At 69.6% G+C, this 46,536-nt stretch carries 42 protein-coding genes and 2 tRNA genes; 22 read left to right on the forward strand and 22 right to left on the reverse strand.

Annotated elements, in window-relative coordinates; translation table 11 throughout:
- Positions 1–139: 139 nt before the first annotated feature.
- Positions 140–215, reverse strand: a tRNA-Ala gene (locus ACZ56B_RS18070).
- A gap of 182 nt (positions 216–397) precedes the next feature.
- Between ACZ56B_RS18070 and ACZ56B_RS18075 the strand changes: the two genes are divergently transcribed.
- Positions 398–946 carry a helix-turn-helix domain-containing protein gene (locus ACZ56B_RS18075; protein WP_468790973.1) on the forward strand — a complete coding sequence of 183 codons (549 nt, stop codon included), beginning with the start codon at positions 398–400 and terminating at the stop codon, positions 944–946.
- A gap of 127 nt (positions 947–1,073) precedes the next feature.
- Positions 1,074–2,723 carry a protein kinase domain-containing protein gene (locus tag ACZ56B_RS18080; protein WP_468790975.1) on the forward strand — a complete coding sequence of 550 codons (1,650 nt, stop codon included), beginning with the start codon at positions 1,074–1,076 and terminating at the stop codon, positions 2,721–2,723.
- A 50-nt stretch (positions 2,724–2,773) separates the two neighbouring features.
- Here the strand turns inward: ACZ56B_RS18080 and ACZ56B_RS18085 are convergent, their stop codons facing one another.
- A complete protein-coding gene (locus ACZ56B_RS18085; protein ID WP_468790977.1) occupies positions 2,774–4,174 on the reverse strand; it encodes a hypothetical protein in 1,401 nt (466 codons plus the stop codon).
- 150 nt (positions 4,175–4,324) lie between these two features.
- Positions 4,325–4,453: a DLW-39 family protein gene (locus ACZ56B_RS18090; protein WP_003999697.1), complete on the reverse strand. Its 129-nt coding sequence runs from the start codon at positions 4,451–4,453 to the stop codon at positions 4,325–4,327.
- A gap of 337 nt (positions 4,454–4,790) precedes the next feature.
- Here ACZ56B_RS18090 and ACZ56B_RS18095 point away from each other — a divergent pair, with 337 nt between their 5' ends.
- Entirely contained in the window at positions 4,791–5,162 is a 372-nt protein-coding gene (locus ACZ56B_RS18095) for a DUF6344 domain-containing protein (RefSeq protein WP_468790979.1), read from the forward strand.
- Between the two features lie 622 nt (positions 5,163–5,784).
- Here ACZ56B_RS18095 and ACZ56B_RS18100 read toward each other — a convergent pair.
- From ACZ56B_RS18100 to ACZ56B_RS18110, 3 genes are all read right to left on the reverse strand, one after another.
- Positions 5,785–6,348, reverse strand: a complete 564-nt coding sequence (locus tag ACZ56B_RS18100; RefSeq protein ID WP_468790981.1) for a DinB family protein — start codon at positions 6,346–6,348, stop codon at positions 5,785–5,787.
- A 585-nt stretch (positions 6,349–6,933) separates the two neighbouring features.
- A complete protein-coding gene (locus ACZ56B_RS18105) occupies positions 6,934–7,599 on the reverse strand; it encodes a YdcF family protein (RefSeq protein WP_468790983.1) in 666 nt (221 codons plus the stop codon).
- Positions 7,596–8,390: a GntR family transcriptional regulator gene (locus ACZ56B_RS18110; protein ID WP_468790985.1), complete on the reverse strand. Its 795-nt coding sequence runs from the start codon at positions 8,388–8,390 to the stop codon at positions 7,596–7,598. The genes ACZ56B_RS18105 and ACZ56B_RS18110 overlap by 4 nt, the downstream gene beginning before the upstream one ends.
- Positions 8,391–8,549: 159 nt before the next feature.
- Here ACZ56B_RS18110 and ACZ56B_RS18115 point away from each other — a divergent pair, with 159 nt between their 5' ends.
- From ACZ56B_RS18115 to ACZ56B_RS18155, 9 genes are all read left to right on the forward strand, one after another.
- Positions 8,550–8,879 carry an SCO3933 family regulatory protein gene (locus ACZ56B_RS18115; protein ID WP_468790987.1) on the forward strand — a complete coding sequence of 110 codons (330 nt, stop codon included), beginning with the start codon at positions 8,550–8,552 and terminating at the stop codon, positions 8,877–8,879.
- Between the two features lie 2 nt (positions 8,880–8,881).
- Entirely contained in the window at positions 8,882–10,210 is a 1,329-nt protein-coding gene (locus ACZ56B_RS18120) for an FtsK/SpoIIIE domain-containing protein (protein WP_468790989.1), read from the forward strand.
- A 21-nt stretch (positions 10,211–10,231) separates the two neighbouring features.
- A complete protein-coding gene (locus tag ACZ56B_RS18125; protein ID WP_468790991.1) occupies positions 10,232–10,876 on the forward strand; it encodes a DUF2637 domain-containing protein in 645 nt (214 codons plus the stop codon).
- 14 nt (positions 10,877–10,890) lie between these two features.
- On the forward strand, positions 10,891–11,076 hold the full coding sequence (locus ACZ56B_RS18130) for a mobile element transfer protein (RefSeq protein WP_019527436.1): 186 nt from the start codon (positions 10,891–10,893) through the stop codon (positions 11,074–11,076).
- Positions 11,077–11,092: 16 nt separating this feature from the next.
- The gene (locus ACZ56B_RS18135; protein ID WP_468790993.1) at positions 11,093–11,389 is read left to right on the forward strand and encodes a hypothetical protein; all 297 of its coding nucleotides are present in this window, start codon (positions 11,093–11,095) and stop codon (positions 11,387–11,389) included.
- A gap of 92 nt (positions 11,390–11,481) precedes the next feature.
- Positions 11,482–11,664 carry a hypothetical protein gene (locus ACZ56B_RS18140; RefSeq protein ID WP_468790995.1) on the forward strand — a complete coding sequence of 61 codons (183 nt, stop codon included), beginning with the start codon at positions 11,482–11,484 and terminating at the stop codon, positions 11,662–11,664.
- Positions 11,661–13,052, forward strand: coding sequence for a replication initiator protein RepSA (gene repSA, locus ACZ56B_RS18145; RefSeq protein WP_468790997.1), 1,392 nt, complete (start codon positions 11,661–11,663; stop codon positions 13,050–13,052). Before ACZ56B_RS18140 ends, repSA begins: the two co-directional genes overlap by 4 nt.
- Positions 13,049–13,237 (forward strand): helix-turn-helix domain-containing protein, encoded by a 189-nt coding sequence (locus ACZ56B_RS18150; RefSeq protein ID WP_468790999.1) that lies wholly within the window; start codon positions 13,049–13,051, stop codon positions 13,235–13,237. The genes repSA and ACZ56B_RS18150 overlap by 4 nt, the downstream gene beginning before the upstream one ends.
- Positions 13,237–14,394: a tyrosine-type recombinase/integrase gene (locus ACZ56B_RS18155; protein ID WP_468791001.1), complete on the forward strand. Its 1,158-nt coding sequence runs from the start codon at positions 13,237–13,239 to the stop codon at positions 14,392–14,394. Before ACZ56B_RS18150 ends, ACZ56B_RS18155 begins: the two co-directional genes overlap by 1 nt.
- A gap of 55 nt (positions 14,395–14,449) precedes the next feature.
- Here the strand turns inward: ACZ56B_RS18155 and ACZ56B_RS18160 are convergent.
- The 9 genes from ACZ56B_RS18160 to dnaA all read right to left on the reverse strand — a co-directional run bounded on the left by ACZ56B_RS18160 (position 14,450) and on the right by dnaA (position 27,367).
- A tRNA-Ile gene (locus ACZ56B_RS18160) sits at positions 14,450–14,526 on the reverse strand.
- A 122-nt stretch (positions 14,527–14,648) separates the two neighbouring features.
- Positions 14,649–15,395 (reverse strand): DUF3566 domain-containing protein, encoded by a 747-nt coding sequence (locus ACZ56B_RS18165; RefSeq protein WP_468791003.1) that lies wholly within the window; start codon positions 15,393–15,395, stop codon positions 14,649–14,651.
- 17 nt (positions 15,396–15,412) lie between these two features.
- On the reverse strand, positions 15,413–18,007 hold the full coding sequence (gyrA, locus tag ACZ56B_RS18170) for a DNA gyrase subunit A (RefSeq protein ID WP_468791005.1): 2,595 nt from the start codon (positions 18,005–18,007) through the stop codon (positions 15,413–15,415).
- A gap of 42 nt (positions 18,008–18,049) precedes the next feature.
- Positions 18,050–20,089 (reverse strand): DNA topoisomerase (ATP-hydrolyzing) subunit B, encoded by a 2,040-nt coding sequence (gene gyrB / locus ACZ56B_RS18175; protein ID WP_468791006.1) that lies wholly within the window; start codon positions 20,087–20,089, stop codon positions 18,050–18,052.
- Positions 20,090–20,521: 432 nt separating this feature from the next.
- A complete protein-coding gene (locus ACZ56B_RS18180) occupies positions 20,522–21,064 on the reverse strand; it encodes a DciA family protein (protein ID WP_468791008.1) in 543 nt (180 codons plus the stop codon).
- Complete coding sequence (recF, locus tag ACZ56B_RS18185) at positions 21,061–22,182, reverse strand: DNA replication/repair protein RecF (RefSeq protein ID WP_468791010.1); 1,122 nt, start codon at positions 22,180–22,182, stop codon at positions 21,061–21,063. The genes ACZ56B_RS18180 and recF overlap by 4 nt, the downstream gene beginning before the upstream one ends.
- A gap of 37 nt (positions 22,183–22,219) precedes the next feature.
- Complete coding sequence (gene gnd / locus ACZ56B_RS18190) at positions 22,220–23,095, reverse strand: phosphogluconate dehydrogenase (NAD(+)-dependent, decarboxylating) (protein WP_468791012.1); 876 nt, start codon at positions 23,093–23,095, stop codon at positions 22,220–22,222.
- A 237-nt stretch (positions 23,096–23,332) separates the two neighbouring features.
- Entirely contained in the window at positions 23,333–24,463 is a 1,131-nt protein-coding gene (gene dnaN, locus ACZ56B_RS18195) for a DNA polymerase III subunit beta (protein WP_468791014.1), read from the reverse strand.
- Positions 24,464–25,417: 954 nt separating this feature from the next.
- Positions 25,418–27,367, reverse strand: a complete 1,950-nt coding sequence (gene dnaA, locus ACZ56B_RS18200) for a chromosomal replication initiator protein DnaA (protein WP_468791016.1) — start codon at positions 27,365–27,367, stop codon at positions 25,418–25,420.
- A 375-nt stretch (positions 27,368–27,742) separates the two neighbouring features.
- Here dnaA and rpmH point away from each other — a divergent pair, with 375 nt between their 5' ends.
- From rpmH to ACZ56B_RS18245, 9 genes are all read left to right on the forward strand, one after another.
- Positions 27,743–27,880, forward strand: a complete 138-nt coding sequence (gene rpmH / locus ACZ56B_RS18205) for a 50S ribosomal protein L34 (protein WP_003956500.1) — start codon at positions 27,743–27,745, stop codon at positions 27,878–27,880.
- 21 nt (positions 27,881–27,901) lie between these two features.
- On the forward strand, positions 27,902–28,273 hold the full coding sequence (rnpA, locus tag ACZ56B_RS18210) for a ribonuclease P protein component (RefSeq protein WP_468791018.1): 372 nt from the start codon (positions 27,902–27,904) through the stop codon (positions 28,271–28,273).
- A complete protein-coding gene (gene yidD / locus ACZ56B_RS18215; RefSeq protein ID WP_468791020.1) occupies positions 28,270–28,644 on the forward strand; it encodes a membrane protein insertion efficiency factor YidD in 375 nt (124 codons plus the stop codon). Before rnpA ends, yidD begins: the two co-directional genes overlap by 4 nt.
- Before the next feature lie 3 nt (positions 28,645–28,647).
- On the forward strand, positions 28,648–29,916 hold the full coding sequence (gene yidC / locus ACZ56B_RS18220) for a membrane protein insertase YidC (protein ID WP_468791022.1): 1,269 nt from the start codon (positions 28,648–28,650) through the stop codon (positions 29,914–29,916).
- Between the two features lie 12 nt (positions 29,917–29,928).
- Positions 29,929–30,441: a Jag family protein gene (locus ACZ56B_RS18225; RefSeq protein WP_468791024.1), complete on the forward strand. Its 513-nt coding sequence runs from the start codon at positions 29,929–29,931 to the stop codon at positions 30,439–30,441.
- A gap of 123 nt (positions 30,442–30,564) precedes the next feature.
- Complete coding sequence (rsmG, locus tag ACZ56B_RS18230) at positions 30,565–31,284, forward strand: 16S rRNA (guanine(527)-N(7))-methyltransferase RsmG (RefSeq protein ID WP_468791026.1); 720 nt, start codon at positions 30,565–30,567, stop codon at positions 31,282–31,284.
- Between the two features lie 351 nt (positions 31,285–31,635).
- Positions 31,636–32,712: a ParA family protein gene (locus ACZ56B_RS18235; protein WP_468791028.1), complete on the forward strand. Its 1,077-nt coding sequence runs from the start codon at positions 31,636–31,638 to the stop codon at positions 32,710–32,712.
- On the forward strand, positions 32,709–33,809 hold the full coding sequence (locus tag ACZ56B_RS18240) for a ParB/RepB/Spo0J family partition protein (RefSeq protein ID WP_468791030.1): 1,101 nt from the start codon (positions 32,709–32,711) through the stop codon (positions 33,807–33,809). The genes ACZ56B_RS18235 and ACZ56B_RS18240 overlap by 4 nt, the downstream gene beginning before the upstream one ends.
- Positions 33,810–34,127: 318 nt before the next feature.
- Positions 34,128–34,745, forward strand: a complete 618-nt coding sequence (locus ACZ56B_RS18245) for a GNAT family N-acetyltransferase (protein ID WP_468791032.1) — start codon at positions 34,128–34,130, stop codon at positions 34,743–34,745.
- Between the two features lie 103 nt (positions 34,746–34,848).
- Here ACZ56B_RS18245 and trxA read toward each other — a convergent pair whose 3' ends face one another.
- From trxA to ACZ56B_RS18280, 7 genes are all read right to left on the reverse strand, one after another.
- Positions 34,849–35,181 carry a thioredoxin gene (gene trxA / locus ACZ56B_RS18250; RefSeq protein WP_010032728.1) on the reverse strand — a complete coding sequence of 111 codons (333 nt, stop codon included), beginning with the start codon at positions 35,179–35,181 and terminating at the stop codon, positions 34,849–34,851.
- A gap of 43 nt (positions 35,182–35,224) precedes the next feature.
- Positions 35,225–36,193 carry a thioredoxin-disulfide reductase gene (gene trxB / locus ACZ56B_RS18255; RefSeq protein ID WP_468791034.1) on the reverse strand — a complete coding sequence of 323 codons (969 nt, stop codon included), beginning with the start codon at positions 36,191–36,193 and terminating at the stop codon, positions 35,225–35,227.
- 192 nt (positions 36,194–36,385) lie between these two features.
- A complete protein-coding gene (locus ACZ56B_RS18260; protein ID WP_468791036.1) occupies positions 36,386–37,291 on the reverse strand; it encodes an anti-sigma factor family protein in 906 nt (301 codons plus the stop codon).
- Positions 37,288–38,013, reverse strand: coding sequence for an RNA polymerase sigma factor SigM (sigM, locus tag ACZ56B_RS18265; protein WP_468791038.1), 726 nt, complete (start codon positions 38,011–38,013; stop codon positions 37,288–37,290). The genes ACZ56B_RS18260 and sigM overlap by 4 nt, the downstream gene beginning before the upstream one ends.
- 26 nt (positions 38,014–38,039) lie before the next feature.
- Positions 38,040–39,761, reverse strand: a complete 1,722-nt coding sequence (locus ACZ56B_RS18270) for a protein kinase family protein (protein ID WP_468791040.1) — start codon at positions 39,759–39,761, stop codon at positions 38,040–38,042.
- 141 nt (positions 39,762–39,902) lie between these two features.
- Positions 39,903–42,215 (reverse strand): murein biosynthesis integral membrane protein MurJ, encoded by a 2,313-nt coding sequence (gene murJ, locus ACZ56B_RS18275; RefSeq protein WP_468791042.1) that lies wholly within the window; start codon positions 42,213–42,215, stop codon positions 39,903–39,905.
- A 44-nt stretch (positions 42,216–42,259) separates the two neighbouring features.
- Positions 42,260–44,647: a DUF6049 family protein gene (locus ACZ56B_RS18280; protein ID WP_468791044.1), complete on the reverse strand. Its 2,388-nt coding sequence runs from the start codon at positions 44,645–44,647 to the stop codon at positions 42,260–42,262.
- A 254-nt stretch (positions 44,648–44,901) separates the two neighbouring features.
- Between ACZ56B_RS18280 and ACZ56B_RS18285 the strand changes: the two genes are divergently transcribed.
- Positions 44,902–46,368 (forward strand): CCA tRNA nucleotidyltransferase, encoded by a 1,467-nt coding sequence (locus ACZ56B_RS18285; RefSeq protein ID WP_468791045.1) that lies wholly within the window; start codon positions 44,902–44,904, stop codon positions 46,366–46,368.
- Positions 46,369–46,536 lie beyond the last annotated feature (168 nt).

Raw genomic sequence — 46,536 nt, forward strand, 5'->3', positions numbered from 1 at the left:
AGGGCGGGGGGGGGGGTGGGGGGGGGTGGGGGGGGGGTGGGGGGGGGGGGACGCCCCCCCCCCCCCCCCCCCCCCCCCCCCCGCTGTTCCACGTGAAACGGTCCCCTCCCTTGCGTTTCCGCAGGCGAGGGGGGTCCGTTGGTGGAGCCTAGGGGAGTCGAACCCCTGACATCTGCCATGCAAAGACAGCGCTCTACCAACTGAGCTAAGGCCCCGTACGGGAAGCGTCCACCAGGAGGAAGCAGGTCCCGGCGGGCGCCGGTGACCAGAGTACCGGGTCTCCCCGGGGATTCCGCAAAAAGATTGGGGGTCCCCGTGACCGACCACTCTCCGTAAGATGCTCGACGAGGTTCGCTACAGCGAACCTCGGTTCATGGGGAAGCGATGGGGAGACGCAATGGACGCCGCACAGCAGGAAGCCACCGCAAGAGCGCGGGAACTGCAGCGGAACTGGTACGGGGAGCCCTTGGGGGCGCTCTTCCGCAGGCTCATAGACGATCTCGGTCTCAACCAGGCTCGTCTCGCGGGGGTCCTGGGGCTGTCCGCACCGATGCTCTCACAGCTGATGAGCGGCCAGCGCGCGAAGATCGGAAACCCCGCGGTGGTCCAGCGGGTGCAGCTCCTGCAGGACCTGGCGGGCCAGGTCGCGGACGGCAGTGTCAGCGCGGCCGAGGCGACCGAGCGCATGGAGGAGATCAAGAAGTCACAGGGGGGCTCGGTCCTCAGCAACACCACGCAGACGACGAGCAGTTCGGGCGCCCCCACGGTGAAGCGGGTGGTCCGCGAGATCCAGTCCCTGCTGCGTTCGGTGGCGGCCGCCGGCGACATCATCGAGGCCGCCGACACCCTCGCCCCCACCCACCCCGAGCTGGCAGAGTTCCTCCGGGTCTACGGCGCCGGCCGCACCTCCGACGCGGTCGCGCACTACCAGGCCCACCAGAACTGAGCCTCCGCCCGGCGGCCGCGGGGTCCGGTCGCCGGGAAGCCGTGTGCCGGGCGGGGGTCGTCCCGCTCGTCGAAGGGGGAGACGGGGAGGCGAGGGGCCATCGCAGGGGGAGGAGCGACGCACAGCCATGGGTGAGGTCTTCGCCGGCCGGTACGAGCTGGTCGACCCGATCGGTCGTGGGGGTGTCGGTGCCGTCTGGCGCACCTGGGACCACCGCCGCCGCCGTTATGTGGCCGCCAAGATCCTGCTGCAGAGCGACGCCCACTCCCTGCTCCGCTTCGTACGCGAACAGGCCCTGCGGATCGATCACCCCCATGTGCTCGCCCCCACCAGCTGGGCCGCCGACGACGACAAGGTCCTGTTCACCATGGACCTGGTCGCCGGCGGTTCGCTGGTCCACCTGGTCGGCGACTACGGCCCCCTGCCGCCGGTCTTCGTCTGCACCCTGCTCGACCAGCTGCTGTCCGGTCTCGCCGCGGTGCACGCGGAGGACGTGGTGCACCGTGACATCAAGCCCGCCAACGTGCTCCTGGAGGCCACCGGCACGGGCAGGCCCCGGTTACGGCTGTCCGACTTCGGCATCGCGATGCGGCTGGGCGAGCCCCGGCTGACCGAGACCAACCTGGTGGTGGGCACGCCCGGCTACCTGGCGCCGGAGCAGATGATGGGCTCCGAGCCGGACTTCCCCGCCGATCTGTTCGCCGTGGGCCTGGTCGCGCTGTATCTGCTGGAGGGCGCCAGGCCGGACGCCAAGGCGCTCGTCCAGCACTTCGCCGACCACGGGACACCGGGCGCTCCCCAGGGGATTCCCGAGCCGCTGTGGCAGGTCGTGGCCACGCTGCTGCAGCCGGACCCCCAGGCGCGGTTCCGCACCGCCACGGGAGCACGCAAGGCGCTCGCCGCGGCCGCGGAACTCCTGCCGGAGCCGGGCCCCGACGACGAGCTGATCGAGATCTTCGACCAACTCGGCCCGCTTCCCCCGGGGTTCGCCGCGGACGGCCCGCTGAAGAGGGCTCCGGGCGTGGTGTCCGGGCCCGCCGGGACAGGCGCCTCCCCCGGTGCCGGCCCCCGAACCGGCACGGAGGCCGCTCCCGGCGATCCGCCCCGTTCCGTGGCCACCGGGCCGGCCACGGCGACCGGCGCCGGCCCGACGCCGTCCGGCCCGGGCGGGGACGGGGGCACGGGTACGGACCCGGGCACGGGCGAGGGCGCCGTCCCCGCCGATCCCCGCCGCAGCACCGCCTCCGCGGCTCCGCCGGACGCTTCCTCCGCCATCCCCTCCGGCGCCCGGGCGGCCCCGTCCGCCCCGTCCCGGCCGGCCGGCATGTCGGACACCGGAAGCTTCCACCTGCCGCCGCCCCGGACCGCGGTCACCTCCTCCCCCGCGTCCGCCCCACCGCCTCCCGCGCACACCCCCGGGGCGCGGGAACGGGACCGGCACGGCGCATCGCATCCACCGGCCCACGCCGTCGGCCACGGCTTCCCCGACGATTCCACTCATCCGCTGCGCTCCCCCCGGCCCCGGCCGACCGCGTATCCCGGCTCGGCACCTCCCCGGGGCGCCGACGCCTCCACCGCCGAATACACCGCCCGGAGCCCGCGGGTTCCGCCCGCCGACGGGGGAACGCCGCCGCCCGGAGCCGCCCACCGGTCCCACCGTCGGTCCCACCGGCGCCCCGGCCGCCGTCCCGGCCCTCCGGCGAAGGTCGCCGTCCCGCTCCTGCTCCTGGCCCTGGCCTGCTACGCCGTGGGCTTCTGGGCCCTCACCCAGATCTGAACGGCCCCCGCCGGCGGACCGCCCCGCCCCCTGCGGAGCCGCCCCACTCCCTACGGGCCGCCGCCCGCCCGTGGAGCAGTCCTTCGCCGGGCCACCAGCGTCCACACGCCGAGCCCCGCCAGCAGCGCGCTCCCACCGCCGATGCCGCCCACGGCGAGCGCCCTCATCGCGGTGCCGTCGCCCGCCGCGTCCCCGGCCGCCGCCTCCCGGTCCTCCTCCGTGACCGTGAAGACGTCCCGGGGCACGGCCTCCCCCGCGTAGCCGGGCCCGTCCTGCGCCGCACCGCTCAGCCCCACCCGCAGCGTCAGCGGCACGGGCCCGTCCCCGAAGCGGTCGGCCACCTTCGCCGCCAGGTGGGCGACGAGGTAGTACGAGCCGGCGAACCGCACCGCCCGGACCCGGCCGCCGGCGTCGTGGCGATTGGCGTGCGCGACCGGGGGCAGGGGGGCGAGCGCCTTCGACTTCTGGCTGCCGTCGTAGCCGACGCCCACGTCCGCGACGTGACCGCGTGCGGGGTTGTAGAGGTCCAGGTCCAGGGCCGCGGCGACGTACCCCTTGCCGCCCGTGTCCGCACCGCCCAGTTCGGCGGTGACGCGGAGCTGCCGGCCCCAGTCGACCGGGACCTTGTAGAAGAGGGTCTGGCCGGGGCGGATGTCGTCCCGCCAGACGCCCTCGCCGAGGGGGGCCGCCCGGGCGAATCCCGCGCCCCCCGGGCGCCGCCGGGGCTCCCCCGCGACGGGCCGGGGCGGGGCGGAGTTCCACTCCGGTGGCGCACTCGTCGCCCCGGACCGCTCCAGGGGAGGCTCCGACGCCGTGGTGAGTTCCAGCTCCCACGGGCCGGGGGAGGAGTCCTCTCCGTCCGGGTCGGTGCGTTCCACGGTCGCGTAGTACGTGCCGGGCTCCTCGCAGAGGGACTTCCTCGGGGAGATCTCCCGCACGGCCCACGCGGCGACCGGGTGGGGGCTGCGGGCGGCGCCGAAGCTCGCCGTGTCCACGTCGCAGGAGCGGCCGTCACCGTCCTGCAGGGACACCCTGACGCCGTCGGCGACGGAGGCGGTGCGGCCGGCCGGGGGGACGACGGTGGCGGAGACGTACGTGTTCGAGGTGGCGTCGAGTTCCAGGCGGTAGTGCGCCCTGCCGCGCACCGGGAGGGTGCTCCGATAGGTACGGCCGGTCTCCAGCCGTACGGCGTCCGCGGTGCTCACGGCCCCGTCCACCTTCTGTGCGCCCTCGGCGAAGGCGTACGGGTCGCCGGCCGCCCCGGACGCGGACCGGAAGGCACCGGCGGCCCCGGTGGTTCCGGCGGCGAGGGCCTGCGGCCCCGGCAGCCCGCCTCCCAGCCCCATGAACACCGCGGACGCGAGCGTCACCGCACCCAGGCGCCCGGCGGCCGTCGTCCGGCCGCGCCCGGCGCCCGCGCCCGCCCGCGCCCCGCCCCGCCGATCCCTCACGCGCCACCCCTCGTCGTCACCCGGACGTCGCACCGCGGCCCATCCTGCCCCCGGGCGCGGTCCGAACGAGCCTCTTCGACGAGGTCCGCCTCGAACAAGACCCCGGCCGCGAGAACGGCCGGGGTCTTCTTCAGCGTCGGATGTCGGTACTCACGAACCCGTGGGCACGGAGTCAGTCGCCTCCGTCCACAGATCCTGCTCGGCGCGATCCGCCTGGATCTGGCGGTACACGAGGAGCCCGCCGATGGCGGCCAGTGCGACCAGGAGAAGCTTCTTCACCGCGCGACCTCGTCTTTCCTTGACGTAGGGGACCTCTGGCGCCCGACTATACACACCGGCCGATACCGATCGGTGACCTGAGTCGGCCTGTCAACTGCCTTCCGGCACAGCCCAATAGAGGCGGCCGCACCGTCCCGACCGGAGGGTGACCGCACCCTCACGGGCGGTCACTTCCTCCGCTTCCCTCCCGCCTCCTCTTCTTTTCTCCTCACTTGCGCCCATCCGAGTGGCATTCATGCGGACATCCACGCGCCACGGGCGTCGGTCCACCACTTCGCTCCCCCCATACACATGATGAGCAAAGTACGCAAATCGCCCAACCCGAAAGTGAGGAATCATGGCCAGGAACAAGGTCATGAAGCTGTGGACCGCCCTCGTCACCGCCTTCGTCGCGCTGTGCACGGCGCTCGGACTGATCACCACGATCGCTTCCGCGGCCGTACCGCAGACCGAGCCGGCGCGCAACAGCGAGAGCGCCCCGAACGCGACCGCGCCGGAACCGGCGCCGTTCGTCTGGTCCCTCCTCACAGCCCTGCCTCCCACGATGAAGCAACGCATCCACGCCGAGGCCCACGGCAAGTCTCCCAGCTGCCGCCACCGCCCGGCCGCGGACACGCCTGCGGCCGGGGACCCGGCCACCGCGGACTGCTCCGAGGCCACGACGCTTCCGGCGGACTCCCGCCCCGACGCCCCACCGGGATCACGCTGACCCCAGGGGTCCGTCCCCTCCCGTTCCGTCCCCCGCCCCCGGAAGTCCCGGCGAACTTGCGTACGGCAGACGGCACGCAACAGGCCCGGCAGCTCGATGGAGCAGCCGGGCCTTTCGCCTGCCCGCGGCCCACCGGGACCACGGACCCGTCCGGCCGGTTCCGCGTCCCCGGACCGCACCGACGGTCCCCCGGCACGGCCGGATCGGCACGCCCACGGGCGCCTGCGCGCACACGGCCGGGGAGAGGGGGCGGGAAGCGGACCGCGCACGGCCGCCGCGCTTCTGGAGGATCCGCTCACCGGCTGGTGCCGGCCATGAACGCCAAGAACCCCCAGCCGTTGAGACCGGGGGTTCTTCACGCTGGTGGGGCTAACAGGATTTGAACCTGTGGCCTCATCCTTATCAGGTCGATCCTTTGGGGCTCCCGGACCTGCATTGAAGCCGCTCCATGCCCTTCGACCGGCCGTTAAGGTCCGCACTGATCCGCAGGCGTTCGCCGCTGTTGGTGTCAGCCATTGATGTCAGACATCAGTCGCCGCTTGACGCTCTGATCAAGCTCGCAGGCACGGAGCGTCACGGAGTCCACATGGCTCCCGAAGCTCGATCGCCGGTTACCGAAAGGTCACATTCGGTGCGGAACGGCTCCGTCCTGCCAGCGGCAGAGGTCGCGCAGCAGGGAAATCTCAGCGCCGTGATGGATCAGCTCCCTGTTGACGTGCAGGACCCTGTTCTCCATGGGAAACCGCTCGGGACCTACCGGGGGTGGATTCTCCAGGTCAGCGTCCGAGAGCGAGCGGACCCCCTCGTTCCATCTCCCGTACATCTCATCGAGCTGCTTCAGCGCCTCGTCAGCGGTCCCCGCGTAGGCGAACGTCTGGGAGTCGACGTCCTGGCCGCCGAAGTACCATCCGACCCGATAGCCCAGGCACGAGACAATGATGTGCGCCAGCCGCCAGGCAATCGTGGTCACCGGCGCCGGCACCGGGCCAGGGGACGCAAAGTCCATCGTCCACTCCCCCGAACCCTCCGACATGGGTGCGGCCGACGTGCCACGCGGGCGGACGCTCCAGCAGCCGCGCACCGGCTCCCAGAAGTACTCCTCATCGGTAAGACCGTCCAGCCGTGGCCGCAGGTTCGTGCGCCAGTGCCAGTCCAGCTGCTCCGCGAGCCGCTCACTTCTTGTCATTTCCGCACACTACCTACAGCGGAGGCCTGGCTGCGCTCTATCCACTGAGCTACAAGCATTCAAGTCGCAGCCCACGCAGGGTATTTGAGGCAAATCGGGAATCCAAGCGATCACGGCACAGACTCCCGCAACCCCCACTACCCCCAGCTCCCATCCCGTCCGCCGTCGACCCACACACCGTGGAGCGGGCGTGGTTCCTGGCGTCCAGGTGGAGCGCGCCACTGTACGAACGACCTGGACGCCAGGGGCCGCGTCTGCTCGGCTCTGCCTGGGTCGGCGGCGGACGGGATGGGAGCCCACCACGCTCGCCACTACGGGCCCGCGGTCGGGAACGGCGCCCCCTCCATCCCGGTGCCGGCCGATCCCCCGCCGGAGGCATTGCCTTGACCGCGGGCCGCTCTGTGCGGTGATCGCCTCATGGCCTTCGGCCCTGTCCACCTGTGGCGCGCGTCGGCGCAGCGCGGGCGGAGCGGGCCGAAGGCAGGAGCGGCGCCCGGAGCGGAGCCGGGAAGCGCGCCCGGCGGAGCGGAGCGCAGCCGGGGCTTGATGAGGTAGAGAAACCTGTAACAGCTCTCGTTTCGCTGGTCAGGTCGAAGATGTCGCGGCGGTTGTAAGTCGGCTCGTGTACCCGGCTTGGCACAGGCGCTCGTACGCCTCGGCCACGTCGGCGGGTACTGGCTGGCGGATCATGAATCCCTGATCCGGGTAGATCATCAGCCGTTGCAGGGCGCCGACCAGCATGTCGATCACCAAACGGGCGTCACCGATGGAGTCGACGTACTCGTCGAAGGTCATGGGCGTGGAAGCGCTGACGACATCGACCTCGGGCCAGAGCTTGCGTGCCGTGGCGTACGCGCGCCGCTCCTCGTACGGCTTGCTGATCAGCAGTACGGAGGAGACCTCCTCCCCCCTCCCCTCCAACAGCTTGCGGGAGAAGCGGATGTTCTCCCCGGTGTTCCGGGCGTGCGGCTCCACCAGGATGGCCGTGCTGGGAACCCCCAGCTCCAATGCCCGCTCGCGGTAGTGGACGGCTTCGCCGCGGGGCATACGCTTCCGCGTAGTCGGGCTGGTGGCTCCGGTGAACACGAGTAGAGGGGCCAGGCCGCGCTTGTACAGGTCCACGGCGGTGTCGGCCACCCCGAGATCGTGACTGCCGAGTCCGATGGCCACTGAGCACGGCCGGGGGACATGGCCCATCTGGTGGTAGTCCCATACGCGCCGGGCGTCTGCCCAATCCTGCGTCGAGATCACTGCTGTTCTTCTCCGTCCCTCGCCGAGTCGGGCACCTTGAAGTCGTACTCCCACGCGAAGCGTGATGCCGCGTGTACCCCGATGGCGAACTCCACGACGGTGCCGTCCGCCGTGTACGTCGTCCGGTGCAGTTCGACCACCGGTTCGCCCGGCGGCAATTGGAGCTGCTTCGCCTCGTCCGGTGTGGCAGCGCGAGCGAACAGCTGCTCCTTCATGTGGTCGATCTCGTATCCCGCGTCGTAGAGCACGCGGAATCCGCCGCCTCGGCCGGCGGGACCCGGAGTGGGGTCGACCAGTCGCGTCCCTTCCACGTGCTCGGGCCGGTAGTAGCTGGTCAGCGTGTGCGTGGGTTGGTCGCCTTCCTTGACCAGGCGGGCGCGTGCGTAGACCTCCGCGCCTTCCGGCAGCCCGTGTGCGGCTGCGACCTCCGGCGGCGCCACGACGCGGCTCACCGTCTGGGTCTGCTCGTTCCGGCGGTAGCTGCGGCCCGATGCCACGCGGTCAGCGATGAACGCGACCTCGTCGCCGTCTCGCCACTTGGCCTTGTCGTAGCGGGCGATGCCCAAGCGCTTGAGAGGGACTTGCTGGCGCACGACCGTGCCGTGGCCGCGCGATGAGGTGACCAGGCCCTCGGCTTCCAGGGCCTTGTAGGCCGCGTGCACGGTGGCCTTGGAGCCTTCGCCCGCCTCGACAAGCGTCCTGATGTGCGGAAGCTGCTGGCCCGGGGCGTAGTCACCCCTTCTGATCTGCTCGGCCAGCTTGTCCGCCAGCTCCCGCCACTTGGGCGCCATCTCGAACCCCTCTCGACGAGGTCTAGTGAAACATAGTCCTAGGACTGTTGACAGTCCTAGGACTGCAATGCACTATCTCTCTCAGCGACTCGCAGTCCTAGGACAGCGAGCGTCATGCAGTCCGGTTGGGCTGCCTCGTCTTCAACGCTGGGAGAACTGATGCCGTCCTTCAAGATCGACACGTCGACCGCTGTGGTGTTCGTGGCGACCGCGCCGGTGCCGAAGCTGGCGAACGCGAAGACCGGTGAGCGGGCGATGGACCGGGAGACCGGGGCTCCGCTGTCAACGGTGGGCCTTCTGGTCTCGGACGAAGGGGAGGGGAACCTCTACCAGGTGACCATCCCGGAGACGGGATACCCCGAGGGCCTCCAGCCGGGTATGCCGGTGAAGGTCATCGGGCTGAAGGCGCGGGACTGGGAGAACGAGTTCAACGGCCAGAAGCGGCACGGGATCTCGTTCCGCGCGGTCGCGATCACCCCGGCGGCCTGACCATGAGCGACTGGACGTTATGGCTGGAGGCCACGGGGGCGTTGGCGGGGGCCGGCGGTGTCGGCTACGCCAGGGCTCGGGCTCCGCGGGTGTACTGGTCGACGGTGGGTCTGCCGCTGACGTGGGGCCGGTTCGCCTGGTCGTACCGGTCCACGATGGAGGTGTGCGGGCTGACGGTGCAGCCGACGGGGCTGCGGGCGTTCATGACCCGCAACCTGGCCCGGCGTGAGGTCCGGCCCGTCGCGCCAAAGGTCCGCCGCATCCGCCCGACCTCGACGGGACTGCGGGTGACGTTGCGGCTGCCGGCCGGTCTGGAGCCGGTCGACGTGGCGGTGTCCTCGGAGCGGCTGCGGCACGCCTTCGGGGTGCAGTCGGTGACCGTGGCGGAGACCAAGCCGGGCTGTGTCGAGCTGCGGATGACGGGCTACGACGTGCTGCGCCGGGTGCGTCTGCCGCGCAAGGCCCGGCCGCGTGACCTGGTGGTGCCGGTGGCGCTGCGGGAGGACGGCACGGTCTTCGAGCGGGACTACCGCAGGATGCCGCACGCCCTGACCCTGGGGGCGAACTCGTCGGGGAAGTCCATGTACCAGCGCAACCTGGTGATGGGCCTGGCGAAGCTTCCGGTCGGCCTGGTCGGGATCGACTGCAAGCGCGGTGTCGAGCACAGCCGGTACCTGCCGCGCCTGTCGGCGCTGGCCACCGATCCGGAGATGGCCGGCCGCCTGATAGACGCGCTGGTGCTGGAGATGAGCGAACGGTTCGATCTCCTGGCCCTGCACGGGGTCTCCGACCTGTGGGACCTGCCCGAGAAGCTGCGGCCGGTGCCGCTGGTCGTCCTGGTCGATGAGGTGGCGGAGCTGTTCTTCGTCACCTCCAAGAAGGACGAGGCGGCTCGGGATCGGACGGTCATGCAGCTCGTGCGGCTGGGGCAGATGGCCCGCGCGGTCGGGATCTACCTGGAGGTGTGCGGGCAACGCTTCGGCTCCGACCTCGGCCGCGGTGCGACCGCGCTGCGGGCTCAGCTCACCGGCCGTGTGGTGCACCGCGTCAACGACAAGCAGACCGCAGAGATGGGCCTGGGCGACATCGCCCCCGAGGCGGTCGTGTCCGCGACCTCGATCCGGGTGGACCGTCCCGGTGTCGCGGTGGCCGGTGACACCTCCGGTGGCTGGTCGCGTATCCGCACCCCGGAGACCACGCCGGCGCAAGCGGCGGCCGTCTGCCGGGAGTACGCCCACCTGACCCCGGAGCTGCCGTTCCTGGCCTCGTTCCGCCCGCCCGTGGCGGTCCCGCCGGTGCCGACCACACCGCCGTCCGTCCCGCAGTCCTGACCACTGAGGGGAGGTGAGGACGTGTTCCGCTCGATCCGCATCGATGCCGTGCTCATTCAGGCCGTGATCGCCGGTGCCCTGTCCTTCGCCCACCTGCACGACCTCGCCGAAGCGGCCGGACAATCCGGCTGGAAGGCGTGGGCCTACCCGGTCTCCGTAGACCTGCTGTTGGTGGCGGCCTGGCGTCGACTGCGCGGCGCCCGACGGGACCGCTCGGCCTGGACGTGGTTCGTCATCGCCCTGGTCGCCTCCCTCGGCGCGAACGTCGCGACCGCCGGACTCCTTGACCTCGACCATGTTCCCGCCTGGTTGCGCATCCTCGTCGCGGGCTGGCCCGCGCTGGCCTTCCTCGGCGGCACCCTGCTTGTCCACCAACCCACCGAACCCGCACCAGCACCCGCGGCTGCTGCCGATCCCGCGCCGGTCGTCGACCGCCCCGAGGATGCGGACGAGGGGCCGGAGATCGCCCCAGCCGAACCTGTTCCGGCCCTGCCGGAAGCCCCGGCCCCGGTGCCAGTGGTGCCCCCGGCTCTGGTCGACCACGCACGCAAGGTCGCCACCGAGCACCGCACCCGCACCGGGACCGACATCGACACCGCCACCCTGCGTGCTCGCCTCGGCGTCCCGGAAGACCTCGCCGGCGCGATCGTCGCCCAACTCGCCTGAAAGGAGGTGACCAGGTGCGCCCCAACCGCTTCTACGACGTGATCCGCATCGGCCCCGTGCAGGTCGGCACGTTCAACAACGGCCGTGGCCAGACCCGGCACACCGCCGCCTGCACCGCCCCTGAGTGCGGCTTCTCCACCGAGCACCGCGACCGCTCGGCGGCCGAACTCGCCGCCCGCACCCACCGCTGCAACCCCTGAGAGGAGGTGGCCGACCATGCAGCTCCCCGAGGACCAGCTTCGCGCCGGTCACATCCCCGCCGACGTCTACCGGCGGCTCCCGCCCGGCACCGACGTGCGACGTGTCGTGATCGTCCAGGAAGCTCCCCGCTCCTATACCGGGCCGATCGTGTTGACGCTCGTCGTCGTCACCGGGTCCATTGCGGTGCTGCTGGTCATCGCCTTCGTCGCCCAGGTCGTGGCCGGTGCCGCCGTCGCGGTCCTGTCGGCCACCAGCGGGCTCACCTACACGATCAACCGCGCTGCCAAGCACAAGAAGCGCCGCAGCAAGTAACGCCCTCCGGGGCGGCCTCGGTCGCCAAACTTCCGCCGCCCCGGACGGCTCCACCCATCCAGATCCAACGGACCCGAAAGGGAAGCCTCATCATGCCCCAGCACGCCCAGAACACGCGCGTCTGCCATGACTGCGACGGCTTCGCCACCGCCGCGATCACCACCGGAGTCCGCCGCCCGGACGGCTCTCGCGCCACTCTCCGCGTCACCTGCCCGACCTGCAAGGGCACCGGCACCGCCCGCCGTGTGCGCCCGCTGGGGGCGGTGATCAAGTGACCGGCACCGCCGCCATGGCGGGCCTGGACCCGGCCACCCTCGCCGACGTGCTGAGGCTGGCCGGGTCTCCCGGCTTCGACCGCATCCAGGAACAGATCAAGCGTACGGGCGGCTGCACCGACCCCATCCGCCTGACCGGCTCGACCGTCACCCGCGACGCCGCCACGGGGCAGGTGCTGCACTCCTACTCCACCGACACCGAGCCCGGCGGGGTCCTGCGCGTCGCCTGCGGCAACCGCCGTGCCTCCCGCTGCCCGGCCTGCGCCTGGACGTACGCGGGCGACACCTACCACCTCATCCGCGCCGGCCTCGTCGGCGACCCCGCCAAGGGCACCCCCGAGACCATCCGCGACCATCCGCGCGTGTTCGCCACGCTCACCGCGCCGTCCTTCGGCCCGGTCCACAACCGGCCCGGCAACCGGCCCTGCCGCTGCGGCACCCGCCACGGCGAGGACGCTCCCGAGCTGGGCACACCGCTCGACCCCGACGCCTACGACTACGCGGGCGCGGTGCTGTGGAACAACCACGCCTCCGAGCTGTGGCGCTACTTCACGATCTACCTGCGCCGCGAGATCGCCAAGCGGGCCGGACTCACCCAGAAGGCCGCACGCGAGCAGTCGCGGGTGTCGTTCGGGAAGGTCGCCGAGTACCAAAAGCGCGGGGCCGTGCACTTCCATGCCGTGATCCGCTTCGACGGCCCGGCCGGCCCCGACGACCCGCCCCCGGCGTGGGCCACCCTCGACCTGCTCACCGACGCGATCCGGGCCGCCGCCGTCCGCGTGGAGGTCGACGTGCCCCCGGCCGGGGACCAGCCGGCCCGGACCCTGCGGTGGGGCACCCAGCTCGACGTACGACCGATCTGCGCCTTCGGCGACGGCGAGGAGATCACCGAGCAGGCGGTCGCCTCCTACGTCGCCAAGTACGCCACCAAAGCGGCCGAGACCACCGGCACCGTGGATCGCCGTATCGGCAACGAGGAAGCCCTGGTCCTGCTCGACGTCCCCGACCACCCGGCCCGGCTCATCGCCGCCTGCCTCGACCTCCACCCGCTCTACCCGGACCGCAAGCTGCGCGACTGGGCGCACATGCTCGGCTTCCGCGGCCACTTCTCCACCAAGTCCCGCCACTACTCCACCACCCTCGGCGCCCTGCGCCAGACCCGCGCCGACTACCGCGCCGCCCAGCAACGCACCGCCCTCGGCCTGCCCGACCCCGACGACGAGGAAGCAACCACGCTCACCCTCGCTCACTGGACCTACGCCGGCCACGGCCACACCCCCGGCGAATCCTGGCTCGCCGCCAACATCCGCCGCGACATCCAGTTCAACCGCGAGACCGCCCGCGAGGAACTACCTGCCCTGCTCGACCTGGAAGGAGCCGCTACATGACCACCGCTGCCCCAGAGCTGTTGACCGTGTCCGAGGTCATGGCGCGGCTGAAGGTGGGCCGGACCAAGGTCTACGACCTGATCCGCACCCATCGCCTTGTGTCCATCAAGGTCGACGGATGCCGCCGCATCCCGGATCACGCGGTCCGCGACTTCATCGCGGGTCAGATCGGGGAGGCTGCCTGATGGCGAAGCGTCGGCCCAATGGCGGCGGCACGATCACGAAGCGGTCCGATGGCCGGTACCAGGGCGCCGCCTACGTGACCGACACGGACGGCAACCGGGTGCGCAAGTACGTGTACGGCCGGACGTGGGACGAGGCCAACGAGAAGCTCGGCAAGCTCCAGGACCAGGAGCGCAACGGCATCCCGGTGCCGTCCCGGTCCTGGACACTCGGCGAGTGGCTGGCCTACTGGCTGGAGCACATCGTCAAGCCGGAGCGCGAGCACAACACGTACGTCAAGTACGAGTCCAAGGTGAGGCTCTACCTGGTGCCTCACCTCGGGAAGAAGTCGCTGGTCAAGCTCACCCCGGCACAGATTCGCGCCTTCATGGCCACGCTGGCACGGGAGAAGGTCGGTGCCTCCGCCCGCTTCGAGGTCCTGCGCGTCCTCCGTAACGCGCTCAACCGGGCCATGCGCGAGGAGCTGGTGACGCGCAACGTCGCCCTCCTGGTCGACATGCCCAAGGTGAACAAGGACAGGGGCACGGCGTGGAACGCACGGGAAGCAATCGCGTTCCTCCGATCGGCCCGTGCCCACCGTCTCTACGCGGCCTGCGTCCTCGTCCTGGTCCTCGGCCTCCGCCGCAGCGAGGTGCTCGGGCTGCGCTGGCAGGACATCGACTTCGAGGCCGGCCACTTCACCCCGGTCAAGCAGGTACAGCGGGTCAAGGGCGTGGGCCTGGTCCTCAAGGACCTCAAGACGGAGTCCTCACAGGCCGTGCTCCCGCTCCCAGAGTTCTGCGCTCGCGTCCTGGAGGAGCGCCGGGAGCTCCAGGAGCTGGAACGGAAGATCGCCGGTGAGCACTGGGCGCAGGAACCGGGCCACGACCTGGTCTTCTCCTCCGAGCACGGCGGCATGATCGACCCGGTGGGCTTCTCCCGCACCTTCGATCGGCTCGTCAAACGGGCCGGTGTGCGCCGAATCACAGTCCGCCTCGCCCGGCACACCTGCGGGACCCTGCTCGCCTTCCTGAAGGTTCATCCCAAGGTCGCCCAGGCGATCCTCCGGCACAGCCAGATCAGCATGACCATGGACGTCTACACGCACGTAGTCGGCGAGAGTGAGCGGGAAGCGGTCGGCATGCTCGCCGAGCTTCTGGAAGATCCACTCATCGGCTGATGTCAGCCATGGATGTCAAAGACCCCCAGCCGATATCAACTGGGGGTCTTCACGCTGGTGGGGCTAACAGGATTTGAACCTGTGGCCTCATCCTTATCAGGGATGCGCTCTAACCAACTGAGCTATAGCCCCGCCGCGCTGTGCGGGGGTGTGTCCCGCGCGCTGACTCCTGAAGATTAGCGCACGACCGGGGCAGTCCCAAAATCGGTTCTCCGGGGGCCGTCGGCGGAGGCCGGAAACGTGATCCTCGCCGCTCACTCGTCCTCGGCCAGCGTGAGCTCGACACCGCCCACGAAACCCGCGGAGAGGTTGTAGATGAAGGCGCCGAGCGTCGCGAGCGCCGTCGCCAGGACGACGTCGATGACCGCGATGATCGCCGTGAACATCAGGACGTTGGGCAGCGACAGGAACGACTGGAGGTCGAAGCCGTTCGACTCGTTGGAACCGGTCGCCTCGGAGATCGTGCCGCCGACCGACGAGAACACGCCCATGGCGTCCATGACCATCCACAGCACGGCGGAGGCGACGATCGTGCAGATGCCGAGCGCGATGGAGAGCAGGAAGCTCACCTTCATCACCGACCACGGGTCGGCCTTCGCCACGCGCAGACGCGCCTTGCGCACGCGCGGCGTGGTGCGCGCCCCCGTGCGCGGCCGCCGCACGCCGTCGGCCGGGCCCGCCGGGCCGTCGTCCTGCGTCGGGTAGGCCTGCGGCGGGTGGTACGGCCCCGCCTGCTGCTGCGGCTGCCGTTCCCCCGGCAGCGGTGAGGCCGTCTGGGCGGCGGCGCCCTGGTGCGGCGCGGCCTGCCGCTGGCCTCGGGTGTCGGTCACCGTTCCCCCCTGGGATCCCTGGGTGCCGGCCGAGGACGCGTCCTGGGCGGGCGCCTTGATCGCTTTGAGATTGGTCGTGTGCGGATCGGTCGCCCGCGCGGCGGAGCCACGGCCACCGCCGTCCGTTTCCGTACTGGTACCGGCCGATCCGGCGCCCGTGGCTCCGCTCACGTGATTCACTCCTCGTGCTACTCGGACGAGGGCGCCTCACCCTCGTCCGTCCCGGTGGTCGCGGCCCCCGCGCCGGATTCGTCCACGGCCACGTCGCCGTCGACTTCCTCCGCCTCGCGCCCCGCCTCGGCGTTACGGGCGATGCCGACCACGGCATCGCGCTTGCCCAGATTGATCAGTTGGACGCCCATGGTGTCACGGCCCGTCTCCCTGATCTCATTGACTCGCGTACGAATCACACCGCCCGACAGCGTGATGGCGAGGATCTCGTCGGTCTCCTCGACCACCAGCGCGCCGACGAGGGATCCGCGGTCCTCGACGATCTTGGCGGCCTTGATGCCGAGACCGCCGCGCCCCTGGACGCGGTACTCGTCGACGGCGGTCCGCTTGGCGTACCCGCCGTCCGTGGCAGTGAACACGAACGTACCGGGTCGGACGACATTCATCGAGAGCAGCTCGTCCCCTTCGCGGAAACTCATGCCCTTGACGCCCGAGGTCGCACGGCCCATGGGACGCAGCGCGTCATCCGTCGCGGTGAACCTGATCGACTGTGCCTTCTTGCTGATCAGCAGCAGGTCGTCCTCGGCCGAGACGAGTTCGGCCCCGATCAGTTCGTCGTCGGTGCCGTCCTCCTGCTCGCGCAGGTTGATGGCGATGACGCCGCCCGAGCGCGGGGAGTCGTAGTCCTTGAGCGGGGTCTTCTTCACCAGGCCGGACTTGGTGGCCAGCACCAGGTACGGCATCGCCTCGTAGTCGCGGATCGCCCGGATCTGCGCGATCGTCTCGTCCGGCTGGAAGGCGAGCAGGTTCGCCACGTGCTGGCCGCGCGCGTCCCGGCCCGCCTCGGGCAGCTCGTAGGCCTTGGCGCGGTAGACCCGGCCCTTGTTGGTGAAGAACAGCAGCCAGTGGTGCGTGGTGGAGACGAAGAAGTGGTCGACGATGTCGTCTTCCTTCAGCTTCGTGCCGCGCACGCCCTTGCCGCCGCGCTTCTGGGCCCGGTAGTCCTCGGTCTTGGTGCGCTTGATGTAGCCGCCGCGGGTGACCGTGACGACGATGTCCTCCTCGGCGATCAGGTCCTCGATGGACATGTCGCCCTCGTAGGGGATCAGCTTGGTCTTGCGGTCGTCGCCGTACTTCTCGACGAGCGCGGCCAGTTCCTCGCTGACGATGCCGCGCTGGCGGACCGGGGAGGCGAGGATCGCGTGGTACTCGTCGATCCTCTCCTGGAGTTCGTCGTGCTCCTGCACGATCTTCTGGCGCTCCAGGGCCGCGAGCCGGCGGAGCTGCATCTCCAGGATCGCGTTGGCCTGGATGTCGTCGATCTCCAGGAGGTCCTTCAGGCCCCCGCGCGCGATCTCGACGGTGTCGCTGCGCCGGATCAGCGCGATGACCTCGTCGATGGCGTCCAGGGCCTTCAGCAGGCCGCGCAGGATGTGCGCCCGCTCCTCGGCCTTGCGCAGCCTGAAGCGCGTACGGCGGACGATGACCTCGATCTGGTGCGCCACCCAGTGACGGATGAACGCGTCCAGGGAGAGCGTGCGCGGCACGCCGTCGACCAGCGCCAGCATGTTGGCGCCGAAGTTGGTCTGCAGGTCGGTGTGCTTGTAGAGGTTGTTCAGCACGACCTTGGCGACCGCGTCCCGCTTCAGCACGATGACCAGGCGCTGGCCGGTGCGGGAGGAGGTCTCGTCGCGGACGTCGGCGATGCCGCCGACCTTGCCGTCCTTCACCAGGTCGGCGATCTTCTGCGCGAGGTTGTCCGGGTTGACCTGGTAGGGCAGCTCCGTGACCACCAGGCACTGGCGGTTCTGGATCTCCTCGACCTCGACCACGGCGCGCATGGTGATCGAGCCGCGGCCGGTCCGGTACGCCTCCTCGATGCCCTTGCGGCCGACCACCAGGGCGCCGGTCGGGAAGTCGGGGCCCTTGATGCGCTCGATCAGCGCGTCCAGCAGCTCCTCGTGCGAGGCCTCCGGGTTCTCCAGGTACCACTGGGCGCCGGCCGCGACCTCGCGCAGGTTGTGCGGCGGGATGTTGGTCGCCATGCCGACCGCGATCCCGGCCGAGCCGTTGATCAGCAGGTTCGGGAAGCGGGCCGGCAGGACGGTCGGCTCCTGGGAGCGGCCGTCGTAGTTGTCCTTGAAGTCGACGGTCTCCTCGTCGATGTCGCGGACCATCTCCATCGACAGCGGCGCCATCTTGCACTCGGTGTAGCGCATGGCCGCCGCCGGGTCGTTGCCCGGCGAGCCGAAGTTGCCGTTGGAGTCCACCAGCGGCATCCGCATCGCCCACGGCTGCGCGAGGCGGACCAGGGCGTCGTAGATCGAGGAGTCGCCGTGCGGGTGGTAGTTGCCCATGACGTCGCCGACGACGCGGGCGCACTTGTAGAAGCCCCGCTCGGGGCGGTAGCCGCCGTCGTACATGGCGTACAGCACGCGGCGGTGGACGGGCTTGAGGCCGTCCCGGACGTCCGGCAGCGCACGCGAGACGATGACGGACATCGCGTAGTCGAGGTACGAGCGCTGCATCTCCGTCTCGAGCCCGACGGGCTCGACACGCATCGCGACGTCGCCGCCCTCTTCCGGGGTGACGGGAGTGTTCTCGTCGGTCATTGCTGGTGAAGGTCCTTCCTGGTGCGGTCAGCTGAGACCGACTCAGATGTCGAGGAAGCGGACGTCCTTGGCGTTGCGCTGGATGAACTGGCGGCGGGCCTCGACGTCCTCGCCCATCAGGACCGAGAACAGGTCGTCGGCCTGGGCCGCGTCGTCGAGGGTGACCTGGCCGAGGACGCGGTGCTCCTGGTCCATGGTCGTCACGCGCAGCTCCTCGGCGTTCATCTCGCCGAGGCCCTTGAAGCGCTGGACGGAGTCCTCGCGGACGCGCTTGCCGGCCTGGCGGCCCATCTCGATCAGCGCGTCGCGCTCGCGGTCGGAGTACGCGTACTCGAAGTCGTCCTTGCCCCACTTGATCTTGTAGAGCGGGGGACGGGAGAGGAACACGTGCCCGGCCTCGACCAGCGGCCGCATGAAGCGGAACAGGAACGTCAGCAGCAGGGTGTTGATGTGCTGGCCGTCGACGTCGGCGTCCGCCATCAGGATGATCTTGTGGTAGCGGAGCTTCTCGATGTCGAAGTCCTCGTGCACGCCCGTGCCGAACGCGGAGATCATCGCCTGGATCTCCTGGTTCTGCAGGATGCGGTCGATGCGCGCCTTCTCGACGTTGAGGATCTTGCCGCGGATCGGGAGGATCGCCTGGTACTCGGGGTTGCGGCCGGACTTGGCGGAGCCGCCGGCGGAGTCGCCCTCGACGATGAAGATCTCGCACTTGGTGGGGTCGTTCGACTGGCAGTCGGAGAGCTTGCCCGGCAGGGACGCCGACTCCAGCAGGCCCTTGCGACGGGTCAGGTCGCGGGCCTTGCGGGCCGCCACGCGCGCGGTGGCCGCCGCGATGCCCTTGCGGATGATGTCCGCGGCCTCGTTGGGGTTGCGGTCCAGCCAGTCCGCGAGGTGCTCGTAGACGACCCGCTGGACGAAGGTCTTGGCCTCCGTGTTGCCCAGCTTGGTCTTCGTCTGGCCCTCGAACTGCGGCTCGCTCAGCTTGACCGAGATGATCGCGGTCAGGCCCTCGCGGATGTCGTCGCCCGTGAGGTTGTCGTCCTTCTCGCGCAGCAGCTTCTTGTCGCGCGCGTACTTGTTGATCAGCGACGTCAGCGCGGCCCGGAAGCCCTCCTCGTGCGTACCGCCCTCGTGGGTGTGGATGATGTTGGCGAAGGAGTACACGCCCTCGGTGTAGCCGCCGTTCCACTGCATGGCGACCTCGAGGGACAGCTGCCTGTCCTTGTCCTCGGCCTCCAGGGCGATGACGGTGGGGTGCACCGCCTCGCCCTTGCGGCTGTTGAGGTACTTCACGAAGTCGACGATGCCGCCCTCGTAGTGGTACGTGACGGTCTTGACCTCGGCGGTCTCGTCCGCGCCCGCCTCGTCCGCCCCGGACGTGGCCTTCGCCGACTCGCGCTCGTCGGTGAGTTTGATCGTCAAACCCTTGTTGAGGAACGCCATCTCCTGGAAGCGCCGGGAGAGCGTCTCGAAGGAGTAGTCGGTGGTCTCGAAGATGTCGCCGTCCGCCCAGAAGGTGACCGACGTGCCGGTCTCCTCGGTGGCCTCGTGCTTGGCGAGGGGCGCCGTGGGGACGCCCATCTTGTAGTCCTGCGTCCAGCGGTGGCCGTCGGTCTTGACCTCCACGGCGACCTTCGAGGACAGCGCGTTCACGACGGAGACGCCCACGCCGTGCAGACCACCGGAGACCGCGTAGCCGCCGCCGCCGAACTTGCCGCCCGCGTGCAGCACGGTCAGCACGACCTCGAGGGCCGGCTTGTTCTCGGAGGGGACGATGCCCACCGGGATGCCACGGCCGTTGTCGACGACCCGGACGCCGCCGTCGGCGAGGATCGTCACGTCGATGGTGTCCGCGTGGCCCGCCAGCGCCTCGTCGACGGAGTTGTCGACGACCTCGTACACGAGGTGGTGCAGTCCTCGCTCACCGGTCGAGCCGATGTACATGCCGGGTCGCTTGCGGACCGCGTCCAGACCCTCGAGGACGGTGATGGCACTGGCGTCGTACGAGGCGGTGACCTCGCTGTCCACGCCGGTGTCGGTGGACGGGATGTTCTCGTTGGGGTTGCCGGAATCGGCCACGAAGCGCCCTTTCTGGCACAGCACGAGCCGGGCTCGTCGGCGGGTCGCCGGAGCGGCTGCGGCATGTTGCGTTGGTAAGCCCTGATCAGCGTTGCTCAGCTTTTCCCGGACGGTCCCCACGGTCGGGGCGGGATTGTCTTCCAGTCTACCGGTAGCACTGACATCGATGGGGGTTTGCCGGTACCTGAGTTCGCATGTGCCGCCCTCAACCGGCCTCCTCCGACTCCCGATATGCGGATGGGGGCTCCAGGTCGCTCACGAGGGCACTCAGCGCTTCGAGGCATCAACCCTTTGCTACTTCCGAGTCAGGTGGCGCTCCACCGTCCTGCGCGGCCGTCCGGCACCGGGGGCCCGGCGGGGCGGACCCGCCTCCGAAAAGCACCGATGTGATGTCGATCACGCGGGGTCGCCGAGCCGGAGAACGGCCTCCGCTCACCCGTACGTGTCCCCGGGACCCGAGCTCCCGGGGGCGCGCAGCGGGCCGTAGCGGCGGGCGGGCCCCCCGGGACCGTTGACCTTGATCAACCGCACGGTGCCGTGGCCGAGGTCCTCGTTGAGGCGGGCCACCAGGGTCGGGGCGAGCAGCCGCAGGTTCGTCGCCCAGGCCGTGGAGTCACAGCGCACGACCAGCACCCGCTCGTCCTCGTCGTACCGCTCCGGCTCGCAGTGCTTGGCCACGTCCTCGCCGACGATCTCGGGCCAGCGCCCCATCACCCCGCCCACCGCCGCCGGGGCCTCCCAGCCGCGCTCGGACAGCAGGCGGTTGATCGCCGCGCCGAGCGCCATGGGGTCGCGCCGGTCGGCGCGCGCGCCGGAGCGCAGGCCGCCGCGCCGGACCTGCTTCTTCTGCTGCGCCGCGTCACCGCGCGCGCGTGCCGCCTCCCTGGCCGCCCGCAGCGCCACGCGCGCGAGGTCGACCCCGGAGGGCTCGGGAGCCTTCCCGGCCGCGCGGCCGGACGGGTCGGGTCCGCTCATGCGCGCTCCACCGTCCCCTCCGCCACCGTGAACCGCGTTCCCGACAGCGCGTGGGGGACGTCGTCGTCGACGGCCGCGGTCACCAGGACCTGCTCACCGGGCGCGACCAGCTCGGCGAGACGCTCCCGGCGGCGCGCGTCCAGCTCGGCGAAGACGTCGTCGAGCACCAGCACCGGCTCGTTGCCCTCGGCCCGCAGCAGGTCGTAGGAGGCCAGGCGCAGCGCCAGCGCGTAGGACCAGGACTCCCCGTGCGAGGCGTAGCCCTTGGCGGGCAGCCGGCCCAGCCTGAGCAGCAGGTCGTCACGGTGCGGACCGACCAGGGTGACGCCCCGCTCGATCTCCTGCCGGCGGGCCTCGGCGAGGGCGGCCGTCAGCTGCTCGAACAGGTCCTCACGCGTGTGGGCCTCGCCGGGTGCGGAGGGCTTGTACTCCAGGTGGACCGGCCCGCCGCCGGGGGCGAGCTGCTCGTACGCCTTGTCGGCCAGCGGCTGGATCGCGGTGATCAGGTCCAGCCGCTGGGCGAGGAGCTCCGCGCCCGCGCGCGCGAGGTGCTGGTCCCACACGTCGAGGGTGGACAGGTCCATGGTGCGGCCGCCGTGCCGACGGGCCAGCGCGGCCGACTTCAGCAGGGTGTTGCGCTGCTTGAGCACCCGGTCGTAGTCGGAGCGGACGCCGGCCATGCGCGGGGAACGCGCGGTGATCAGCTCGTCCAGGAAACGGCGCCGTTCGCCGGGGTCGCCCTTGATCAGGGCGAGGTCCTCGGGGGCGAAGAGGACCGTCCGGACGATGCCGAGCACGTCACGGGGCCTGACCTGCGAGGACCGGTTGATGCGGGCGCGGTTGGCCTTGCCCGGGTTCAGCTCCAGTTCGACCAGCTGCTGACGCTCGCCCTGGCGGACCTGGGCACGGATGATCGCGCGGTCGGCGCCCACGCGGACCAGCGGGGCGTCGGAGGAGACCCGGTGGCTGCCCAGGGTGGCGAGGTAGCCGACCGCCTCGACGAGGTTGGTCTTGCCCTGCCCGTTGGGCCCGACGAAGGCCGTGACCCCCGGGTCGAGCGGAACCTCGACCCGGGGATAGGAACGGAAGTCGGCCAGCGACAGGTGCGTGACGTGCATGGTCGTTTCGCCGGCCTCCCCAGCCTTCCGGTGCTGCTTACTTCTTCTCGACCGCGTGGCCGCCGAACTGGTTGCGCAGCGCCGCGATCATCTTCATCTGCGGCGAGTCCTCCTGGCGGGAGGAGAACCGCGCGAACAGCGAAGCGGTGATCGCCGGCAGCGGCACGGCGTGGTCGATGGCGGCCTCCACCGTCCAGCGTCCCTCACCGGAGTCCTCGGCGTAACCCCGGAGCCGCTCCAGGTGCTCGTCCTCGTCGAGGGCGTTCACCGCGAGGTCGAGCAGCCAGGAGCGGATGACGGTGCCCTCCTGCCAGGAACGGAACACCTCCCGGACGTTGTCCACCGAGTCGGCCTTCTCCAGCAGCTCCCAGCCCTCGGCGTAGGCCTGCATCATGGCGTACTCGATGCCGTTGTGGACCATCTTCGCGAAGTGGCCCGCACCGACCCTGCCCGCGTGCACCGAGCCGAAGTCCCCCTCGGGCTTGAGGGCGTCGAAGATCGGCTGCACCTTGGCGACGTTCTCCTCGTCGCCGCCGTACATCAGCGCGTAGCCGTTCTCCAGCCCCCAGACGCCGCCGGAGACGCCGCAGTCGACGAAGCCGATCCCCTTGGCCGCCAGCTCCTCGGCGTGCCTCTCGTCGTCCGTCCAGCGGGAGTTTCCGCCGTCCACGACGACGTCGCCGGGCTCGAGCAGCTCGGCGAGCGCGTCGATGGTGGTCTGGGTCGGCTCGCCGGCCGGGACCATCACCCACACCACACGCGGGCCCTCGAGCTTGCCCACAAGCTCTTCCAGGCTGTGGACATCGGCGAGGTCCGGGTTGCGGTCGTATCCGAAGACGGTGTGGCCCGCGCGGCGTATCCGCTCGCGCATGTTGCCGCCCATCTTGCCGAGGCCGACGAGACCGAGCTCCATCAGTTGTGTTCCTTAGGTTGCGACGTGACGTGGCGGCACGGCCGTGCCGCGGCACTGACGTACCGCCCAGAGCCTAAACCCGGACGCTCACGCACATCTGTGGGCATACGCGCTCATGCGCACGCCCGCCCGCAGGTCCCTCCACAGCCGCTTCCGGGGCTCGGCCCCTCGGCCCGAGGGGCCGTCCGCCGGGTCGCCCGGAAGCACGGTGCACAGCTGTGGACGACCGGGGCGACGTCAGCCGCTGAGCCGCACCGGCATGATCAGGTACTTGTAGGCCTCGTCCGCCTCCGCGTCCACCGCGGGCCTGCCGCTGAGGAGCGCGGGCTTGGTGGACGTGGTGAACGACAGCTGGGCCACCGGGGAGTCGATGGCGCTCAGGCCGTCCAGCAGGAAGGTCGGGTTGAAGGCGATCGAGATGTCGTCGCCCTCGAGCTGGGCGTCCACCCTTTCCACAGCCTGTGCGTCGTCGCTGGAGCCGGCCTCCAGGATGAGCACGCCCTGCTCGAAGCTCAGCCGCACCGGGGTGTTGCGCTCGGCCACCAGGGCCACGCGCTTGACGGCCTCCACGAAGGGGGCGGTCTCGATCACGGCGACGCTGTTGAACTCGGTCGGGAAGAGGGTGCGGTACTTCGGGAGGTCGCCCTCCAGCAGCCGCGTGGTGGTGCGGCGGCCCGCGCCCTCGAAACCGATCAGGCCCTCGCCCGCACCCGAACCGGACAGCGCCAGGATCACCTGGTCGCCGCTGGTCAGCGACTTGGCGGTGTCCAGGAGCGTCTTGGCGGGCACCAGGGCGACCGCGGAGGCGTCCGGGTTCTCCGGCTTCCACAGGAACTCGCGGACCGCGAAGCGGTAGCGGTCGGTGGAGGCCAGCGTCACGGTGTCGCCCTCGATCTCGATGCGCACACCGGTGAGGACGGGCAGCGTGTCGTCACGGCCGGCCGCGATGGCGACCTGCTGCACGGCGGAGGCGAAGACCTCGCCGGGGACCGTGCCCGTCGCGTTCGGCATCTGGGGCAGGGCCGGGTACTCCTCCACAGGCAGGGTGTGGAGGGTGAACCGCGAGGATCCGCACACCACCGTCGCCCGTACACCGTCTGTGGAGATCTCCACCGGCCGGTTGGGGAGGGCGCGGGAGATGTCGGCGAGCAGACGGCCGGAGACGAGGACGGTGCCCTCCTCCTCGACCTCCGCCTCGACCGACACCCGCGCGGACACCTCGTAGTCGAAGCTGGACAGGCTCAGCTGACCGTCCTCGGCCTTCAGCAGCAGGCCGGCGAGCACAGGGGCCGGCGGACGGGCCGGGAGGCTGCGCGCCGCCCAGGCCACTGCCTCCGCGAGTACGTCGCGTTCCACCCGGATCTTCACTGTTGCCGCCTCCTGCTGTTGCCGGCGCTTCTCGCCCTGCCTGGCTCTCGTCGTCTGACTCGGTGTCGTCGTCCCCGGTGAGGGGAAGAGCACCGAGGACCAGTCTGACGCACCGCACTGACAGTAGGCGCCCCTCGGGGTCAAGTCGTGACGAGGGGCGGCCGGGGCCGGGACGGCCAGTTGTGCACAGGGCCTCCTTCGAAGCGAATTCCCCGCTCTCTCTGGTCGGGAGTAGTAGTAGGGCCTGTGGATACCGTGGATAACCCTGTTTCCCCAGTTCAGGGCGGTGATTTTATCCACTGGCCCTGTGGGCCGGAGGGGTGGACAACCGGGCGCCTTTGTGGAGAACGGAAAGTTCTGCACACACCGTGCACAGGGCGGGGCGAGTTCTCCCCAGAGCCGTCCCCAGCTTTGGCAGTCTTTCCCACAGGCCCCTGCAGTGCCCCGATGTGACGTCTTTCACTCGATGCGGTGAGGACGCACGTCGTGTTGCCGAACAGTGGACAGGCATGTGGAGAAAGCGGTGATCGCTGGGGACAACAGGCTCTGACCTGTGGGTTACCCGTGGACAGCCTGGTGCGCAGAGGGGGGATCCCTGCTCTGTCCACAGGCTGTGGAGATCGTTGATCCACGAATCCACAGCGGGCTGACCTGGCGTGATGGTGCCTCGATGAGGGGTGCTGTGGACAGAGTCGGGATAACTTCGCGGTCCCCAGGATGTGGACGGGAAAAAGTCACCGAATCTGTGGAGGACGGCCGTAACCCGGCTGTGTAATCGAACAGCGGGAGTGGGGCGATCGGTCAGGTGTCGGCTGCCGGCTGTCCGTGGTCCGCCGCCCGGGGCCGCCCGCTCCCCTCCGCCGGCCCGGTCGGCCTCGTCGGCGGACGGCGAAAGGGCGTCCCCGGAGGTGCCCCGGGGACGCCCTTTCTGCCGTCCTGTCGGTGTGGCGGCGCTCAGCCGGCCTTGATGCGGTTGGTGAGCTCGGTGACCTGGTTGTAGATGGAGCGCCGCTCGGCCATCAGGTTGCGGATCTTCCGGTCGGCGTGCATCACCGTCGTGTGGTCGCGTCCGCCGAACAGCGCGCCGATCTTCGGCAGGGACAGGTCCGTCAGCTCCCGGCACAGGTACATGGCGATCTGCCGGGCGGTCACCAGCGCGCGCCCGCGCGAGGTGCCGCACAGGTCCTCGACCGTGAGCCCGAAGTAGTCGGCGGTCGCGCTCATGATGGCCGTCGAGGTGATCTCCGGAGCGGAGTCGTCGCCCCCCGGGATCAGGTCCTTCAGCACGATCTCGGTCAGCCCGAGGTCCACCGGCTGCCGGTTGAGCGAGGCGAACGCCGTCACCCGGATCAGCGCGCCCTCCAGTTCGCGGATGTTCCGCGAGATCCGGGAGGCGATGAACTCCAGCACCTCCGGCGGGGCGTTCAGCTGCTCCTGCACCGCCTTCTTGCGCAGGATCGCGATGCGCGTCTCCAGCTCCGGCGGCTGGACGTCGGTGATCAGGCCCCACTCGAACCGGTTCCGCAGCCGGTCCTCCAGCGTCACCAGCTGCTTGGGCGGCCGGTCGCTGGACAGCACGATCTGCTTGTTGGCGTTGTGGAGCGTGTTGAAGGTGTGGAAGAACTCCTCCTGCGTCGACTCCTTGTCCGCCAGGAACTGGATGTCGTCGACGAGCAGGATGTCCATCTCGCGGTAGCGCTTGCGGAAGCTGTCGCCCTTGCCGTCCCGGATGGAGTTGATGAACTCGTTGGTGAACTCCTCCGAGCTCACGTACCGCACGCGCGTACCCGGGTAGAGGCTCCGCGCGTAGTGCCCGATCGCGTGCAGCAGGTGGGTCTTGCCGAGCCCGGACTCCCCGTAGATGAACAGCGGGTTGTACGCCTTCGCCGGGGCCTCCGCGACGGCGACCGCGGCCGCGTGGGCGAAGCGGTTGGACGCGCCGATGACGAACGTGTCGAACAGGTACTTCGGATTCAGCCGCGCGGTCGGCTCACCGGGACCGGGCGCCGGCGCGGGCTGCGCGGCCAGCGGGCCGGGCGCACCGGTGGTGGGCAGGTTCGGTCCGACGGGACCGCCGCGGTGGACGTGTCCGGAACCGGAGGGCGCCTCGGGCAGCTCGCGGCGCACGGCGTCGCGCTGGTCGTAGTCGCCGCGTTCGTAGTCCGTGCGTTCGTAGTCCGTGCGTGACGCGTCGTAGTCGGAGCGCTGCTGGTCGTAGGCCGGACGCTCCATCGGCTGCGGGCGGTAGTCCTGCGAGGGCGGGCCGCCGTAGGCGTCCTGCGGGCCGTAGGCGTCCTGGGAGGGCGAGGCGTACGGGTCCCGCTCCGGGAAGCCCAGACGCTGCTGCTGCCAGCCGTACTCGTCCTGCGCCGGCCGCGGCCAGGAGCCCGGCTCCGGGCGCTGGTACTCGGAGGGGTAGGCGGGACGGGCGGTGGGGAGCTGGTCGCCCGGCGGGCCCGGCTGCTGGTCGGCGCGGCGGCGCCGGTACCCGTCGTAGCTGTCGTACCCCTCGTACGGGTCGCGTTCCGGCCGGTCCTGCCGCTCGGGGCGGTCCGGGCGGCCGGTGGGGAGTTCCGGTTCCTCGTAGCGCGGCTGGGGACGGGGCGCCGGCGGGGCCGGTGGCTCGCCGGCGGTGTCGTCGACGGTGATGGCGATCCGGATCGGGCGACCGCACTCACGGCTCAGGCTCTCGCTGACGACGGGTGCGAGGCGGCCCTCGAGCACACCCTTCGCGAACTCGTTCGGGACGGCGAGCAGGGCGGTGTCGGCCACCAGTGCGAGCGGCTGACAGCGCCGGATCCAGTGCTCGTCCTTGCTCTCGACCCCCTGCCCGTGGCCCTCGCCGAGGAGCTGCTCCAGTACACGTGGCCACACTGCGGCAAGATCGGCAGGTACGTCAGCCACAGGGCACGCTCTCTCACAGGCCCCTCGAACGTGTGATGCGAGAGGCGGGTCGGGATGTAAATCGGGTGGTGAAGGGTCAAGGGAACGAATCGGAGTCCAGCCAAGGTAGTCAGGGCGACCGGTACGGTTCAAGTTGTTGTCCCCAGGCTGTGGACAAGTGTCTCCCGGTGACCACTGGTTTGACCGAATGGCGCGGCCGCGCGTACCGTAACGAGGTCGAGTTGTCGATGGCTGCTGCCGCCTGCCTCCGATGGGCACAGATCGCTCAAGGTGATCGGTCAGCGGTGCACTCGGGCGTAACGCGAGCTTCTCGTGGGCGCACGGTGACAGCCAGGACGGCACCCCGCAAACACCGATTTCTTCTGGAGCCCCCGAGTGAGCAAGCGCACCTTCCAGCCGAACAACCGTCGTCGCGCGAAGACCCACGGCTTCCGGCTGCGTATGCGCACCCGTGCCGGCCGCGCGATTCTCGCGTCCCGCCGCAGCAAGGGTCGCGCCCGTCTGTCCGCCTGATCCCGGTCAGGTCATGACATCGTGCTGCCCACCGAGAACCGGCTGAGGCGGCGCGAGGATTTCGCGACCGCGGTACGACGAGGGCGCCGGGCCGGGCGCCAGCACCTCGTCGTCCACTTTCGTAGCGGTGCCACGGACCCGCATGCGCCTGGGGAGAGCGCTCCCCCGCCGCGTGCGGGTTTCGTCGTGAGCAAGGCTGTGGGAGGTGCGGTGGTGCGCAACAAGGTGAAGCGCAGGCTTCGCCACCTGATGCGCGAGCGAGTCGACCAGTTGCCCCCCGGTAGCCTGGTAGTCGTACGAGCGCTGCCCCCGGCGGGCGACGCCGACCACGCACAGCTGGCCCAGGACCTGGACGCCGCCCTGCGGCGGCTGCTGGGAGGGGGCACGCAATGAAGTATCCGCTGCTGGCTCTGATCAAGATCTACCAGTGGACGATCAGTCCACTGCTGGGGCCGGTGTGCAAGTACTACCCGTCGTGTTCCCACTATGGCTACACGGCCATCGACCGGCACGGTGCCATCAAGGGCACAGCACTCACGGCCTGGCGCATCCTACGGTGCAACCCGTGGTCGCCGGGCGGTGTGGACCATGTTCCGCCGCGCAAGCGTCCGCGGTGGCACGAAATGCTGCGTGACGCCTGGCGCGCACGCAGGGGCGGGCCCTCCGCCGCCGAACCGGCCACCGAGGGACGGACTCCTCCCACACGTCAGGCGAGTCCTTCGAGCCCGGCCGCAGAGACCCCGTCCCATGCCCAAGGAGCATGATCAGTGGACACGATTGCCAGCCTCTTCAGCTTCATCACAACACCCGTCTCCTGGGTCATCGTCCAGTTCCACAGCGTGTACGGGGCAGTCTTCGGCCCTGACACCGGGTGGGCCTGGGGCCTGTCCATCGTGTCCCTGGTGATCCTGATCCGCATCTGCCTGATCCCGCTCTTCGTGAAGCAGATCAAGGCGACGCGCGCGATGCAGACGCTCCAGCCGGAGATGAAGAAGATCCAAGAGCGCTACAAGAACGACCGGCAGCGTCAGTCCGAAGAGATGATGAAGCTGTACAAGGAGACGGGCACCAACCCGCTCTCCTCGTGCCTTCCCATCCTGGCGCAGTCGCCGTTCTTCTTCGCCCTGTACCACGTGCTCAACAGCATCGCGTCGAACGACACCGTCGGCGTGATCAACGAGCGCCTGCTGGAGAGCGCACAGAAGGCCCACATCTTCGGCGCCCCGCTCGCGGCGAAGTTCACGGACAGCTCGGAGAAGGTCGCGGCCCTCAACTCCTCGCTGACCGACGTCCGCGTCGTCACGGCGCTCATGATCGTTCTGATGTCGCTGTCGCAGTTCTACACGCAGCGCCAGCTGATGACGAAGAACGTCGACACCACGGTGAAGACGCCGTTCATGCAGCAGCAGAAGATGCTGATGTACGTCTTCCCCATCATCTTCGCCGTCTTCGGCATCAACTTCCCGGTCGGTGTCCTCGTCTACTGGCTGACCACCAACGTGTGGACCATGGGCCAGCAGATGTACATCATCCACAACAACCCCACGCCCGGTTCCAAGGCCCAGGCCGCGTACCTGGAGCGTCTCTCCAAGCACGTCGAGCGTCACGGCAGGACCCGTAACCGCCGGGAGCGGGCCATCGTCAAGGCCATCGTCGCCAAGGGCCGGGACCGCAACGAGTACGAGCGCAAGTTCATCAACGGTCTGAACAAGGCGGGCCTCGCGGCCCAGAGCGACGGCACGGTGATCAAGAGCGAGGCCACGGCCGCCGCCCAGGCCGAGGACGGTACGCCCACTACCGGAGCCGCCAAGCGGCAGCAGCCCAAGCGGCAGCCGAAGGCCAAGCGCCAGTCGGGGCTGCCCAAGGCGGCCGGTGAGCGCACCTCGCTGACCAAGGCCGACGAGCCCCAGAGCGACCCCCAGCCCGCCGCTGCCGCCAAGAAGAGCGGTGCCAAGCCCGCCGGCAGTACCCGCAGCAGGGCCCAGTCCGGGCAGCGCAAGGGCCCGCAGCGGCCCAAGTCCCCGTCCAAGAAGTAAGGAGTCCATCCCGTGACGGAAGGCACCACCTCCGCTGCTGCCGAGGGCGCAGACACCCTGACCCGCCTCGAGCAGGAAGGCGAGATCGCGGCGGACTACCTGGAGGGTCTGCTCGACATCGCCGATCTCGATGGCGACATCGACATGGACGTCGAGGCGGACCGCGCCTCCGTCTCGATCATCAGTGACACGGGCAGCCGGGACCTGCAGAAGCTGGTCGGCCGTGACGGCGAGGTCCTGGAGGCGCTCCAGGAGCTCACGCGTCTGGCCGTGCACCGGGAGACCGGGGACCGCAGCCGTCTCATGCTCGACATCGCCGATTACCGTGCCAACAAGCGCACGGAGCTGTCCGAGCTGGGCGCGAAGGCCGCTGCCGAGGCCAAGAGCAGCGGCAAGCCCGTGCGGCTCGACCCGATGACTCCGTTCGAGCGCAAGGTCGTGCACGACGCGGTCAAGGCGGCAGGCCTGCGCAGCGAGTCCGAGGGCGAGGAGCCGCAGCGCTTCGTCGTCGTACTCCCCGCCTGATCGGTTCCGTGTTCCCTCGGCCCCGTCTGTAGCGCAGACGGGGCCGAATTTTGTCAGCCTGATAGTTCTGTGATTCTGCTGCCGGCGCCCTGTGCCGGCACGGTACGGAAGGACGGTTCCCCCGTGACGGAGGCAGCGGAGCTTCCCCCCGCGCCCGAGCAGGCACGCGAGGTGTTCGGTGATCGCTTCGCGGACGCGGTCCGGTATGCGGAGCTGCTCGCCGAGGCGGGCGTGCAGCGCGGTCTGATCGGCCCGCGCGAGGTGCCCCGTTTGTGGGAGCGGCACCTGCTGAACTGCGCGGTGCTCTCGGAGGTCGTGCCGGAGGGGGTGACGGTGTGCGATGTCGGCTCGGGTGCCGGCCTGCCGGGCATTCCGCTGGCACTGGTCCGGGAGGACCTCAGGATCACACTGCTGGAGCCGCTGCTGCGGCGTACCACTTTCCTGACCGAGGTCGTGGAGCTGCTGGGCCTGGACCACGTGACGGTCGTGCGTGGCCGGGCCGAGGAGGTCATGGGGAAGCTGCCTCCGGTGCACATCGTGACGGCGCGTGCCGTAGCACCGCTCGACCGCCTCGCCACGTGGGGCATTCCGCTCCTGAGGCCGTACGGAGAGATGCTCGCCCTCAAGGGCGACACGGCCGAGGAGGAGCTGAAGAGCGCGGCGACGGCACTGAGCAAGCTCGGTGCCGTGGCGACGTCGATCGTTCATGTGGGCGAGGGTGTGGTGGACCCGATGTCCACCGTGGTGCGGGTCGAGGTCGGGGAGAGTCCCGGCGGTGTGCGGTTTGCTGCGAAGCGAGCGAAGGCCGCCCGTACGGGGCGGGTTCGTCGGCGACGGGGCTAGAACACGGTTCGTCCCTCCGCGGAGCACCATTCGCCTGCGGGCGAGCGCAATCTGTCCTGAAGGCCAGATGTACTCCACATAAGCTGCCGAATCCATGCAAGTCGGAGTGTCGCAGCGGTACGGCCCCGGTCACTGTGCATCGTGTTTCACGTGAAACATCGCTCACTGCTGCACGGCATCATCAATCGGGGCCGCGCTGCGGCCGAGCCCCGGGGCCGTAAGCCTCTCGGTTCACTCGGGGAGAGGCCGGCGTCCGGCGAGACATCGGCCTCCCTCAGGGGCGGGGAGTTGTCCACAGAGGTGGATTTCTCCACAGAACGGCAGACCTCACTGGTTCGCGACCCTGGAGGCATGGGAGGCTCTGTTCATTGCGAGCCTGAAGTCGAGGAGAGTGAATCCTTGCGGTCCGACGCCAACATCGCGGGACCGATGACCGATCCGGTCCCCGGTCCCCGTACCGAGTCGACGGGGGCGGATGTTTCACGTGAAACGCCGCCTCCGATGGACGACACTCCCATCGGTCGTGCTGCCCAGCTGGCGGTGGAGGCTCTGGGCCGCGCAGGTGAGGGCCTGCCACGGCCTGAGCAGACCCGTGTCATCGTGGTCGCCAACCAGAAGGGCGGTGTCGGTAAAACGACGACCACCGTCAACCTGGCCGCTTCGCTCGCTCTGCACGGTGGTCGCGTTCTGGTGATCGATCTCGACCCTCAGGGCAACGCCTCCACCGCCCTGGGAATCGACCACCATGCCGAGGTGCCCTCCATCTACGACGTGCTGGTGGAGAGCAAGCCGCTGGCAGAGGTCGTTCAGCCGGTCCCCGACGTCGAAGGGCTTTTCTGCGCACCCGCCACGATCGATCTCGCCGGTGCGGAGATCGAGCTTGTCTCGCTGGTGGCGCGGGAGAGCCGACTGCAGCGAGCCATTCAGGCCTATGAGCAGCCGCTGGACTACATCCTCATCGACTGCCCGCCCTCCCTCGGCCTGCTGACGGTCAACGCCATGGTGGCGGGCCAGGAGGTCCTCATCCCCATCCAGTGCGAGTACTACGCCCTGGAAGGCCTGGGACAGCTGCTGCGCAACGTCGATCTGGTACGGGGACACCTCAACCCGACGCTGCATGTATCGACGATCCTGCTCACCATGTACGACGGCCGGACCCGGCTCGCGTCGCAGGTCGCGGAAGAGGTGCGCACCCACTTCGGGGACGAGGTGCTCAGGACAAGCATTCCCCGTTCCGTTCGTATCTCGGAGGCCCCGAGTTATGGGCAGACGGTGCTGACCTACGATCCTGGATCGAGTGGTGCCCTCTCTTATCTTGAGGCGGCACGCGAGATCGCGCTCAGGGGCGTCGGTATCAGCTACGACGCATCACAGGCGCACATCGGCGCACAGCAGAACGGTCCGAGCATGGTGGAGGGCGTCCAGTGAGCGATCGACGGAGGGGGTTGGGCCGTGGTCTCGGCGCATTGATCCCTGCTGCACCGACGGAGAAGACAGGGGCGCCGACTGCGATCGGAGGCGTTGCTTCGACGTCGCCCGCAGCGGTTCCCGTGCTGCCGAACGAGCGAGGAGTGGCAGCCGCGAAGGTAGCCGCTCTGTCCTCCGTTTCACGTGAAACGGAGGACTCGTCGACGAACGGTGCCTCGGCTGCACCCGCACCTCCCATCGGAGCCCACTTCGCCGAGATCCCTCTCGACGCCATCACCCCGAATCCCCGGCAGCCACGTGAGGTCTTCGACGAGGACGCGCTGTCCGAGCTGATCACTTCCATCAAGGAGGTCGGGCTCCTCCAACCGGTTGTCGTGCGGCAGGTGGGTTCGGCCCGGTACGAACTCATCATGGGTGAGCGTCGCTGGCGGGCCTGCCGCGAGGCGGGGCTGGAGACCATTCCGGCGATCGTACGGGCCACGGACGACGAGAAGCTCCTCCTGGACGCGCTGCTGGAAAACCTGCACCGTGCTCAACTGAACCCGCTGGAGGAGGCCGCCGCCTATGACCAGCTGTTGAAGGACTTCAACTGCACCCATGACCAGCTGGCGGACCGCATCGGTCGGTCTCGTCCACAGGTGTCCAACACGCTGCGCCTGCTGAAGCTCTCGCCGGCCGTGCAGCGGCGGGTCGCCGCTGGGGTGCTCTCCGCCGGACACGCACGCGCGCTGTTGTCCGTCGAGGACTCGGAAGAGCAGGAGCGGCTGGCTCACCGGATCGTGGCCGAAGGACTGTCGGTGCGTGCTGTCGAGGAGATCGTGACCCTGAGGGGTTCACGACCCCAGCAGGCTCAGCGCTCCAAGGGGCCGCGGGCGGGCGCCCGGGTCTCCCCGGCGCTGACGGACCTGGCCACGCGTCTCTCAGATCGTTTCGAGACGCGGGTGAAGGTCGACCTGGGCCAGAAGAAGGGCAAGATCACCGTGGAGTTCGCCTCCATGGAGGACCTTGAGCGCATCCTCGGCACCCTTGCTCCCGGTGAGGGTCCCGTTCTGCAGAAGAGCCTGGGGGACGACGACTCCGAGGAGACCGGTTCCTGACTCCTCGGCCGGCCCAGGCGGTCAGCCGGCCAGGGCGGACCTTGTCCGGTGTGTACCGGAACATGGTCCGCCCTTTGTTTTTTGGCGGTATCGGTGGAATCGCTTCATGGATACGATGCGTTCGGATACGGCGCACCCACCCGTCAGTACCTCTGAGACCAAGGCAGGGGCCATGCGAATGACGAGTCGCACCGGACTGGTGAGCGCGGGGCTGGGGGTGGGCGTCATCGGCGGTTTCATCGGCAGCCTGCTCAGCGAACGGAGCGCTCTGAGAGCCGCCCGCGAGGCAGCGAGCGAAGGAAGCGAGGAACAGCCTTCATGGGGCGTCGGCTTGTACCGCTCACGTTGGACAACCTTCAGGACCTTCCCCAACGCTGTCGCTCGTGCGTCTTCTGGGAACTCGATCCCGTCAGCGGCGAGGCAGCGATAAAGGCGGGCACATCCGCGTTCGAGAAGGAGTCGTGGATCTCAGCCGTCCTCCTGGACTGGGGGTCTTGCGGGAGAGTCGTCTACGTCGATGACGTTCCTGTGGGCTTCGTTCTCTACGCTCCCCCCGCTTATGTGCCACGCTCCACGGCGTTCCCCACCAGTCCTGTCTCACCCGACGCGGTGCAGTTGATGACCGCGTTCATCGTGCCGGGTTACCAAGGACAAGGGCTGGGCCGGGTGATGGTGCAGACGGTCGCGAAGGACTTGCTGCGTCGGGGCTTCCGGGCGATCGAAGCCTTCGGTGATGCTCGCTGGAAGGAACCCGCCTGTGTTCTGCCTGCCGACCATCTGCTGGCCGTGGGCTTCAAGACAGTCCGACAGCACCCTGCCCATCCCCGGTTGAGGCTGGAACTGAGGACGACACTCTCCTGGAAGGAAGACGTCGAGATGGCACTGGACCGGCTGCTCGGGGCTGTGCAGAAGGAACCGGCGCTGCGTCCCCTCTGAGGCACCTGACGTCTGTGGCACCTCATGCGAATGGGCTGACCCATGCGGGTCAGCCCATTCGTGTTTCACGTGAAACATGCGCCCTGGATGAGGCCGCCTGTCCTTACTCGGCGATGAACTCTTCGAGGTCGCGCACGATCGCAGCCTTCGGCTTGGCGCCGACGATGGTCTTGGCGACCTCCCCGCCCTGGTAGACGTTCAGGGTCGGGATGGACATGACGCCGTACTTGGCAGCCGTTCCGGGGTTCTCGTCGATGTTCAGCTTGACGACCTCGATCTTGTCTCCGTACTCCGAGGCGATGGCCTCGAGGGAGGGAGCGATCTGGCGGCACGGACCGCACCAGGCGGCCCAGAAGTCCACCAGGACGGGCTTGTCGCTCTTGAGGACGTCCTGCTCGAAGGAGTCGTCGGTCACGTTCTTCAGGGTGCCGGCCACGGCGGGCTCCTTAACTGGTTGATGCGTGAGGTGGTGGATGGGGTCAGACAGCGGTCTTCTCGGGCTCGGCCTTCTCCCCGTCCGTGAGGGAGGCGAGGAAGCGCTCGGCGTCGAGAGCGGCGGCACAGCCCGTACCAGCCGCAGTGATCGCCTGGCGGTAGGTGTGGTCGACCACGTCACCGGCACCGAAGACACCGGTGACGTTCGTGCGCGTCGAGGGCGCGTCGACCTTCAGGTAGCCCTCCTCGTCCAGCTCCAGCTGGCCCTTGAAGAGCTCGGTCCGCGGGTCGTGGCCGATCGCGATGAACAAGCCGGTCACCGCCAGGTCCGAGAGTTCGCCGGTCTTGACGTTGCGCAGCTTCAGACCCGAGAGCTTCTGGTCGCCCTGGACCTCGGCGACCTCGCTGTCCCAGACGAACGAGATCTTCGGGTCGGCGAAGGCACGCTCCTGCATCGCCTTGGAGGCACGCAGGGTGTCACGGCGGTGGACGACCGTCACGGACTTGGCGAAGCGCGAGAGGAAGGTGGCCTCCTCCATCGCGGTGTCGCCACCGCCGATCACGGCGATGTCCTGGTCCTTGAAGAAGAAGCCGTCACAGGTGGCGCACCACGAGACACCGCGGCCGGAAAGGGCGTCCTCGTTCGGCAGGCCGAGCTTACGGTGCTGCGAGCCCGTGGCGACGATGACGGCCTTCGCCTTGTGCACCGTTCCTGCGGTGTCCGTGACGGTCTTGATCTCACCGGTCAGATCGACGGCGACCACGTCGTCCGGAACGAGTTCGGCACCGAAGCGCTCCGCCTGGGCGCGCATGTTGTCCATGAGCTCGGGGCCCATGATGCCGTCCTGGAAACCGGGGAAGTTCTCCACGTCGGTGGTGTTCATCAGCGCGCCGCCGGCGGTGACGGCCCCCTCGAACACCAGGGGCTTCAGCGACGCACGGGCGGTGTAGAGCGCCGCCGTGTAGCCGGCGGGCCCCGAGCCGATGATGATCACGTTACGGACGTCGCTCACGGCTTGATTCCTCGTCTCTGGTCTGCATCGTTCGACCGGTGGGAGCTTCTTTCGGGACTCTCACCCCACCCAACGGATCCTACGGGGCGCGCATTCCCGCTGTACCCGGGCACACGGGGACGGTCACGAGAGGGGTGCACGGTGGGCCCTCTCACACGGGTCACCACGCGGAAGAGGACGAAGCGTCGGTCGTCAGGAACGCAGGTAGGAGTGTTTCAGCAGAACCTTCGCCCCAGGGCCCGAGGACGGGTTGCCCACACAGGTCGCCTCGACGATGTACACGGTTACACGAGTGCCGTCGGAGACATCGGGGAGCACGACGAGCAGCGCTTCCCTGCCTTGATACCTGCCGTGCTCGGCGGCGAGAGCGGCGTCATTGCGGCCGATGCCGTCACGGATGCATTCCGGGACCACGGGCTGCTTGAGGACCTTGGGGCGGGCGGCGCCGGACTCCGACTGTGTTCCGAAGGTGTCCGGAGCACGGGAGCCGCCACTCTCCTGCTGGCTTTGTGCGAGAAGGTCGGCAACCCGCTTCTCCAGCTCCTCCTCGGAGAAGGTGTCCGTGGCGGTCGTATGCCGCTCCCCGTCCGACCCCGCACCGTCGTTCCAGGACGGCAGCAGTGCCGACCCCAGCCCGAGCACGGCGACGGTGAACACGGTCCCCAGGACGGCGGCCCGTCGACGGCCTCCCCTCAGGCGGGCCTTGCGGCCCGGCCCGGTCGTGGAGGAACGAGGGCGCCCGGTCGGTCGGTCCGAAGGCGACGTTTCACGTGAAACATGTGTCCCTTCATCGCTGAGTGCCTCGGGGGACGCGTCGAGGGCTTCCTCGGCGCCCGGCACGGTGGTGCGCGTCAGGGCTTCCGCTGCGAGCGCGTCATCGATGCGTTCCGCGACCTCGGCGGGCATGCGAGGCGGACCCGGCACGGTGCCGAGCAGGCCCCGGATCTCTTCGAGTGAGGCATGAACGTCCGCGCAGAGCTCGCACTCGTCCAGGTGCCGGCGTACATCGGTGGCCCGAACCGGTGGAAGGAGCCCTTCGGTCAGGTCGGAGATCTCCGCGACGTCCGGGTGCTCCGCCTTGTCTGTCGTCGACGTCACGCTCGCCCACCTCCGCCCTTCAAAGCCGCCGGGTCGCTCGGTCCTGTGCCCGGAGAGTCCGCTCGACACGCCCCTGCTGCGGGTGGGACGGGTGTCCCCTGCGTCCGGTTCCGTTCCTCACCCTGTTTCCTGCTCCCACCGGTGCCATCCGACCTCAGGTGGGTGAGCAGGGGCAGGAGCCTGGCTCTGCCCCGGGCACAGCGGCTCTTCACCGTGCCAGTGGGTACGTCGAGGATGCGAGCGGCTTCGGCTACCGGATAGCCCTGCATGTCCACCAGGACGAGGGCCGCCCGCTGATCGGGCGGGAGAGTGCCCATCGCCTCGATCAACTGGCGATGCAGATCATTGCGCTCCGCAGGCGCCGAGGCGGACTCATGGGGCTCCAGCAACTGCTCCAGGCGCTCGGTGTCGTCGATCGGTGCGGTCTTCCGGGAGGCCGCTTTGCGGGCACGGTCCAGGCAGGCGTTCACCGTGATCCGGTGCAGCCAGGTGGTGACGGCCGACTGACCGCGGAAGGTGTGGGCGGCCCGGTAGGCGGAGACAAGGGCGTCCTGAACCGCGTCTGCGGCTTCCTCCCGGTCCCCCAGCGTCCGCAGGGCCACGGCCCAGAGCCGGTCGCGGTGACGGCGCACGAGCTCACCGAAGGCGTCGGGGTCACCGTCCACGTGGCGGGCGAGGAGGTCCTGATCGTTTGCGTCGCGGTGGGCGCTGCTGTCCGCCATGGGACCCCCTCCCCCTCGGTACGCCGTCAGCCGGTGAACTTCAGGTCGGTGATGGCCTGCTTGTAGCCGGGGTTGCTGTAGCCGTCGCCGGGTGCCGACGGCAGGGCGGTGAACCAGACCAGTACGTACCGGGTCTTCACCGGCTTGTCGACCTTCACCGTGGCCTGGTCCCCGGACGTCGTCACGGTTCCGAGCTCGTGCATGGCACTGATCGGTGTGGACGAACTGGTCGAGTCCGTTGCGTACAGGGTGACCGTGGTGTGGTCACCCGAGTAGCGCAGTCCTATCGTCGACGACTTCACGGTCTGTTCGGACCCGAGGTCGTAGACGATGCCCACGCCGGGCTTGAAGACCGGGTTCATGTCCGGCCCGTCCACGAAGCTCTTGGTACGCCAGTAGGTCGAGCTGTCACCGTCGTACGTCTTGGCCACGTCGCCGGGCGCCTGGGCACCGCCCTTCGCCACGTACTCCTGGGCACCCTGGATCGCGAGCGGCTTGGGCTTCTCGGGCCTTTCGCTGATCTTGTCGTCCCCGTCCGTCGTCTGGGTCTTGTTCGTGTCGTCCGCCTTGCCGCCCTGGTCCATGAGGGCGTCCGCCAACTGCCAGCTGCCCAGGCCGAGCGCGGCGATCAACAGGGCCGAGACGGCCCACTTCAGGGCTTTGCCCGTGCGGCTCTGCAGCGGGGGAGGCGGGGGCGACACCGGCTGGGTGACGCCGGGATGGGGCGCCGGACGGCCGTACGTGCCCTGTTGGTAGGTCGTGTGCTGGTACTCGGGCGGGGTGGTGAACGCGGGCTCCGGCGGACGGATGCGGGGCATCTCGCCGATCGCCTTCACCAGTTCCTCCGGCGTGGTGCACGGCGACTCGTGACGTGAGGCGGTGGCCCCCTCGTTGACGAGCGCCCGCATCGCGAGCTCGGACAGGCCGCGGTGGACACCGGCCCGCACCTGGTCCGGCGGGATCAGGCCGATGTCCTTCGGCAGGCCGGACATGCCGTAGGCGTCGTTCTCGTACGGCCAGCGCTGGGTGAGAGCGGCGTAGAGAAGGGCACCGATGGACTCGGTGTCGGTGCGCTGCGGGGTGTCGGAGCTGATGCCGCGCAGCGCCGCGTTCACGGCGAGGCCGCGGATGCGCCACTGACCGGTCGAGGTGCGCAGTACGGCATTGGGGTTCAGACGCAGGTGGGCGAGGCCCTCGCGGTGGGCCGCGGCCATGGCGGAGGAGACCTGACTGACCATCTGGTAGGCGTCGTACACCTCCAGTGGGCCGGCGGCCAGGAGCGTGGTCAGCTCGGTGGCATCGGGGAGCCATTCGTGGACGACGTAGACGAGGTCGTTCTCCTCGACGGCGTCCAGGACCTGGACGAAGCGGGGGTCGCCCAGCAGGGCGGAGGAGCGGGCCGCGGCCAGGACGGACCGGGCACGCGAGTGATCCGCCGGCAGGATGTGCACGCCGACGGCGCGGCGGAGCTTCTCGTCCACGGCACGCCAACTGCTGAACCCGTCCAGACGGGTGACGCACTCCTCGAGGCGGTAGCGTCTGGCCAGCTTGTGACCGCTGTGCAGCTCGGGTGGCGAGGTCTTGCCGGAACCGTCGGCCCCGGTGCTCTCCTGTGCCTCGTCGCTGTCCGTGTCCCGCTCCCGGTTCTTGGCCACCCCGTCGGCCGTGGACTGGTCCGCCTGTGCGGTCAGCGACTGCTCGCCGCTGTTGTCTGCCACGTCGACGGCAGCTGTGCTCCGTTCCGCCACCGTCGTTCCCTGCCTCCCCATCCATTGCGCGCGGACCGGCGTCCGTTGCGCGCCGTTCCACGCCGAAACCAATTGTGCCCACAGTCCGCCGCTATGCACGACACGCGGTGGCTGACGATGGTTGTGCGCCTACCCCCTGCCTCAGCGTCCCAGGCGCCCGCGGACCATGCCGACCAGAGAGTTGAGCTCCTCGATCCGCATCCGACGGGCGGCGACGAAAAAGACGCCGAACAGAACGGCTCCACCGGCCAGGATCGCGGCGAACGAGCCCACGACCCCCTGGCCGAGCGTCTGGCTGATGCCGTAGCAAGCCGCACCACTGAGCAGCGCGGCCGGCACCGACGCGATGCACAGCCGGGCGTAGGTACGCAGCACCCGGGCGCCGTCCAGGTCCCCGCCCAGCCGCTGGCGCAGGCGGCGCCAGGCGACGCCGACGCCGATCGCGTAGGCGACGCCGTACGAGGCGGCCATGCCGACCACGGCCCAGCGGGCCGGGAGCACGAAGAAGCAGAGGGTCGAGGCGACCGCGTTGCCCGCGGCCACGATGACCGTGTTGTAGAAGGGGGTCCGGGTGTCCTCGTAGGCGTAGAAGGCACGCAGGACGACGTACTGCACGGAGTACGGGATCAGGCCGAGACCGAAGGCCATCAGCATGTAGCCCATGTTGGTGGCATCGTCGGTGCCCGACGAGCCGAACATCAGCGTGCACATCGGGATGCCGAGCGAGAGGAAACCGAAGGCGATCGGCACGATCGCGACGGCCGTGGTACGCAGACCCTGCGAGATGTCGTCCCGGACGGCGCCGGCATCGTCTTCGGCCGCCGAGCGTGAGATACGGGGCAGGAGCGCGGCCATCAGAGAGACGGTGATGATGGCCTGCGGCAGGCCCCAGATCAGCTGGGCGTTGGCGTAGGCGGCGAAGCCGGTGCCCCCGACACCGGAATCCAGGCCCGCGGCCGTGGACAACTGGGTCACGACCAGAGCGCCCGCCTGGTTGGCGAGGACGAACAGGAGGGTCCACTTGGCGAGCATCGCTGCCTTGCCCAGCCCGTGCCCCTTCCAGTCGAAGCGCAGGCGGATACGGAACCCGGTCTCGCGAAGATACGGAATCATCGCCAGGGCCTGGACGACGAGGCCGAGCAGCACACCGATGCCGAGGAGCTGCTGGCCCTCCGGAGGGATGTTGGTGACATTCATCCGTGAGTCCGCGGCGCTGCCGTAGACCCAGATGAACGTACCGAGCGTGAAGATGAGGACGATGTTGTTCAGGACCGGGGTCCACATCATCGCGCCGAACCGGCCCCGGGCGTTGAGGACCTGACCCATCACCACGTGGACGCCCATGAAGAAGATCGAGGGCAGGAAGTAACGGGTGAAGGTGACGGCGACCTCGTTGGCCTCGGGATTGCCGGCGACCTCGTTGGACAGCGCACGCACCAGGAGCGGGGCGCCCAGCCACGCGAGGGCGGTGAGCGCGGCGAGGACGACCATGACGAGTGTCAGCAGGCGGTTGGCATACGCCTCGCCTCCGTCCTCGTCGTCCTTCATCGCCCGCACGAGCTGCGGCACGAAGACGGAGTTGAGGCCGCCGCCGACGGTGAGAATGTAGATCATGGTCGGTAGCTGGTAGGCGACCTGGAACGAGTCGCCGAGGAGACCGAGACCCAGTGCTGACACGATCAACGCGGACCGGATGAACCCCGTGAGGCGGGACACCATCGTGCCCGCCGCCATCACGGCACTGGACTTCAGCAGGCTTCCGGCCCGTCCGCCCTTTTTCGGCGCGGGCGCCGGTTCCGGAGCAGGCGCCTCGGCGGTGAGGGGCGGCGTGGCACCCGCGTAGTGGCCGGGGGTCGCGGACGGGCCGGCCACCGGCGCGGACGCGTAGGGCTGCTGGTCACCCGCCGACGGCTGGCCCGGGTGCCCAGCACCGTGCTGCTGGGGATACCCGCCGCCCTGCTGATCGGGGAGGGTGCCGCTCTGCTGCTGGTCGCGGAAGAGGTGGGCGAAGGCGTCCGGCTCGCGGCGCTGCTCCCCGGCCTGGCCGACCAGGTCGTCCACACCCACGAACTGCGTCGTGCGCGGGTCGTCGCCGGAGGGCAGGTACTGCGTCGGTCTGTCCGGCTCCGGTGCGGGGGTCTGGGCCCACACCCGCGGATCGGGAGCGTACGGCGACTGGGGCGGCTGCCCGTAGAGCGGCTGCTGAGGCGAGTACGTGCCCGGAGGGGGGGACGGGTACGCGGCACGGTCGTGGAGCGCCTCCGCGACGGGATCCTGGGCGGTGATGTCCTGTACCCGGTAGGGGTCCTGGCCGTAGGCGTCCCGGAGGTACGGGTCGGCGGGCGGCTGCGGCGCCTGGTCGTGCCCGGGCGGCGGACCCTCGGGGGGTTCCGACTCGGGGTGGCCCGAGCTGCCCGCGGCACGGCCGCGGTCACCGTCGTACGGCGCGTTCATGGTTACCCCACCTCATCGTCCCCGGCCCACCGGCCACGACATCCTCAACGGTCCACTCTCTCACCCGCACCGGACGGGCCTGCGCTTTCCGGTGCGGTGTCCGGTGCCGGGTCACTCGGCTGCTCCGGCGTGTCCGCCCGGTCATCGGACCCGGGCCCCTCGGTGAGACGTGCAGCGAGGGCTCCCGGATCCTGGGGGCCGTCAGCGTCCTTGTCCGGCTCGTCCCGCTGCTCTTCCGCCTCGCGGGCCGCGGCACGTTTGCGCTGCGTGTACATCCGGAAACCGGCGAGGACCAGCAGCAGCACACCGCCGCCGATGACCAGCATCACCGTGGCGGTGATCTCCGTGACCTTCACGTCGAAGGTGACGGGGGCGCCGTACTTCTGACCGTCCTGGGTGTACAGCTGGGCGACCACCGTCGCCCGGCCGTTGGCGTTGGCCGACGTGGTGAACTTCACCGACTGGCTGTGCCCGCCGGACACGGCGATGGGCTGCTCCTCGTAGGAGTCCCCACCGATCTCGAGACGGGTCGGATTGGTCGAGGAGAGCCGCAGCACCAGGTGCTCGACGCCCTGCACCAGATTGTTCTGGACCGTCACGGGGATCGTGGCGCTGCGGCCGGAGAGCTTCGTCTCCGATTTGTCGATGAGCTTCACCTGGTCGATGAGCGTGTCGAGGTACGACTCGACGCCGCTCCGGTAGACCGCCGCCTCGGTGCCCCGGTCCCGCCAGGACACGGACATCCCCCGGTTCAGGGCGCGTCCGAACGGGGTCACCACCCGGGACTGGTCGGAGAGGATCACCTTGAACCTGTCGAGCTTGCCCTGCGTCCTCGCGATCTGCTCGAACGCCGATCGCGGCAGCTCGTGCCCGCGCAGCGACGAGGGGTACGCGGAAGCCGAGGGAACCCTGGTGGTGGCGGCGGGGTCCGGCTTGGTCCGCGCGGCCGCGGCGAGATCCTGTGACTCGGACCAGGCCCCGTTCCGGAGGGCGGCCAGTGCCTCGGCCATCGTCTGGGCCTGGCTCGCGGACGGGGTGCGCTGCGGGGCGATGACGACACTGCGCTGCTTGCCCGTCTGGAGGCCGAGCGTCAGGCTCTGGGCCAGGAACCGCTGCACCGCCTGTGTGGACGTGGAGGCCCTGGTCATGTCGCCCTGGAAGGCCGTGGACAGCGGGGCGTCCGCCACGACGGCGGTGGTGCCGCCGCCGATGGGACGGGGCGCGGAGGGCGTGTACGACAGGTCGCCGCTCTCCTTGAAGGTGTCGCTGCGGGCGATCACCTTGTCGGCACCGGCGGACGTGGCGACCTTGACGATGGAGGGATCGACCGCGCCGTTGACGGGCCAGGCGAACTCCGTGGTGGGTTTCACGTGGAGGATCGACTCCACCGTGTCCGAGGCGACGTCGGTGGCCTCCTTGAGGTGGCTCAGTGAGCCGGTGACGGCGGTGCCGTTGTGGGCGAGGGAAGCCAGGTCGGGGTCGCCGAACGGCAGCGCGACGATCTCCTTGTCCGCCACCGCCTGCTGCACCCCGGCGAGCCATCGCTTGGCGACCGCCTGGTGGCTGCCGGCCGTGTTGTGGTCGCCCTCGCCCTGTACCTCGTAACTCTCGGTCATCGCGTCGACGGAGGCCAGCAGGTCCGGATCGATCACCCAGGTGACGTCGAGGTCCTTGCCCAGTGCCACCATGCGGTCCAGTCGGCCGCCCGGGGAGATCTCCTCGGCGAGGTCGTCGTCGCGGAAGACCGGCGTCTGCTGCTCGTTCGAACCCGTCTCCGCCGTCATGTGGACGGTGGAGATCAACGGCCACAGGAACGTCGTCTTCGTTCGGGTGTCGGCTTTCTCGGGCTGCCACGGGAGGAAGGTCCGCTGGACGCCGAGGACCCGGTCCCAGGGCTGTGCGGCGGTCTGCCCGGTGAGCGACACGGCCAGCTGGTAGACGCCGCTCTGTCCGAGGTCCAGCTCGTCGACCGGGACGGAGATGCTGAAGGGCCGCGAGACACCCGGGATGAGCTCGGGGAACTCCTCGGTGTATGTGCCGCCGACCTCGGAGCCGATGACACCCTGGACGTCGTCGCTGTTCCGGGCGACGCTGTCGATCCTCGAGCGGGTGTTCAGCAGCGGACCCACCCGCAGCCCCGCGTGGGCGTCGGTGACGGTCTGCTTTCCTCTGTTGGTCACCGTGCCGGAGACGGTGACGGTGTCCCCCTCGGTGGGGGCGCTGGGAGTGAGTGAGTCGACCGAGACGGAGACCGAGCCGGCGCTGGAAGCGGCCTGCGATGCGCCCTGCCCGGCGGCAGCCGCGGGAGCCGCGGTCGGCAACTGCAGGAGCCCTGCCAGCAGGAGTACTCCGGCGAGCAGGGCACCGGTGCACCGAAGCCGACGGAGGGCAGGTGAGGGACGGGTCCCCTGGAAGTCTGCCGCCTCGGCCACGCGCTCGCCCGTCCCTCGTCATCGTCAGTGGTCGTCGGAATGTGCGTCCAGGCATGGTAACGATGCCCGCTGAGGGGAAGTGCCGCGGACCGTTCCACAAGATCGGGGACAGAGCCTGGCTGCCCTGTATGGGACTGTATGGCGGAGAGTGCCGTCCAATACCCTAAGAGCAGGCTTTGTGCGGGTATCGACGAGAGCCGCAGGCGCGCAATGGAGGAGCTTCCGGCCGCCCGTGGCACGTACCCTCTTCTGTTGTGCCGAACGCCAACGAAGAAACCAGTGCCCTGAGCCAGGTGCAGGACCGCGCCGTGAGTGAACTGCTGCGGGTCGCCCCTGTCGCCGACGACCTCGCCCGCCGTTTCCAGGAGGCCGGGTTCTCACTCGCCCTGGTCGGTGGTTCGGTGCGGGACGCGTTGCTCGGCCGCCTCGGCAACGATCTGGACTTCACGACCGACGCCCGCCCACAGGACGTGCTGAAGATCGTGCGCCCCTGGGCGGACGCCGTCTGGGACGTCGGGATCGCCTTCGGGACGGTCGGGGCGCAGAAGGAGGCCCGCCTCGGAGACGCTGATCGAAGCTTCCAGATCGAGGTGACCACCTACCGGTCGGAGGCGTACGACCGCACCTCGCGCAAACCGGAGGTCTCGTACGGCGACTCCATCGAGGAGGACCTGGTCCGCCGCGACTTCACCGTGAACGCGATGGCCGTCGCGCTCCCGGAGAAGCGGTTCATCGATCCCCATGGTGGCCTCGACGACCTCGCGGCACGTGTGCTGCGCACTCCGGGTACACCCGAGGAGTCCTTCTCCGACGATCCGCTGCGGATGATGCGGGCCGCGCGCTTCGCCGCCCAGCTCGACTTCGAGGTGGCGCCCGAGGTCGTGACGGCGATGAAGGAGATGGCCGGACGGATCGAGATCGTCTCCGCCGAGCGCGTACGGGACGAGCTGAACAAGCTGATCCTGTCCTCTCACCCGCGCAAGGGCCTGACCCTGCTGGTCGAGACCGGGCTCGCGGAGCGTGTACTGCCCGAGCTGCCGGCCTTGCGTCTGGAACGTGACGAGCACCACCGGCACAAGGATGTCTACGACCACACACTGATCGTCCTGGAGCAGGCGATGGCCCTCGAGGACGACGGCCCCGACCTGACCCTCCGCCTGGCGGCCCTGTTGCACGACATCGGCAAGCCGCGCACACGCCGCTTCGAGAAGGACGGCCGGGTCTCGTTCCACCACCACGAGGTGGTCGGAGCGAAGATGACCAAGAAACGTATGACGGCGCTCAAGTACTCCAACGAGCTGGTGAGGGACGTCTCGCGGCTCGTCGAGCTCCACCTGCGCTTCCACGGCTACGGCACGGGCGAGTGGACGGACTCCGCCGTCCGTCGCTATGTCCGCGACGCGGGGCCGCTCCTCGACCGGCTCCACAAGCTGACGCGCTCGGATTGCACCACGCGCAACCGGCGCAAGGCTGCCGCGTTGTCACGTGCGTACGACGGCCTGGAGGAGCGGATCGCCAAGCTCCAGGAACAGGAGGAACTGGACGCCATCCGCCCGGATCTCGATGGCAACCAGATCATGGAGATCCTGGAGATCGAGCCGGGCCCGGCCGTTGGGCAGGCATACCAGCACATGCTCGAGCTCCGGCTGGAGAACGGACCGATGGAGCACGATGCGGCGGTCAAGGCACTCAAGGAATGGTGGGCCGATCGACAGGGATGAACCCCCGCGACGGGGTCGTGTTTCACGTGAAACACGACCCCGTCGGGTGTGGGGGGGGGGGGGGGGGGGGGGGGGGAGAAAAAGACACCCACCCAGTAGCCAAGCGTCGGCTCCGTTCTTTTCTTTTCCCGCACCAGCGTGGCCCCTCCTCCCCCCGTCTTGTGGGCA

The organism is Streptomyces sp. NPDC034670 (genome assembly GCF_055574875.1).

Excerpts from the sequence above, each read along its gene's own strand:
- ACZ56B_RS18245 (WP_468791032.1), top strand. The coding sequence starts at position 34,128 with ATGGGGCGTCGGCTTGTACCGCTCACGTTGGACAACCTTCAGGACCTT.
- gnd (WP_468791012.1), bottom strand. The coding sequence starts at position 23,095 with ATGGAGCTCGGTCTCGTCGGCCTCGGCAAGATGGGCGGCAACATGCGC.
- ACZ56B_RS18095 (WP_468790979.1), top strand. The coding sequence starts at position 4,791 with ATGGCCAGGAACAAGGTCATGAAGCTGTGGACCGCCCTCGTCACCGCC.
- ACZ56B_RS18150 (WP_468790999.1), top strand. The coding sequence starts at position 13,049 with ATGACCACCGCTGCCCCAGAGCTGTTGACCGTGTCCGAGGTCATGGCG.
- gyrA (WP_468791005.1), bottom strand. The coding sequence starts at position 18,007 with ATGACCGACGAGAACACTCCCGTCACCCCGGAAGAGGGCGGCGACGTC.
- ACZ56B_RS18075 (WP_468790973.1), top strand. The coding sequence starts at position 398 with ATGGACGCCGCACAGCAGGAAGCCACCGCAAGAGCGCGGGAACTGCAG.
- ACZ56B_RS18120 (WP_468790989.1), top strand. The coding sequence starts at position 8,882 with ATGAGCGACTGGACGTTATGGCTGGAGGCCACGGGGGCGTTGGCGGGG.
- ACZ56B_RS18110 (WP_468790985.1), bottom strand. The coding sequence starts at position 8,390 with ATGGCGCCCAAGTGGCGGGAGCTGGCGGACAAGCTGGCCGAGCAGATC.
- recF (WP_468791010.1), bottom strand. The coding sequence starts at position 22,182 with ATGCACGTCACGCACCTGTCGCTGGCCGACTTCCGTTCCTATCCCCGG.
- sigM (WP_468791038.1), bottom strand. The coding sequence starts at position 38,013 with ATGGCGGACAGCAGCGCCCACCGCGACGCAAACGATCAGGACCTCCTC.
- ACZ56B_RS18180 (WP_468791008.1), bottom strand. The coding sequence starts at position 21,064 with ATGAGCGGACCCGACCCGTCCGGCCGCGCGGCCGGGAAGGCTCCCGAG.
- murJ (WP_468791042.1), bottom strand. The coding sequence starts at position 42,215 with ATGAACGCGCCGTACGACGGTGACCGCGGCCGTGCCGCGGGCAGCTCG.
- ACZ56B_RS18100 (WP_468790981.1), bottom strand. The coding sequence starts at position 6,348 with ATGACAAGAAGTGAGCGGCTCGCGGAGCAGCTGGACTGGCACTGGCGC.
- ACZ56B_RS18140 (WP_468790995.1), top strand. The coding sequence starts at position 11,482 with ATGCCCCAGCACGCCCAGAACACGCGCGTCTGCCATGACTGCGACGGC.
- yidD (WP_468791020.1), top strand. The coding sequence starts at position 28,270 with ATGAAGTATCCGCTGCTGGCTCTGATCAAGATCTACCAGTGGACGATC.
- ACZ56B_RS18235 (WP_468791028.1), top strand. The coding sequence starts at position 31,636 with ATGGGAGGCTCTGTTCATTGCGAGCCTGAAGTCGAGGAGAGTGAATCC.
- ACZ56B_RS18135 (WP_468790993.1), top strand. The coding sequence starts at position 11,093 with ATGCAGCTCCCCGAGGACCAGCTTCGCGCCGGTCACATCCCCGCCGAC.
- ACZ56B_RS18080 (WP_468790975.1), top strand. The coding sequence starts at position 1,074 with ATGGGTGAGGTCTTCGCCGGCCGGTACGAGCTGGTCGACCCGATCGGT.
- ACZ56B_RS18155 (WP_468791001.1), top strand. The coding sequence starts at position 13,237 with ATGGCGAAGCGTCGGCCCAATGGCGGCGGCACGATCACGAAGCGGTCC.
- ACZ56B_RS18115 (WP_468790987.1), top strand. The coding sequence starts at position 8,550 with ATGCCGTCCTTCAAGATCGACACGTCGACCGCTGTGGTGTTCGTGGCG.